Source organism: Aquisphaera insulae, assembly GCF_011064615.1.
Classification (GTDB): Bacteria; Planctomycetota; Planctomycetia; order Isosphaerales; family Isosphaeraceae; genus Aquisphaera; species Aquisphaera insulae.
In genome coordinates this window covers 1-57671 of sequence record NZ_JAALJH010000060.1, presented here as the reverse complement: position 1 = coordinate 57671, position 57671 = coordinate 1, and the positions used below count along the sequence as shown (strand labels likewise).

The 57671-nt window shown below is 70.3% G+C and carries 33 protein-coding genes; 11 read left to right on the top strand and 22 right to left on the bottom strand.

The annotated features are described in order from the left end of the window. Positions 1–564: 564 nt before the first annotated feature. Entirely contained in the window at positions 565–3699 is a 3135-nt protein-coding gene (locus G6O54_RS37460; RefSeq protein WP_205679041.1) for a TIGR03032 family protein, read from the bottom strand. Between the two features lie 600 nt (positions 3700–4299). On the opposite strand from G6O54_RS37460, the gene G6O54_RS25695 reads away from it, so the two are divergent. Both G6O54_RS25695 and G6O54_RS25690 read left to right on the top strand, forming a co-directional pair. Further along, entirely contained in the window at positions 4300–4944 is a 645-nt protein-coding gene (locus G6O54_RS25695; protein ID WP_165229607.1) for a sigma-70 family RNA polymerase sigma factor, read from the top strand. Continuing rightward, positions 4941–10013: a serine/threonine-protein kinase gene (locus G6O54_RS25690; RefSeq protein ID WP_165229604.1), complete on the top strand. Its 5073-nt coding sequence runs from the start codon at positions 4941–4943 to the stop codon at positions 10011–10013. Before G6O54_RS25695 ends, G6O54_RS25690 begins: the two co-directional genes overlap by 4 nt. A gap of 221 nt (positions 10014–10234) precedes the next feature. On the opposite strand, the gene G6O54_RS25685 is transcribed toward G6O54_RS25690, so the two are convergent. After that, complete coding sequence (locus tag G6O54_RS25685; RefSeq protein WP_165229601.1) at positions 10235–11449, bottom strand: ISL3 family transposase; 1215 nt, start codon at positions 11447–11449, stop codon at positions 10235–10237. Between the two features lie 151 nt (positions 11450–11600). After that, a complete protein-coding gene (locus G6O54_RS25680; protein ID WP_165229599.1) occupies positions 11601–12578 on the bottom strand; it encodes a GNAT family N-acetyltransferase in 978 nt (325 codons plus the stop codon). Between the two features lie 343 nt (positions 12579–12921). Between G6O54_RS25680 and G6O54_RS25675 the strand changes: the two genes are divergently transcribed. The 3 genes from G6O54_RS25675 to G6O54_RS25665 are packed head-to-tail and all read left to right on the top strand — an operon-like array spanning position 12922 to position 16295. Next, entirely contained in the window at positions 12922–13677 is a 756-nt protein-coding gene (locus G6O54_RS25675) for an RNA polymerase sigma factor (protein WP_250847083.1), read from the top strand. Further along, positions 13670–14623 carry a zf-HC2 domain-containing protein gene (locus G6O54_RS25670; RefSeq protein ID WP_165229596.1) on the top strand — a complete coding sequence of 318 codons (954 nt, stop codon included), beginning with the start codon at positions 13670–13672 and terminating at the stop codon, positions 14621–14623. Before G6O54_RS25675 ends, G6O54_RS25670 begins: the two co-directional genes overlap by 8 nt. Before the next feature lie 31 nt (positions 14624–14654). Beyond that, a complete protein-coding gene (locus G6O54_RS25665; RefSeq protein WP_165229593.1) occupies positions 14655–16295 on the top strand; it encodes a S1C family serine protease in 1641 nt (546 codons plus the stop codon). Positions 16296–16309: 14 nt separating this feature from the next. Here the strand turns inward: G6O54_RS25665 and G6O54_RS25660 are convergent, their stop codons facing one another. From G6O54_RS25660 to G6O54_RS25645, 4 genes are all read right to left on the bottom strand, one after another. After that, positions 16310–17416: a carboxylate-amine ligase gene (locus G6O54_RS25660; RefSeq protein WP_165229590.1), complete on the bottom strand. Its 1107-nt coding sequence runs from the start codon at positions 17414–17416 to the stop codon at positions 16310–16312. 181 nt (positions 17417–17597) lie between these two features. Then, entirely contained in the window at positions 17598–18284 is a 687-nt protein-coding gene (locus G6O54_RS25655) for a DUF1963 domain-containing protein (RefSeq protein WP_165229587.1), read from the bottom strand. Between the two features lie 16 nt (positions 18285–18300). Further along, complete coding sequence (locus G6O54_RS25650; protein WP_165229584.1) at positions 18301–18900, bottom strand: hypothetical protein; 600 nt, start codon at positions 18898–18900, stop codon at positions 18301–18303. Next, positions 18893–20137 carry an AAA family ATPase gene (locus tag G6O54_RS25645; RefSeq protein WP_165229580.1) on the bottom strand — a complete coding sequence of 415 codons (1245 nt, stop codon included), beginning with the start codon at positions 20135–20137 and terminating at the stop codon, positions 18893–18895. Before G6O54_RS25645 ends, G6O54_RS25650 begins: the two co-directional genes overlap by 8 nt. A gap of 287 nt (positions 20138–20424) precedes the next feature. On the opposite strand from G6O54_RS25645, the gene G6O54_RS25640 reads away from it, so the two are divergent. The 4 genes from G6O54_RS25640 to G6O54_RS25625 all read left to right on the top strand — a co-directional run bounded on the left by G6O54_RS25640 (position 20425) and on the right by G6O54_RS25625 (position 26980). Beyond that, on the top strand, positions 20425–23505 hold the full coding sequence (locus tag G6O54_RS25640; RefSeq protein ID WP_165229578.1) for a PSD1 and planctomycete cytochrome C domain-containing protein: 3081 nt from the start codon (positions 20425–20427) through the stop codon (positions 23503–23505). 3 nt (positions 23506–23508) lie between these two features. Beyond that, a complete protein-coding gene (locus G6O54_RS25635; RefSeq protein WP_165229575.1) occupies positions 23509–24945 on the top strand; it encodes a DUF1501 domain-containing protein in 1437 nt (478 codons plus the stop codon). A 160-nt stretch (positions 24946–25105) separates the two neighbouring features. After that, the gene (locus G6O54_RS25630) at positions 25106–25939 is read left to right on the top strand and encodes an NlpC/P60 family protein (RefSeq protein ID WP_165229572.1); all 834 of its coding nucleotides are present in this window, start codon (positions 25106–25108) and stop codon (positions 25937–25939) included. Positions 25940–26062: 123 nt separating this feature from the next. After that, on the top strand, positions 26063–26980 hold the full coding sequence (locus G6O54_RS25625; RefSeq protein ID WP_165229569.1) for an ATP-grasp domain-containing protein: 918 nt from the start codon (positions 26063–26065) through the stop codon (positions 26978–26980). Here the strand turns inward: G6O54_RS25625 and G6O54_RS25620 are convergent. From G6O54_RS25620 to G6O54_RS25585, 8 genes are all read right to left on the bottom strand, one after another. Continuing rightward, entirely contained in the window at positions 26899–27672 is a 774-nt protein-coding gene (locus tag G6O54_RS25620; protein WP_165229566.1) for a DUF4058 family protein, read from the bottom strand. The two genes, G6O54_RS25625 and G6O54_RS25620, sit on opposite strands and share 82 nt — an antisense overlap. A gap of 229 nt (positions 27673–27901) precedes the next feature. Continuing rightward, positions 27902–28486, bottom strand: coding sequence for a carboxymuconolactone decarboxylase family protein (locus tag G6O54_RS25615; RefSeq protein WP_165229563.1), 585 nt, complete (start codon positions 28484–28486; stop codon positions 27902–27904). A 95-nt stretch (positions 28487–28581) separates the two neighbouring features. Continuing rightward, on the bottom strand, positions 28582–29934 hold the full coding sequence (locus G6O54_RS25610; RefSeq protein ID WP_165229559.1) for a carboxymuconolactone decarboxylase family protein: 1353 nt from the start codon (positions 29932–29934) through the stop codon (positions 28582–28584). A gap of 205 nt (positions 29935–30139) precedes the next feature. After that, a complete protein-coding gene (locus tag G6O54_RS25605) occupies positions 30140–31135 on the bottom strand; it encodes a DUF1559 domain-containing protein (protein WP_165229556.1) in 996 nt (331 codons plus the stop codon). A gap of 217 nt (positions 31136–31352) precedes the next feature. Further along, positions 31353–31784, bottom strand: coding sequence for a hypothetical protein (locus G6O54_RS25600; RefSeq protein WP_165229553.1), 432 nt, complete (start codon positions 31782–31784; stop codon positions 31353–31355). Positions 31785–32170: 386 nt separating this feature from the next. Further along, positions 32171–32374, bottom strand: coding sequence for a hypothetical protein (locus G6O54_RS25595; protein ID WP_165229550.1), 204 nt, complete (start codon positions 32372–32374; stop codon positions 32171–32173). A 25-nt stretch (positions 32375–32399) separates the two neighbouring features. After that, positions 32400–32789, bottom strand: coding sequence for a hypothetical protein (locus G6O54_RS25590; RefSeq protein WP_165229547.1), 390 nt, complete (start codon positions 32787–32789; stop codon positions 32400–32402). Positions 32790–33143: 354 nt separating this feature from the next. After that, positions 33144–33605 (bottom strand): hypothetical protein, encoded by a 462-nt coding sequence (locus G6O54_RS25585; protein WP_165229544.1) that lies wholly within the window; start codon positions 33603–33605, stop codon positions 33144–33146. Between the two features lie 704 nt (positions 33606–34309). On the opposite strand from G6O54_RS25585, the gene G6O54_RS25580 reads away from it, so the two are divergent. Further along, positions 34310–46729 (top strand): peroxidase family protein, encoded by a 12420-nt coding sequence (locus G6O54_RS25580; RefSeq protein WP_165229541.1) that lies wholly within the window; start codon positions 34310–34312, stop codon positions 46727–46729. Between the two features lie 54 nt (positions 46730–46783). Here G6O54_RS25580 and rpe read toward each other — a convergent pair whose 3' ends face one another. The 3 genes from rpe to G6O54_RS25565 all read right to left on the bottom strand — a co-directional run bounded on the left by rpe (position 46784) and on the right by G6O54_RS25565 (position 49929). Beyond that, entirely contained in the window at positions 46784–47479 is a 696-nt protein-coding gene (rpe, locus tag G6O54_RS25575) for a ribulose-phosphate 3-epimerase (RefSeq protein ID WP_165229538.1), read from the bottom strand. A gap of 24 nt (positions 47480–47503) precedes the next feature. Further along, positions 47504–48847 carry a PP2C family protein-serine/threonine phosphatase gene (locus tag G6O54_RS25570; RefSeq protein WP_165229535.1) on the bottom strand — a complete coding sequence of 448 codons (1344 nt, stop codon included), beginning with the start codon at positions 48845–48847 and terminating at the stop codon, positions 47504–47506. Positions 48848–49023: 176 nt separating this feature from the next. Then, positions 49024–49929, bottom strand: coding sequence for a thioredoxin family protein (locus tag G6O54_RS25565; RefSeq protein WP_165229532.1), 906 nt, complete (start codon positions 49927–49929; stop codon positions 49024–49026). 293 nt (positions 49930–50222) lie between these two features. Here G6O54_RS25565 and G6O54_RS25560 point away from each other — a divergent pair, with 293 nt between their 5' ends. After that, positions 50223–50642, top strand: coding sequence for an ester cyclase (locus G6O54_RS25560; RefSeq protein WP_250847082.1), 420 nt, complete (start codon positions 50223–50225; stop codon positions 50640–50642). A 48-nt stretch (positions 50643–50690) separates the two neighbouring features. On the opposite strand, the gene mug is transcribed toward G6O54_RS25560, so the two are convergent. The 4 genes from mug to G6O54_RS25540 form a co-directional block, all read right to left on the bottom strand. Further along, positions 50691–51305, bottom strand: a complete 615-nt coding sequence (mug, locus tag G6O54_RS25555) for a G/U mismatch-specific DNA glycosylase (protein ID WP_165229529.1) — start codon at positions 51303–51305, stop codon at positions 50691–50693. Between the two features lie 14 nt (positions 51306–51319). Beyond that, positions 51320–52228: a choline/ethanolamine kinase family protein gene (locus G6O54_RS25550; RefSeq protein ID WP_165229526.1), complete on the bottom strand. Its 909-nt coding sequence runs from the start codon at positions 52226–52228 to the stop codon at positions 51320–51322. Between the two features lie 40 nt (positions 52229–52268). Further along, positions 52269–53762, bottom strand: a complete 1494-nt coding sequence (locus G6O54_RS25545) for a DUF1501 domain-containing protein (RefSeq protein WP_165229523.1) — start codon at positions 53760–53762, stop codon at positions 52269–52271. Positions 53763–53946: 184 nt separating this feature from the next. Continuing rightward, entirely contained in the window at positions 53947–57153 is a 3207-nt protein-coding gene (locus G6O54_RS25540) for a DUF1553 domain-containing protein (RefSeq protein WP_165229520.1), read from the bottom strand. Positions 57154–57671 lie beyond the last annotated feature (518 nt).

Genomic DNA, 57671 nt, shown 5'->3' with positions numbered 1-57671 from the left:
ACGCGGTATTTCCTGGACTCTCCACTTCGATGAATCGAGCGTTGCCCAGACCCTTCAGGCGTTCGGGACCAACCGCTATGTCCCCTTCGGCCTTCCCTGGTGGGCTGGCTTTTCATCCCTGCTTGACTCGCAGTCGGCCGTGCGGAGACGATTCCCTTCAACTTGGCGTAACCTGCTTCGGTGTGGTCGGCCGAAGCCGGCCGGGGGTTCCGACCTCGGTTTACCGGACCGAAGCAGTCAAGGCGTGGTGGAAGGCACTCCCGCCCGCGTGGTTACTCCTGGGAAGGAGGGCGCAGTATCGCCCCCGGGCGGCCTGGACCGTCGCAGTGACCGTGGCACCGCCTCTGGTGGAAGATCGACCTCTTGACGCGACATGCCCGAGCGATCCCTCGTCGCGGGCCGTGACGTCGCGTCCTCGTCGACGAAACTGGCGCCGCCGTTCGGCGTGGCGGCCATGCCGCAGGCGACCGCGGGCCCGGCCGTGCCGACACGGAACAGCCGCGGCCGTCTCCGGCTGCTTGCTGCATCCAGGCCGGCCCGGCCATCGCACCGGGCTGTGAGGCTTTACCTGCCGTTGAAGAGGTCGTTGTGGGCTGTACCCGCCCTGTTGCCCTTCACCTTGGTGGTGCCCAGCAGCGAGAGGGCCGAGTCGAAGGCGTAGATCTCGCCGCATTCGCCGGCCGCGGAGCCGTACCCCTGGTTGCCGTTGCCCCGGCCGTCCGGGCTGTTGCCGTGGTCGCCGGGGCTGAACCGAACGGCGAAGGCGCTCGACGTCCCGGCCCCGGCGGTGCCCGCCTCGATCACCACCGCCATGAACTTGTTGCCGTTCACGGCGGCCAGGCCCTGGTAATCGCCGATGAAGTAGCCGCCCGCCTGCGGCGCCTGCTCCATGTCGAACGAGTCGGGAGTCAACCGGATCTCGCCTCCCCAGTTCTTCGGGTTGGACAGCCCGCCGCGGCGGTTCGGATCCACTGTGATGGCCCAGGCGTCGGTCGGCACGCCGGCGGCCGTCGTGTTGTTTCGGAAGTCGTCGTAGGTAATCGCCAACGTGCCCGTGTTGTTCACCGCGAGGGCGGGGTTGAAGGCCTGCTGGTTGAGCGCCGGGATGTTGGTGGGCGTCGGGTTGGCCTGCACCGGTACCGTCCAGGTCTTGCCGCCGTCGCTGGACATGGCCAGCTGGATGACGCTGGGCGAGGTCGCCGCGGCGTCGTGCGGGGCGTCCTGCCAGGCCGCGTAGAGGTTCCCGTTCTTCGGATCGACCGCGTAGCCCGGAATTATGTCGCCGGTGCGTACGGGGGAATCCGGGTGATCCGGGTCGGACACGGCCCCAAAGTAAGTCCATCGGTCCGCATAGCCCTGGTCGAGCTGGGCCACGGTGTACGGCGCGGACCAGGTCGCGCCGTGGTCGGTGGAGGTGACGGCCTTGACCGAGAGCGTGTACGACTGGAGGCCCGGGTCCCAACGCAACTGCTCGAAGAGATCGACAAGGGAGCCGTCCGGCCGGACGAGGATCTGGTTCCCCTGGTTCGCGGCGACCTCGCCCGCCTGGGGATTGGGGAGCGGGTCGTTAACCGTCCGGGCCGGCTCCCAAGTCGCGCCGCCGTCGGTCGAGCGCGACATCAGGGTCACCCCATCCTCGTAGAGGAAATTGCCGTCGCTGTCGTAGGTATCCAGGAACTGGACCCAGGTCGTGTAGACGTACCGGGAGTCGTTCGGATCGGCGGTGATGGTTTCCTTGTCGTTGAAGAGGTAGGTCGTCAGGTCCCCATCGACGGTCGGGGCCGGGTCCGCGCCCACGATGATCGGGGCACCCCAGGTGAATCCCCCGTCCGTGGACTTGCTGACCGCGACGGAGGGGCCGCCGGTGGTCAGGTCGAACCCCAGGCTGGCGCAGTAGACGGCACCGTCGGGGGAGAACGTCAGCCACGGGTCGGTGGCGCGCGGGGCGCTCCCGCCCGTGACCTGCGAGGTGCCGGGGATGACGATCGCGGTCCAGGTCTTGCCGCCGTCGAGACTCACACCGCCCTGGAGCCCGCGCGCGCCACCGTTATCCCAACGGTCCTGCTGCCAGACGCTCACGATGTTCCTGGCGTCGCGCGGGTTGACCGCCACGTAGGGCTCGATTTGGCTGCTGGCGTAGTTGAACCCGGGCTGACCCGGCACGTTGTCGGAGGTGACATCCGCGAACAGATCGGCCGGGGCGATGGGGATCGGAGAGCCGCTGAGCAATTCTCGGCGATCGAGGGTCTCCACGCCGAGGGCGTGGCGCGGACGGCGGTTTCTGCCGGAGCGGCTGAGAGCGAAAACGAACCGGTTGCGAAGCATGAGATGTTTCCTGGGAGACTCGTCCGCCTGGGTAGCCCGGCGTCGATGGATTCGAGGGTCGCTACCGACCGGAGTGCCGTCGTTGGCACGAGGACCACGGGTTTCCGCGGGGACAGTTCGACGACAGCGTGGTTGGACGCCTGTCCGGGCCTGGGTTACCAGACTCGGAAGCTCTGACAAGACCGCCCATTGGCACGGAACTCCATCGCTCGATGCTCGGACCTCGCGCCCGAGTGAGGCCACGAGGCGGCGCCGGCCGTGCATTCGTCCTCGGTCGCCGGGAGGCGTCGGGTCGGCGGCGACCAGGGACGATTGCAGGCATTTCCTCAGTACTGCCAGCCGGCGGGGGGTCCGAGACAGGTTGCGAAAGAATTTCATCGGGAGTGACCGAGGCGGCCGACGGAGGAGACCGACCACCTGGCCGCTCCTCAGGTCGATCACGCAGACGCCGCAGGTCCGCTCCTCCGCCTTCAGCCGTTCGGTGATCGGGATGCCGCTGAAGACGGCGCTCTCGCGCACCTGAGAGAGGCCGACGAAGGCAAGGTTGCCCGCGAAGTCCACGCCGCGGGTGAAGCCCGGCACCTCGGCGATCGGCTCGTACTTGCCGGTGTTCGGGTCGATGGATCCGAACGTCCCCGCGCCCGACTCGCAGACCCACAGCCGCCCGCCGTACCATCGCGGCGAGTGGGGCATCGACAGGCCGCGGGCGATCACCTCTCCCGAGGCCACATCCATCACGATGCCGCCCTTCGCCTTGTTCGCCCGCCAGCCGGCCGGCTCGTCGGTCTCGCCCAGCGCCGTGACGTAGCGCGGGCGGCCGTCGACCATCCCCAGGCCGTTCAGATGGCAGCGGTCCGTGGGCTCGAGCGCGGTGACGAACGGCGGCCGCCACCGCGGCGCGAAGCTGGCCGAGCCGTCGAGCGTGCAGAGGCAGGAGAACCGGGTGTTCACGACCCAGAGCTCGTCGCCGGCGCCCCAGGCCATCTCGTGGATCTGGATGTTGCCGGTGACGTGGCTGGAGCGGGGCAGGAAGCAGGCGTCGTGCCGGCCCGGCGGCTCCAGCCTGGCCGTCACGGCCGGGGCGTCGACAAATTCCCAGACCTGCATCTGGGTGCCGACGGCCAGCCGGCCGCCGGATAGAGCCATGCCCATGGGGGCCTGGAAGGCGCGGAAGTGGGTGTTGAGGTGGTCCCCCTCGTCGCGGACCATCACCAGCTTGCCGGCCTGGTACGTGGTCACCAGCAGTGAGGCGCCGAACTGCCGCAAGAGCACGGGAAAGTTGGACGTGTGGACCGCCCGCAAGGGCGCCGGGGTGTCCGCCTTGGGGCGGCCGTTGTCCAGCGCCGGTTGGGGCGGGGAAACCATTGTCGTCATGATTCGTCACCACCTGCGTCACGAGCTGCGAGGCTGTGGTTGCGTTATGTCAAGGTCGAGGTTCACGGCGCGTGGAACGATCGCTCGGGGTGTAACCCCAGGCGATGACGCGACGCTGGTGGTCTCCGGCCCAGGCGGTGGTCATCACGACCCCGGTCGGCTCTGGCTTCGCGCCGGGCTTACCACCTGTACTGCGGGCCGATCACGATGCGCGTTTGGATTTGGTGGAATAATCTCGAAGTCGTCGATCAAACATCGAATCCGCCCATTGAGGCCGTGACGGCCAATACCGTTGACTCACCCTGGCCGCAGGGCGTTGACCGGACCCACCCGGCTGCATCCGCCGCTGTTTCCGGGCCTCGATTGTTTCCCGCCTGCTCCTCCGCGGGTGGTCAACACGACCCCGCACGGGCGCCGCTTTCAAACTGGACTTAATCCCTGGTACTGCCAGCCGGCGGCGATGCGAGACCGGTTGCGTGAGAAATTCTCGAGGTCGTCGGATTATGGCAGCGACGGCCTACCAAGGCCCAGGCGGCCAAAATGCGGGGGGATCGTCGCGAGCGGCTTGCGGCTGGCAGTAGAAGTAATAGGATGAAAGATATGTCGCTACCACCAGGCCAGGTGCCCGACCTCGTCGCCCGCGTTGCCGCCGGCGATCGAGAGGCGCTCGTCGAGTTGCTCGCCCGTTACCGCGCCCGATTGCGGCGTATGGTGGCGTTGCGCCTCGACCCGCGGCTCCAGGGCCGCGTCGACGCCTCGGACGTGATCCAGGAGGGATACCTGGACGCCATCAAGCGGCTGGACGACTACATCCGCGACCCCTCGGTGTCCTTCTACATCTGGCTGCGATTCCTCGTGGGTCAACGCGTGGCCGACTGCCATCGGCGGTATCTGGCCCGGCCTGGCCGCGACGTCGGCCGGGAGGTCTCGATTTACCGCGGCGCCATGCCCGGCGTCAGCTCGGGGGCCCTGGCAGCCCGGCTGCTGGGCAAGCTGACCAGCCCGCTCCAGGCGGCGATGCGGGCCGAGCGCAAGCTGCAGCTCCAGGAGGCCCTCAACCGCATGGATCCGATCGACCGGGAGGTCCTGGTGCTCCGACATTACGAGCAGATGAGCAACGTCGACGCCGCCGCGGCGCTCGGCCTGGAGAGGGCGGCGGCGAGCAAGCGGTACACGCGGGCGCTGGAGCGGCTGGAGAAGATCCTGGGCGATCTCCCGGGGGGCGTCGGCGGGGACGCGCCATGAGCGACGCCACTTCCGATTGCGACCCCTTCGAGATCGTCGCCGAGTCATTCCTGGAGCGCTATCGCGCCGGCGAGCGGCCGAGCATCGAGGAACTCGCCGCCCGCCACCCCGAGCTGGCCGGGCAGATCCGCAGGCTGTTGCCCGCCATGGTGCGGGTCGAGCAGGACCTGACGATCGACCCCGAGCCGGGACCCGCCGCGAGGGCCATGCCCGCGGCGTCCTCCGGCCCGAGCCGGCAGCTCGGCGACTACCGCATCCTGGGCGAGATCGGCCGGGGAGGGATGGGGACGGTCTACGAGGCCGAGCAGGTGTCGCTCGGCCGCCGCGTGGCCCTGAAGGTCCTCCCCGGCCACGCCGTGGGCGACCGGAGGGCGGAGAACCGCTTCCGTCGCGAGGCCAAGGCGGCGGCCCGGCTGCACCACACCAACATCGTGCCGGTCTTCGAGGTCGGGCGCGAGGGCGACGTCGCCTTCTACGCCATGCAGCTCATCGTCGGCCAGGGGCTCGACCAGGTCATCGAGGAGCTGAAACGGCTCCGCTCGCCCGATCGGGAAGGCCGACTGGAGGGCACCGGCCCCGCCCATGCCAGCACGTCCGACGGGCACCCATCACGACCGTCCGGCCGGATCGCCGAATCGCTCCTCGGCGGCCGGCTGGCGACCGAGGGGCCGGAATCGCTCGTGCGCGAGGGGCACGAGGCGGATGACCCGGCCCCGACCGAGCGGCTCGAACCGGCCGCAATCCTGGGACATGAGTCGGCCTGGCCGGACGGCGACGGACCGCCACCCCGGCGCCCGGCGGACCTGTCGGGCTCGGCGGTGCTGCCGGGGGGGACGCACGTGTCGAAGATCGACACGTCCGGCCGCCGCCAGCCGTTCTTCCGGAGCGTGGCCCAGATCGGCCGCCAGGTGGCGCAGGGGCTGGCCTACGCCCATGCCCGCGGGGTCGTCCATCGTGACATCAAGCCGTCGAACCTCCTGCTGGACACCGCCGGAGTCGTCTGGATCACCGACTTCGGGCTGGCCAAGGCGGAGGAGGACGGCCTGACGGCCACCGGCGACATCCTCGGCACGCTCCGCTACATGCCGCCGGAGCGGTTCCGCGGAGAGGGGGACGCCCGCGCCGACATCTATGCCCTGGGCATGACCCTCTACGAGCTGCTGACGCTCCGCCCCGCGTACCGTTCGTCCGATCGCCTGAAGCTCATCGAGCAGGTCAAGAACGAGGAGCCGACCCGGCCTCGGTCGCTCGACGATCGGATCCCGCGGGACCTCGAAACGATCGTACTCAAGGCGCTGGACAAGCTCCCGGAGCGGCGCTACCCGACGGCCGAGGCAATGGCCGAGGACCTGCGGAGGTTCCTGGCCGACGAGCCGATCAAGGCCCGACAGGTGAGCACGACGGAACGCTACTGGCGCTGGGCCCGCCGCAACCCGGTGGTGGCGATCCTGGGCGGCGTGCTCACGGCGTTGCTCATCGCCGTCACGATCGGGTCGCTGGTGACGGCCTCCCATTTCAAGACGATCGCCCTGAGTGAATCGCTGGCCAACCGGCAGTCGCAGCTCGATCGCAACGAAGCCCTCCAGGCCCGGCGCCTGGTGACCGAGGAGCGGGACAAGTCGCTGCAGCTCTCGGCGAGCCTGGCGCTCGAGAAGGGGATCGCCCTGGGCCAGGGGGGCCAGGCCGACCACGGCCTGCACTGGATGCTCGAGGCCCTGAGGACCGCCCCCGAGAATGCAAGCGACTTCCGGAAGGCCGTCCGCTGGAACCTAGGCGCCTGGCTCGGGCAAGTGCACCGGCCGCTCCGGATCGTGGAGGCCGCCGGTGAGTGCTCCGACCTAGGGTTCAGCCCCGACGGCGCGACGTTCGCGACGGGCTTCAATCCCCGCGATCGGGAGCGCGCGACGCCCATCCATCTCTGGGACACGGCGACGGGGGCGCTTCGAAAGACGTTCCCCGGCGCGGTCAGTCCGTTCGTCTTCGGGCCCGACGGCAAGGTGCTGTTTGCTTTCACGGAGTCACGGGCGGTCGTGGCCGTCGCGGTCGCCAGCGGGTCCGTGCTCTGGACGGGCACGCCCTTGCCCGGAGGGACCGCCTTCGAAATCGCGGTGAGCGCTGACGGTTCCACCGTCATTGCGGCCCTTCATGAGGAGAATTCCGCCAAGCTCCGGTTAACCCTGCTGGACGCGACCACCGGCTCGGTGCGGGGCGAGCCCCTGGAGTTGACGGGGACCTGCGCCGTGGCCCCGGACGCGAAGACCGTGGCCATCCACGCCACCCAGGATGGCGAGATGCGGTTGGCCCTCCACGACTTGCCCTCGGGCCGACGGCTGCTCTCGTGGCCTACCGGAGAAACTACAAAGGAATTGAGCAAGGGCCGATGGTGGGGCGGATTCAGCCCGGACGGGACGTCGCTCTACGCGACGGTCTCCACCGGAGGGATGCTCTTCGAGGGCGGTGCTCAGGTCTCGCGGTTCTGGGACGCGGGCCGGGGACAACCCCTCAGTCCGATCATGGCGAGTACGACGTATTTCACCTACGCTCCCGCCGGCGATCGAATCCTGACGCTGACGGACAACCTCTGGCTGCTGCGTCGGGCACCGGATGGGCAGGTCCGGGGGTCGGGATTATCCTCGGCGGGGGACGGTCACGACTTCCGAACTCATCCGGACGGCCTGACCGTCGTCACTCACGCGAGCGACAAGACCTATCGCATCTGGCAGGTCTCCCCGGAGGCCGAACCGACCGCGGCCGACCGGTCCGATCGCCAGGCCACGACGGCGGACACGCGACCCGAGCGGGAATCGCTGGCGCTGAGCTTGCTGTCTCAGGGCTTCGTGACCGACGGACGGGTCGCGCTCACCGAGGCGACGGGCGTCTCGGGACGGCAGCAGGTCCGCGTCACGGACCTCGCGACCGGCCGCGCGCTGGGACGACCCACCCCGCACTATCCGGGCTGGCACGTGCGCGGGCTCGCCCTCAGTCGGGATGGGAGCCTCTTCGCGACCGGCAGCAATCCTCCCCACTTTCCGACCGGCGAGGTGAGGATCTGGGAGACGGGCACCGGCCGACTGCGGGTCCCGCCGATCCCGCAGATCAACTTCGTCGTGGCCCTGGCATTCCGGCCCGACGGCAAGGTCCTGGCCACCGGGGATTTCAGCGGCCTCGTCCGACGGTGGGACACCGCCACCGGCGAGGAGATCGGCCGCCCGCTTCCGCAGGGAGAGATTGTGCTCAGCCTGGCGTACAGCCCGGATGGCACGAAGCTCGCCGTCGGCCTGTCGAATGATCATACCGGCAAGCCCGGCATCCGGCTCTGGGACGCCGATGCGGGCACTCGCATCGGGGAACTCCTGCCGAGCAGCGAGCCAGTCCGGCGGATCGAGTTCTTTCCCGACGGGACGACCCTGCTCGCGGCCCATGACCATTACACCCAGCTCTGGGACGCCTCTCAGGGCCGCGCGGTCGGCGGGCCGATGGCCGACGAGACCTCCGGCGGCATCCGCCCCGACGGCAGGGCCTTCCTGACGCTCGGCAGGGACGGTGGCGTCACCCTGCGCGACGCCTCGACCGGCGGCGTCCTGGCCCGGCTGTTGGCCGTGCCGTCGCCGGCTCTCTGCAGCGTCTTCCGCAGCGATGGCGGACTGGTCGCGGTGGGATTCCAGGACGGTTCGGTGCGCCTCTGCGACCCGGCCACGTCGCAACCGATTGGCCCCCCGCGGTTCATGGAATACGCGGTCAACAAGGTCGCCTTCACGCTGGACGGCCAGTCGGTCGCGGGCATCGACGTCGCCGGGAATACCCGCGTCTGGCGCGTCCCGAGCCCCCTCGTCGACGAGGGGCCGGACGACCTGAGGCTCCGCATCGAGGCCCGCACGGGCATGCGGATGGAGCCTGATCGCTCGATCGCCCGGCTCGACGCCCCGGCCTGGCGCGACCGGCTCGAACGCCTTGGCCACGTCGACCCGGCCGCGCTACGGCGCGAGGTCGATCCCGCCTGGCACGCGACATTGGCCCGCGAGGCCGAGCAGATGGGCAACACCTTCGCGGCGATCTGGCATCTGGACCGCCTGATCGCCACCCATCCCGAGGACTGGTCCCTGTACGCCCGAAGGGCGAGGGCGAGGTCCCGCTCCGACCGTCTCGAGGAGGCCGCCGCCGATTACGACCGAGCCTTGCGGCACGCCTCGAAGGATCTGGTCCTCGACGTCCAGGCTCATGCGATGCTCGACTGCACCTGGCGCGACCGCTGGGCCGAGGCCCTCTGGTATCTCGACCGCCTGATCGCGTCACGGTCCAACGACGCCTTGCTCCACGAGGAGCGGGCAGCGGTCTACGGGAAGCTCGGACGCGAGGCCGACCGCGTGGCCGAGCTCGCCCGCGTCTACGAGCTGGGGCCCGACGCGGGGCTGGCCCTCCCCCGCGCCGAGGAGCTCGGGCGCGCAGGCCGATGGGCCGAGGCCGCCGACCTGCTCGCGCGCTGCGGCCGCCGGGGTGCGATCGGCCGGGACCTGGCGCAGGCCTGGGCGGTCGCCTGCCTGAAGGCGGGTGACCACGCCGGTTATGCCGAGGCCTGCGCGGCGTTCGCAGGCCGCCTGGGGCCGGACCCGACGGTCGTCTGGAATGCGCTCGCCGAGGCGTCGGTCCTGGCCCTCGCGCCCGCCGCCCACGAGGATCTCCGGCGGCGCATCGAGCAGTTCGAGCGGCGGCTCGCGGTCAGCCCCGCACCTTCGCCGATCTACCGGCATCTTCTCTCGTGCTCGCTGGGCGGCCTGCTGCTCCGCGCAGGCCGGTTCGACGATGCGATCGCGCGACTCAACGAGGGTCTGGCCGCCTCGAAGGTGCCGGAGCTGCCGACCGACTGGGCCTACCTGGCCGTGGCCTGGTCGAGCGCGGGGAAGCCTGCCGAAGCACGAAAGTGGCTCGATCGTCTCCGCACCTGGCAGGTCGATGCGTCGGCCACCTACTGGGATCTCCAGGAGCTCGCCCTCATTCGGGGCGAGGCCGAGTCATTGCTTCTCGATGCCGAGTTCCCGAGCGAACCATTCGCGGGCCCATCTGCACGATGATTGCGACATCGTGCGATGCCGTTGGAGACCCTCGAGAAGGAACAGACCGACTGACACCCGCGTCCTGTTCTCCGTCAGGGTCAGTCTCACGGGTCAGGCCAATAACAATGAACACCCCATCTTCCCCGGACTTTCACGCCGTCATAGCGCCGTTGTCCTTACGCAACCTATCCGGTTCATCCGGCTGAAGCGCGCGCCGGCCTGTAGTGTGGATGGCGCAGCTATCCTATCAATTCGTATCTCGTCTCATGGAGCGACAGTATCTTCAGCTTGAAGAACTCATGGTCGCGATACCCGTAGGCCACGCGCTTGAGGACCTTGATCTTGTTGTTGGTCCCCTCCAGGGGGCCGCTGGTGATCATGGCCTCGTAGTAGGCCAGCAGGCCGCTGCGGTACAGCGCCAGCGCCTTGGCCATCCGCTGCAGGACCTTCACGCCGGATGCCTGCGCCCGCCTCAGCCAGCCGTCGAGGAAGCTCGTCGCGAATGCCTTGCCGGGCTGCTCCCAGAACCACCTCAACTCCTCCTTCATGTAGTAGGCGGTCGCCAGCGGCTCGTTCAGCTTCAGCGCCTCCTTCAGCCGCCGCTTCTCGTCCTTGTCCTCGTCCAGGTTCGCGGGATCCTTGAGGATCAGCCACCGCACGCCCTTGAGCACCCGCTTCCCCAGCCCGTCGGTCAGCTCCCGATGCAGGTCCCTCCGCAACTCCGTCAGCTTCTCGTTGAAGAGCTTGGAGATGTGGAAGTGGTCGAAGACGATCAAGGCCCTCGGCAGGTTCTCCCGGACCGCCTTGCGATAGGCCGCCGACATGTCCATGGCCACCGCCTCGATCTTCGCCCCGCTGGGCCGCAGCCGCTTCCAGAAGGGCCTCAACGCCGAGGCGGCCTTGCCGTCGCCGACGAAGACGACCGCCCCGCTCTCGAGGTCCAGCACCGTGGTCATGCAGCGATGCCCCTTGGCCACGGCGAACTCGTCGATGGCGATCCGAGTCAGGTGCTTGAGCTTGGGCTTGGCGTATCGCCTGGACAGGTCGCGCTTGAGGATGTCCTTGATCAGGTCCCAGCCGACGCCCAGGTGGACGGCGAGGCTGAGGATGGTCATGCGGCGGCCCATCTCGATGACGTAGCGCTCGAAGGCGCGAGTATAGGTCCACCGCGGGTCGGCGAAGCGGAGCCTGACCTGGCGGGCGGCCCGGCAGCCGCGGCACTCGACGCGCGGGACTCGGAGGGTGACGGCGGTCGGCTTGGAGCCGATCGGCACCGAGAGGAAGGTGCGGGGGACCTCGCCGCGATGGATGACGTCCGCCGACCTGCAGGCCGAGCATCGGCACGTCGAGGGCTCCTGACGGATGCTGAAGGTGACCCGCCCGTCGCCGAAATCGGTCCGGGTGTAGTGGTAGCCGCGGATGCCGAAGCCGTGATACAACAAGCTGGTGGACATGCTGACCTCCCGTACTGGAGTCTTGTAATGCAACTCCAAGTGGAATCAGCATATCCACGCTTTTCAAGCCCCGGCGCGCGCTTCAGCGGGATGAACCTGCTATACCGCAACGGCCGAGTTTCGGTTGACGAGCGGGCATGATGACCACCCTTCATCCCCCGGCTGCTCCGCCCTCCCGGAAGACGACCAGGTGGACGGTGCGGCGGTCGAAGGGGACGAACCCGGTGGAGGCATAGAGGCGGGTGGCCGGGGTGTTGCGGATGTCCACCGCGAGCTCGAGCCGCGGGGCGTGGGGGGCGGCCAGCTCGAGGGCGTGGGCGATGGCCGACCGGCCCAGGCCGCGACCGCGGGCGGCGGGGGTGAGCCCTAAATAAACGACCTCCCAGACGTCGCGGTCGGGGATGTCGGCGAGGAGGAGCACGACGGCGGCGTCGGGCTCGCCCTGGACCCGGCCGAGCCGCCACCGGGAGGGGACGAATCGACCGGTGGCGCGGTGGCCCTCGATGACCTCGTCGAGCGAGCGGACCCCTTCGAGCTCCGGCATGTCCAGGCTGGACGTATAGGTGGCCTGGAGGAGCCTGCGGAAATCGTCGGCCTCGGCCGGGTTGAACGGCCGCCAGGCCAGCGGAGGGGGACCGGAGGCGGCGGCGGCCGGAGGCAGCGGAACTCTTGTATCCCGCTCGAGATAGAGAAGTTCGGTGACCCTCGGCATGCCGCCGCGGATGAGGTCGCCGACGCCGCGACCGTGGGCCGATTCGTCGAGCACGGCCTGGACGATCCGGAAGCCCCGCCGCTTCAGGTCGGCCAGGGCGGTACGGACGAGCGCGGCGGCCGTCGCCGTCCGCCTCAGCGAGGGCAGGACCTCGGGGGCCCAGACGGCCGCGGCCCGGCCGGCCAGGGCCTGGGTCAGGAAGGCCCCCACGATCCGATCGGCGGCGGAGGGCCGCCACGGGCGTTCCCACGCGACCCAGAGCCCGCCGAGGTCGACCTGGCCGGCGGCGGACTCCCGGAGGACCTCCTCGACGAGCGGCCCACGGACGGCCTGCGGGACCCTCTGATAGAGGACCTGGAGCGCCTCCAGGCAGGCGGCGGGGGGGCACGGCTCCACCAGCGGGACCCAGGGGGTCATGGCCTTACGGCGTCCTCCGCTCGGTTCCGCAGGTCCCCACGCCCCGGGTGGCGGATCGGGCGGGGCGTTGACAATCGGCAGCGCTGGCCCAATCATCGAGGTTCCCGGGCCCGGGGGCAAGGCATCCGTGCCCACGGATCGCGCCCGCCTCGAGCCCGCGGACGAGCCCGAAATTGCGACGGAATCCCTGCGAGCTCAAGATGTTCGGTCGAACGAACGGGGGCCGTCAGGCCACCGGACGGGATGCCGGCGCTGGAATTGCACGCGAGTATTTTCCGGGAAAAAACCGCCAACGTTGCTCGTTGGCGATTCGTATCATAAAACACCTGAGGAGATCATGCGAATGCGGGAGTCGGTTGCAACCGGGCCCTTGCCCGACGCCGACGGCCAGGTCGAAGGGACGGCTCAGGATCGGCCGGGCGTGATGACGCCCGAGGAATTCGGGGCTTCCTCCTCGCCTTCCACACCGCACGCCGGATCGGTATCGATCTCGGGCCAGGGGCTCGACGACGAGACCAACCTGAACGACGCGTGGCTGGTGGAGCGTGCGCGACGCCATGACCATGCGGCCTTCGCCGTCCTCGTCCGCCGCTATGAGCGGAAATTGACGAGGGTGCTGGCGCGGTTGGTCCGCGATCCCGAGCTGGCGCGTGATCTCGCCCAGGAGACGTTCTTTCGCGTGTACAACCGGCTGGAGCGGTTCGACACGGCCCGGCGGTTCGGCCCCTGGTTGTTCCGGGTGGGCGTGAACCTCGGCCTGGACAGCCTGAGGCGGAACCGACCCGAGTCGTCGCCGCCGGCTTCCATCGACCGCTTGCGGGGGGATGACCGGCTGCCGTTCGAGCTCCCCGACCCGGACCCGAGGATCCGGATCGAGCTGGCCCAGGAGGTCCATCACGTCCTGGCCATGATGCCCGTTTCCTACCGGACGATCCTGGTGCTGCGGGACCTCGAGGGGTTCTCCTCGTCGGAGGTCGCGGCGATCGTGGGCCGGCAGGAGGCGACCGTCCGGTGGCGGCTTTCCAAGGCACGCGAGAAATTCCGCGAAATCTGGCAACGCCGACAGGATGAGGCGGGGCGGGAGGCCAGGGATGGTTGAAACCGACAAAGGCGTGAACATGGGCCGATCGTGTTGCGAATGGGTGCGTGAGCGGCTCCCGCTCCTGGTGGAGGACGCCGACGGCGTCGCCGCCGAGGGATGCGAGGTGAGTGCCGCGGACCGCGCCCGGATCGACCAACACCTCGCAGGATGCGCTGGCTGTCGGAGTCGGAGGGAGAGCCTGGGGCGGGCGATGTCCATCCTGGGCGCGATCGCCGCGGAGCCGTGGGCCCCGGTCATGGCGGCCGGCCACGCCCCCTCGGTCCTGGCCGGGGTGGAGGACCGGATTCGCCGCCAGCAGGCCGAGGGTCGCGCCTGGTGGCGCCGGCTCTGGCGCGGGGCCTGCCCGGAAGGCGTCCGGGGCGTGATCGACCGGGCCTGCGGCCGAGCCAGGCTCGTCCGCGACGAGCTCCCCCTCCAACTCGCCTGGAGCCGGGACACCCTGGCCGAGGCGTTCACCCGGCGGGCCGATCGCGCGGCCTCGCGGCTCCGGGATGGCCTCGACGCTCTCGAATCGGCCCGGCTCAACTCCCATCAAGCCCGGCATTTGCGGCTCGGATTCGGGCTCGCCATGGGGCTGGGGATGATCGCGGGGCTGGTGGCCATTGCGACGGCGGACCGGGCGCGGACCGCCGCGGAGGTCCGGATCGCCGCCGCCGCCGTCCCCCTGCCGCGTCCCGAACGGCCGTCCGTGGTCTCCGAGGACGTCGTGACCGCCGCCGCGGCGCTGACCGACCTGCATGCCTCCAACTCGCTCGTCCAGGCGCGGCCGACTCTTTCCGCGGCCGCCGAGGGGCCCTCGACCGCCGGCTCGCGCCCCACGGGCACGGCAACCGCCGCCGCCACCGCGGCCACGAGCTCCTCGCCATCCATGCAGTATGCCTTCGATCTCGAGCACGGTACCCCGATGCCCCCAGAGGCTCGCGGCGGCAAGCCGGCCTACTGAGCAGAAGGGCCTCGCGGGACAGGAATCGGCGATGCCCACCTCCGGACCCTCCAGGATGACGCGGCTTGCCGCGAGGATCGCGATTTGCGGCCTCGCCCTGGCCCTCGCCGCGGCGCTGGGGGCCGGCTTCCAGCGGGGGGCCTGGCCCTGGCCGCCGCGGCCCGCGGCGCCCGCGGTCGGCGATCATCCCGAGGCCCAAGCCTTGACGAATGGTTCCGGGCCGGTGTCGGACCCGGGCGCGACCGCGAGTTCCAACGCAAGCCGCGCCGTCGAGCCCGATCCGGGCGCAGGATCGGTCGCAGACCGGTCCGCCACCACGCCGGAAGAGCCCCTCCCGACGGCTTCGGGCCGGCATCGGAAGCGGGACCGCGATCAGGGCGACAGCGACCGCGACGATTCCGCCGCGCTCTTCGCCACCATGGAGCGGCTCGAGCGGCTGATCGGGGCGGGCATGGCCCGGGCGAGGGCCTCGGTGGTCTCCCTGGAATACACCTCGGCGGAGGCCTCGAACGGCTCGCGAAGGATGGCCTGCGGCGTGGTGATCAACGCGAGCGGCGACCTCCTCTCGGTCCGCATCGATCGCCCGACGGTGGCCGTCGCGGCGACACCGGCCCCCGCCCCCACCCCCGCGGCCTCGCCCGCCGCCCCGCCCGCGCCCCCCGCTGCAGCCCCCGCGCCCCCCTCGCCGATCGTGGCGCGGGACGTGGCGGGGCGACGGCACCTGGCCCACTGGGTGGCGTACGACCCCGAGAGCGGGCTGACGCTGCTCCAGATCCCGGCCCGTGCCGTCAAGCCGATCGAGATCGCCGCGGAGGAGCCGGTGCTGGGCGGCCAGGTCTTCGTCACCGGCAACGCGTTCGGCCTGGGCCACACGGTGAGCCGCGGCTATGTCACCGGCCTGGACCGCGCCCTCAAGCTGGGGGTCCGCCAGCTCGGCGGCCTGATCCAGGTCCAGGCCCGGATCTACCCGGGGGACAGCGGCGCGGCGGTGACCAACCAGCGGGGCCAGTTGCTGGGCCTGATCCGCAGCGGCCTGGCCCCCCCCGCCGCCGGTGAGGCCGCGGACCAGGCCCCCCGGGCTCGAGACCGGGATCGCGATCGCGACAGCGATTTCGGCTTCGCGATCGCCGCCCGGGACCTGCTCTGGGTCGCCGACCAGCTCCGGGCGCACGGCCACGTGGATCGGGCCTATCTGGGGGTGCGCCTCGAGCCCGCCGCCGGCGCCGCCGAGGCCGCGGACAACCCGCTGGCCGAGGGGGCGGCGCTCCAGGAGGTGATCAAGGGAAGTCCCGCCGCCACCGCCGGGCTCCGCGCGGGGGACCTGATCGTCGCCATCGACGACCAGCCCGTCCGATCCCCGAGCGACCTCACCGATCGGCTCGACCGGCTCCCGTCGCAGGCCCTCGTCCGGCTCGACATCATCCGCGGCCTCGGCGCCGAACGACGGCCGATCTCCATGGAGCTGAGGACCTCCAGCCGCCCCGACGCGAGCCCGGCCCAGGCCGCGGCCGGCGCGAGCCCGAACCCGACGCCGGTCCCGAACGCCCCCACCCCGGCCGTCGCCGATCGCAAGCCGCCGCCACCCGGCGTACCCCCGCTCAACGTGGTCCCCACGGCCGCCACGCCCGGCCATCCCGTGGCGAACGTCCCTCCGGATCGCCACTCGCCCTGACCCGGCGGACCTCCTCACAGCCCTCGACTCGTCTCCCCCAGCACCAGGTCGATGACGTCCTCGAGCCGGCCCCCCTGGGCGAACGCCCAGAGTTGACGTTTGGCCCCGTTGCCCTGCTCGAGCGTCCGATTGACCAGCCGCGACACCTCCTGCCAATCTCCGGACGACTCCAGGGCGGGGTGGAGGAACTCCAGCATGGCCTCGATCAGGGAGCGGGCCGGGACCGATTTCACGGCGAGGACGTCGATCAATTCGCCGTCGAGGCCGAACCGCGAGGCCCGCCAGCGGGCGGCGTCCAGCAGCTCCGGCCGGACCGGTTCCAGGGGGAGGCCCCGGCGATGCTGCTCGACGCAGGAGCGGGCCAGCGCCCGGCAGAGGCCGGCGATCATCACGGCCTCGTCGATCGTCGGGCAGACGTCGGCGATCCGGAACTCGAGCGTCTCGACGTGCGAGGAGAGCCGGACGTCCCAGTAGATCTTGGACGCGTCGGGGATCATCCCCACGGCGACCAGCGAGGCGACGCACGCGTCGTACTCGGCCCGGGAGGCGAAGACCTGCGGCGTCCCGGTCATCGGCCATCGGGAGAAGAGCTGCGTCCGATACGAGGCGTATCCCGTCTCGGCCCCGAGCCAGAACGGGGAGCTCGCCGACAGCGCGATGATCGGCGCCAGCCACGGGCGGCACCGGTTCATCGCCTGGACGGCCTCCTCGCGGTCGGCGATGCCGACGTGAACATGGCAGCCGAAGATGATCTGCTCCCGGGCGAGCTGCTGGAAGTCGTCGTGAAGCTCGAAGTACCGCGGCTTGGGCGTGATCGGCTGTCCTTCCCAGGTGGAGAAGGGATGCGTCCCCGCCGCCGCGATCCGGCTGCCGTCCCTCTCCGCCGCGGCGACCACGCCCCGCCGCAGCCGGACGAGCTCCGCGCGGACGTCCGCCAGGGTCCGGCAGACGGGCGTGCCGATCTCGATCTGCGACTGGTAGAACTCGTTGGTCACCTCGTCGCCGAGGTCCTCCCGCGCCTTCGGCAGCACCCGCGCGACCCGCGGGCGGAGCTCACGCGTCTCGGGGTTGATGATCTGGTACTCCTCCTCGACCCCGATCGTGAAGTCGTCGGCTGCCATGGTCGGATGGGTCCTCCCTCACTCGGGATTTCGGCACGGGCGGTGGCCTGCGGTTTCTCTTCCTCCGGCAGCAGCAAGAGAATGCAAATCCCGAGCCCAGGAGATTCACCGGACCGGCGGAATCTCCGACCGCGCGTGGTTCGGGCGATGGCGATGTCGAGGCTGGTATCGGCTCGCCCGCTCAGCAGCACTGCCAGAGCAGCTTCCCTCGCGTTTCTTCGGCGTTGACGAAGGCATAGGCGATGCCCGCATCGCCGAAGTTAACGTAGAAGGGGACGGTCGCGGAATCCAACTGCAAGAGGAGCTTCCAGCCCTGGCCCTCAGGGAACTCATCGTTCTGGAGGAAGAGCGGGGAGCCGCCAACCTTGTTCCCCTGGAGCGACGCCTCGTACTCGCCGACCTGCTCCTTGGTCCAGAGCATCTGAGCCGACTGCGGCTGGAACGCGGGCTCCTCCACGGCGGTCAACTCGACGGGGAATTCCACCGACTCGGGATGAAGGCGAGGCTCGCCGGGGACCTCCACCATCCGGTAGAGCGTCGGCCCTGAGCGAAGGGGCGTGACGGCGCCCTCATACTCGCCCGGCTGGATGACGACCGCATTCTCGCCGCCATCCGGCTCCCACGTCCCGTCCACGTATTCGCCGTCCTCCTCGTCCGTCATGAAGAGGTAAGCCATGGCCCCTCCCGTCCCGCGGAATGCGGGGGGCTCCAGCGCGATCTGGGCGATGAAACGCATGGGCTTTCCCGTCGTCCGGCTGAGGGGCCACCGCGGCTCTTCTCGCCAGTCCGGCTGCCCGCCGAACTTCGTCAGCCCGGCCGGTCGTGTCGCATTCGCGGTGCCGAAGGTGATTCGCCTCGCGATGGTCATGGAAGTTACCTGCTGGTCATGTCCTTGTATGTTGAGACGCGAAGGCCCGGATGCCCTCGATGAGCTGCCCCAGGCTCGGCTCGTTCCTGGCGGCCGACTGAAGATTCAAGGCGCCAACGATCTCCTCAACGAATTCGAGGCCCCCAAGGATGGGGACCTGGCCGCTTTTCCGGACGGACTCGCGCAGGAGCGTCTTGTAGACGTTACGCTCGCACTTCCGCTTGCCGGGATTCGGGATCTCTCCCACCACGCGACCGAAGGCCGCCGGATCGGCGAAGAACCAGCGCTCGACGTGCGGATCGGGACAGGCCACGACGACCGCCGCGGCGAGGCTACGATCGACGGCGCTCTCGGCCTCGCCTCGGGCCTCGACCAGACCCTTGCAGTTGGCGTCGATGGTGACGACGAGGAGGTCGGGTATCGCCAGACCGAGGGCGTGCTTGCCGACCGCCTTCTGGTAGAGCTTCAGCTCGCTGATCGCCTTGCCGTGCCCGCCGACCGCGTTCCGCGTGTTGATCTGGAATCGGAGATTGGCCTCCGTCAGCATGCGAGTCAACAGTGCCGCGACGAACAGGTGATGCGCCGTGTCTTCCACGAAGAGGTCGATCTTAAGCATCGATCAGCCCTCGTCGAAGGAGCTTCTCGAAGACTCCGTCGTCATTGGCGTCCTCCAGGGCACTCGAGATGTCCTTGTCCCGAAAGAGCGGCCCTGCAGAGTCGAACGGAATGACGATGCTCTTCCCCTCGTCGCGACGCACGTTGAGAAGGGAGAACTCGCCTTCCCGCTGCTCGTGAATACGCAGCAGGGCATCGCAGAACACGGGGGAATGCGTTGTCACCAGCACCTGCTTCTGCCGCTCGCCTTCCGCGTGGGCGAGATTCCAGAGGAGAGTCGCAATCAGCTCGAGTCGCTGCGGATGGACGCCGTTCTCGGGTTCCTCGAAACCGATCAGGGAGCCTCCCCAGGGATTGGCCGCGATCGCCGCCAGGGCGAGCACGCGGAGCGTGCCCTCCGAGAGAATCCTCGACGAGTAGTCGATGCCATCCTGGACGACGTGAATGTCGAGGGTCCCGCGCTTCGGATCAAGGTCGACGCCCATCGAGGTGATGCTGGGTATCAGGGTGCGGAGGGTCCTCTGAACGCTCTGATACCTCTTCGGCTCCTCGGCCCTGAGCCGGTAGAGGAAGGGCGCCAGGGATTCGCCGAGGAGGCCGATGTCATCGACGGCTTCCGGCGGCCGCGCGGACCGCATGGCGACCCTCGGGTCCAGGTAGTAGACCCTCCATCCCGCGAGCTCATTCCGCGTCTTCTCGATGGCGCGGTACTCGATCCCGCCCAGGCGAGGATCCGAGAGGATCGAATGATTCAGGCCGATGTTCTCCTGCCGGGGGTGAGCGGGCTTGCTCTTTCTACGGATGTGAATCTGGGCTCCGACCTTCTCGAGGGCGGCCCTGCCTTTTGGCTCTCCCCGGCTGTTGAGCTGAGACAGATACTCGTCGTGGACGCCCAACCGCCCCGAGCCGGGCTCGATCATGATCCCCAGCCGATAGCGAATGATGTCCCTTCCCTCGCTCAGATCCGCTTCCAGGCTGAATCGGGCCTCTCGGGCCGAGAGCAGCTCGGGGAGGCCGCCGGGCGGAAAGGCGAATGCCTCGATGGGATAACCCCGGATGGGCTCCGCGAGGCCGTCGGCGAGCGTTCGCTCGGTCCCGAGTCTCGAGAGGGCCTGCACGGCATCCAGCACGTTACTCTTGCCGGCGGCGTTAGGGCCGAAGAGGACCGTCAGGCGAGGGAAATCGATGACGACGTCGGAGAGCGATTTGAAAGACTGAACATGCAGCCGCTTCAGCATCGTCATACCCCGATGGAGTCGCGTCGCCGAGGCCGCCGCCGCCTCGATCGACCTGCGGGAAGTTCGGCCCGCGCCGCGTGGACTCGTGACATTGTAACCGCCGCACATCGCCTCCACGCCCCAGACCTCTGCCGAATTCTATCCGCGGTCGTACCTTTTCCGCGCGGGCCGAAGTCGAAGGCGAAAACCCTTGACCTCGGCCAGGCTTCCGGTGATACCGTAGGGAGAGCATACGATTTCCCCCCGCAGCGTCTCCGCGCGTTTCCCCCCCGCGACGAGTCCTCCCCATGACGCGTCCTCCCGCACCAGGCCGCCGCGCAGAGCCCTCGGTTTCCCCGGGCCGGCTCGGGGTCGCCGGCGCGACCGTCGCCGCGGTTGCGCTCGTGTTCGGGACCGCATCTGCGATGGCGAGGGGCGACGACCCCGCCGCGACGGCCTTCTTCGAATCGAAGATCCGCCCGGTGCTCGTCGAGCATTGTGCGAAGTGCCACGGCGCGTCGGCCGCGGCGCCGAAGGGTGGGCTGCGGGTGGACACGCGCGAGGGCCTGCGCCGCGGCGGAGACTCCGGGCCGGCGGTCGTCGCGGGGAAGCCCGAGGAGAGCCTCCTGCTCCAGGCGATCGCCCGGACCGGCGAGGTCTCCGCGATGCCCCCGAAGGAGCCGCTCCCCGCGTCGATCGTGGCCGACTTCCGCGCCTGGATTGCCCGCGGCGCGGCCGACCCGCGGGACGGGATGGGCGCGGTCGCCTCGGCCGCATCCGCGTCAGGGTCCGGCGACTGGTGGTCGCTCCGTCCCTTGAACCGGCCCGACGTCCCGACGGTCGAAGGGGCAGGGAAGGGGAGTGATGACGTCCGCAACCCGATCGACGCCTTCCTCCTGGCGAAGCTCCGCGCGAAGGGCCTGACGCCCCAGCCCGAGGCCGATCGGCTCACCCTCATCCGCCGCCTCTGCTTCGACCTGACGGGGCTTCCGCCCTCGCCGGAGGAAGCCGAGGCGTTCGTCCGCGACGCGGATCCGCGGGCCTATGAGAAGCTCGTGGACCGGCTCCTCGCCTCCCCGGCGTTCGGCGAGCGGTGGGCGCGGCACTGGATGGACGCGATCCACTTCGCGGACACCCACGGCTTCGAGCACGACGTCTTCCGGCCCAACGCCTGGCGGTATCGCGACTACCTGATCGCCGCGATCAACCGCGACACCCCCTGGCCCCGGTTCATCCGCGAGCAGCTCGCCGCCGACGTCTTCTATCCCGACGAACCCCGGCTGACGGCCGCCCTCGGGTTCCTCGGCGCCGGGCCCTATGACCTGAGCGCGGCCTCGACCGCCCCGACGAGCTTCGAGAACCTGGACCGCGACGACCTGGTCACGCAGACGATGGCGGCCTTCGTCAGCGCGACGGTCCACTGCGCCCGCTGCCATTCCCACAAGTTCGACCCGATCCCGCAGGAGGACTACTACGCCCTCCAGGCCGTCTTCGCCGGGATCGGCAAGGGGGACCTCGCCTACGACGAGGATGCGGAGGTCCATCGCCGCCGCAAGCAGGCGCACGCGATGCTCGCCGCCGCGGAGTCGGGGAAGGCCGATGCGTTGCTCTCCACTGAGGCCCGGACGATGGTCGCCCGCTGGGAAGGATCGCGGGGCAAGCCGCCGGCATGGGCTCCCCTCGACGCGGAGGTCTTCGTCGCCTCCGACGGCTCGACCCTCCGGAAGCTGAACGACGGCAGCCTGATCGCGGAGGGGCCGCGGCCGGAGCGCGAGACGTACACCGTCACGATCGCCGCGACGTCCGCCCCCCGTCCGATCGGCGCCGTGCGGCTCGACGTGCTCCCCGACGACGCACTCCCCGCGAAGGGGCCGGGCCGCGCGCACAACGGCAACCTCCACCTCTCCGAGATCGAGATCCTGGCCTTCCGCCCGGGGGCCGGCACGCCGGAGAGGCGCACGATCCGGCGGGCCTCGGCCGACTGGAACCAGCCGGACTGGGGCGTCGCCCGCGCGATCGATGGCGACCCGGCGACCGCCTGGGGGATCTTCCCGCGGGTCGGCGTGTCGCATTTCGCCGTCTTCGAGCTCGACGGCACGCTCACCCTGGAGCCTGGCGCGCGACTCGTCGTCGTCCTCAAGCAACTCCACGGCGGGAGCCACCTCATCGGCCGGTTCCGGCTTTCCTCGGCCGCGACCTCGGGCGATGCGGTGGTGGCCCTCCCCCCGGACGCGGAGCGGGCACTCCGGATCGAGCCGGGCCGCCGGACGCCCGACCAGGCGCGGGCCGTGGCCGTCGCGGTCCTGCGGCTCGCGGCCGAGCGGGAGCTCGCGAGCCTCCCCGCGCCGGTGAAGGTCTACGCCGCCGGCCGGACCGTGGAGGTGGACGGCAAGGCCGCCACCATGGACCGCCCTCGCGTCATCCGCGTCCTGAAGCGCGGGGACCTGAGCACCCCCGCCGCCGAGGTCGGCCCCGGCGCGCTCTCGGCCGTGACGGTCCTGAAGCCTCGGTTCGATGCCATCCCTGCGGGTGCGGGGGAAGGGGTTCGCCGGGCGTCGCTGGCGGACTGGCTGGCGGACCCGAAGAACCCGCTAACCTGGCGGAGCGTCGCGAACCGGGTCTGGCAGGGGCATTTCGGCGCGGGGCTCTGCGACACCCCCAGCGACTTCGGCCGGATGGGGGGCCTGCCCTCGCATCCGGAGCTGCTCGACTGGCTGGCGGCGGAGATCCGGGACGACGGAGGCTCGCTCAAGTCTCTTCATCGACTGATATGCACGAGCGCGGCCTATCGACGTTCATCGGCCTCGGTCGAGTCGTCGGCCGCCGCGGACCCGGACAATCGGCTCCTCTGGCGGATGAACCGCCGCCGCCTGGACGCGGACGGCTTCCGGGACGCCGTGCTCGCGGTCAGCGGCCGGATCGACCGCAGGGCAGGGGGGCCGGGCGTGGCCCATTTCAGGACGTCGCCGGGCCCGCAGGTCACCCCGAAGGTCGATTACGACGCCTTCGACTGGGACGCCCCCGGCGCCGGGCGGCGGAGCATCTACCGCGTGGTCTGGCGCGGGATCCCGGACCCGCTCATGGACGCGCTGGACTTCCCCGACGCCGCGCTGCTGACGCCGTCGCGAGGCTTCTCGGCCTCTCCGCTCCAGGCCCTCTCGCTGCTCAACAACGACTTCGTCCTCCGCCAGAGCGAGCACCTGGCCGCCCGGGCGCAGGCCGCGGGCCCGACCGCGGCGGGCCGCATCCGCGCCGCCTTCCGGATCGTCGTGCTCCGCGAGCCGACCGCGACGGAGGAGGCCGCGTTCGCCGCGCTCGCGGGCCGGCATTCGCTGGCCGCCGCCTGCCGCGTCCTGCTGAACAGCAACGAATTCCTCTTCGTGGATTGAACGATGGACGATTCGCACGCCGCCGCCGGCTCCTCCTCGCGTCGCGACTTCATCGCCCGGCTCGGCGGGGGGCTCGGCGGGATTGCGCTGGCGCCGATCCTCGCGGGCGAGGCCGCGGGCGCGGGGCGTCGCGAGCTGGACGCCGGGCTCCATCACCCGGCGCGGGCCCGGCGGATCATCCAGTTGTTCATGAACGGCGGCGCCAGCCCGATGGACACCTTCGATTACAAGCCGGAGCTGGACCGGCTCCACGGCCGGATGATCGGCCCGAAGGAGAAGCCGGAGGGCTTCACCGCCCCGGCCGGCGCCGTGATGAAGAGCCCGTTCGCGTTCCGCCGTCACGGCGAGTCCGGGCGGTGGGTGAGCAGCGTCTTCCCGCACCAGGCGAGATGGGTCGACCACATGGCCTTCCTGATGGCCATGTCCAGCAAGACGAACGTCCACGGGCCCGGCAGCTACATGATGAACACCGGCTTCACCCTGCCGGGGTTCCCCTGCATGGGCGCCTGGATCTCGTACGCGCTGGGGGCCCTGGCGGACGAGCTGCCGGCCTTCGTCGTCCTGCCGGACCCGCGGGGACTGCCGTACAACCAGAAGGGGAACTTCAGCGCCGGGTTCCTGCCGGCGAAGCATCAGGGGACGCTGATCAACGCCGCCTCGCCGCGGCCGGTCCCGGACCTCTTCGCCGCGCCGAAATACGGGTTCGCCGCCGGCGCGGCCGACCGCGACAGCCTGGCCCTGCTCCGGCAGATGAACCGGGCCCACGCCGACTCCCATCCGGCCGACTCCCGGCTCGAGGCCCGAATCGCCTCCTGCGAGCTCGCCGCGCGGATGCAGTTGAGCGCCCCGGAGGCCTTCGACCTCTCGACCGAGAGCCCGGTCGTGCGGCGGGCCTACGGCCTCGACGATCCGGTCACCGAGGACTTCGGCCGCCGCTGCCTGCTGGCCCGCCGCCTGGTCGAGCGGGGGACGCGGATGGTCCAGGTCTGGAGCGGCCCGCAGGGGGCGACCAACAACTGGGACAATCATTCGAACATCCTCACGGAGCTCCCCGCGATCGCCGCCAGCGTCGACCGCCCGATCGCCGCGCTCCTCGGCGACCTGACCGCGCGGGGCCTGATGGACGACACGCTGGTCGTCTGGTCGACGGAGTTCGGCCGGACCCCGTTCGCGCAGGGCTCGGTCGGCCGCGACCACAACGGCGGCACCTTCGTCACCTGGCTCGCCGGCGCCGGCATCAAGGCCGGGGCCTCCCACGGCCGGAGCGACGACCTCGGCTACATGACCGCCGAGGGCCAGACCTACTGCTATGACCTCCACGCCACGATCCTCCACCTGATGGGGATCGACCACACCCGGCTGACCTTCCGCAACGCCGGCATCGACCGCCGCCTGACCGACGTCCACGGCCACGTCGTCCGCGAGATCCTGGACGTGTAGGGGTCGGCTCCGTCCGCCGGCCGGGCGGGCCGCGGCCGGCGGTCATAGCCTGGCGAGCTCGTCGATTCTCGACGCGTGACGCCTCGGGATGTCCTACACTCACCATGGGACGTCGCCGTTCCGCGGTCGCGCCATCCTCTTCGAGTTCCGGGGGAGCTCCATGAATCGAGCCGCCGTCCTCGCCTCCTTCCTGGTTGCCTCGGTCGCCGCGCCGGCCTTCTCGCAGGAGCCCGGCTATCGCTCGCCCTATCGCGTCGCGTTCACGTACCCGGTGGCGGAGTTGATCGGCGACCTGGAGCGGACGGAGCGGGGCGACCCGCGGCTGGAGGCGGAGATCCCGTTCGAACGCTGGTACTCGAAGAAGTCCCTGGAGCGATGGCACTCCTGGGGGCCGGAGCCGCGAGCCTATCCCGTCCCGCGGGAGATCGAGGCGTGGCCGGTCGAGCGGAAGCGGGAGCGGGTCATCGCGACGGCGCTACGCTTCCAGGGATATGCTTATCAGCATCATCATATTCCGGACTGGAACCCGCCCGCCGGCTGGCCCTGGCAGAAGACCTGCGCGGGCCGCGACGGCAAGGGGGTGGATTGCAGCAACCTGACGGGGTTCGTCTACAACCAGGCCTTCGGCCTGCGGCTCAATACCGACGTCCACCGCCAGTCCCAGGAGGAGGCCGCCCGCGAGCCCGGCGGCAGGTCCCACAGGCTCCACCGCGTCGAGCTTCCCGCCGGCTACGACGAGCGGCTCCGCGCGCTCCGCACCGGGGACCTCGTCTTCATCCGCAGCCGCGAGGGGAAGATCAGCCACGTCGTGATCTGGGTCGGCCCGATCGGCCAGTCACCCGACGACGTCCCGCTGATCATCGACAGCCACGGCGAGGACGTCCGCGACTCGGCCGGCCGGCCCATCCCCTGCGGCGTCCAGCTCCGCCCGTTCCGCAAGAACTCCTGGTACAACATGAGCGCCAGCCACGCCCTGCGGGTCCTGCACGAGTGAGGCGGCCGCCGGAATCCCGCGGCCGAGCTCGTCCCCGGAGCGGTCGCTTCGTTACAATCCGTCTCGGGCGGCCGGAGAGCCAGGACTCACCGGGATCCTCACCGCCCGACCGGGATGACGATCATGCGACCTGCGTGGCTGATCGAGTCGGGAGTGTACGGTGACGAGGCCGCCCCGCTGCTGGCGGAGATCCGGCGCCAGGGGATGACGGCCGGGGTCGTCCCTCATGGCGCGATCCGGGCCCGAGCCGGGCCCGTCGTCGCCGGCGGCCGGCCCCTGGATCCGGACGCCTGCGTCATCGGCTACGGGGCCTACCCGTTCGCGCGGGAGATCCTCTCCCAGCGCCGCTGGCGGCCCGGGGCGTGGTGCTCGGAAGAGGGGCTCGATTGCTCGACCTACTACGGATACTTCGGGCCCTTCCTGCTGAACCGCGAGCATGCGATCCTGCCGGGCGTCGAGGCGATCCGCCGGCGTGACGAGCTCTTCGCGGCGTTCGGCCGCGACGGGCGCGTCTTCGTCCGTCCCGCCGGTTGCGACAAGCTGATCGTCGGCCGTTGCGTGGATCTCGGATCGTTCGCCGCGGCGCTCGCGCCGGCACGATACGATCCGGCCACGCGAGTCGTCGTCGCCGCCCCGAGGTCGCTCGGCCGCGAGTGGCGGATCATCGTGATCGACGGCCGGGTCATCGCGGGCAGCCGTTACGCCGTGAAGGGCGTCAGGGCCATCGACCCGGAGTTCCCCGCCGAGGTCCGGGCCTTCGCCGAGGCGATCCTCGCCGAGGTCCGCTGGCGTCCCGACCCGGCCTTCATGCTGGACCTGGGCGAATCGGAGGGTGAACTGCGGCTCGTCGAGCTGAACAGCTTCAGCGGGTCGTGGCTGTATCGCTGCGACCTTCCCGCGGTCGTCGCCGCCGCGAGCGACCTGGCCTCGCGAACCTGGCTCGAGTCTCGTCCCCTTGATCATCGCCCGATCGCCGCGAGGAACGGCGCGGCCCAGGCCGCTTCCTCGGCCGACAGCGGCGGTGCAGGCGGGCCGCCGTAGACGTCATACTCGTAACCGGCCTCGTCGTAGACGCGATCCAGCAGCCCTTGCAGGTCGAGCGAGGCATCCGCGTGCGGCGGTCGCAGAGGGATGGGTATGACGGGCAGGCGGTCGGCCAGGCCCAGCGGCCAGAAGCCGGCGGCGGGCCGGTCGTCCGCGCGGCTCACGAGGACCGAATAGGTGCAACGAGGCAGATCCTCGCCGGGCATCGGCTCGCCGCCTCGCAACAGGTCGATCTCCACGAGGTGGGACGGCGAGGCGAGCACCCGGGCCCGCTTGGCCAGGTACTGGGACCGATCCGATCCCCGCCTCCGCTTGTTTGATGGGCTGAGCAGCTCAACCACCGTGACGACGTCCCGCGAGTGGCGATCGAGGATCTCGAGATACGCTTCTCGCGCGACATCGACCACGGGCACGCGGACGCGGGTCGGGGCGTCCGGCACGGCGGCGCCTCCGCTCGACACGTCAGATTGGCCCATCGACGGGACCGACAGGTCGGCCCGCCCGGCGGCCTGCCTGGGCTCATCGGGGATCTCGTGGACGAAGAGGTGATCGTCGACCCGGACCACGTAGTCGGGCCGGACCTGGGCCCCGATGACGGCGGCCCCCACGATCAGGAATCGCTCGTGGAAGTCGTGCCAGGCGATGTCCCGCTCGAGGTAAGGATTCATCCCCGGGAAGGGCGAGGGCATGGGCGTGGATCTCCTCGGCGCCGGAGGGATGGGGCGGCGAAGGATCTGGGCCCGCGTGACGTCCATCCCCCAACCCGAGTTGAATCTATCGTCTTCGGCCCGCGCTGGCCAACGTGGACGGAGGCGTGGTGCTTCCGCTCGCGAGACCGAAGGATCGACCGGGCGCCCCTCTCGCCGCCCGGCCGGCGCCCGCGACCGGGGCCGGCCGGGCGTGGTGGCGTGGGTGCGATCAGCGGCCGTTGGCCCCGGCGCGCCACTCGTCGCGGATCTCGCCGGCGTCGAAGGCCGCGTAGCCCTGATGGGCGAGGCGTTCGCCGGACTCGACATAGTCGTCCGGGTCCTGCGGCGCCCAGGTGCCCAGGCCCTCGACGTAGCGGTTGAACATGCAGAAGGCGGCGGCGATGAGGACGGTGTCGTGGATCGCCCGGTCGTCGGCCCCCTCGGCGCGGGCGCGGTCGATGTCGGCGGCCTGGACGAGCCGGCCGTCGCGGCGGACCTTGTCGGCGATCGCCAGCAGGGCCTTCATCTTCGGCGAGGCGGGGGCCGTGGAGGCGTCGGCGAGGACCGCATCCACGATCGACTTCTCGGGGCCGAGATGCGCCCGCGCCGCGGCGGCGTGGGACTGGCAACAGAAGTGGCATTCGTTGCCGCGCGAGACATAGGCGGCGATCGTCTCGCGTTCGCCGGGGGTCAGCGAGGAAGGCCCGCGGAGGATCACCTCCGCCAGGCCGTTGAGCGGCTTCGCCGCCTCCGGATAGGCGGCCATCGGGCCGATGATGCCGGGCAGTCCGCCGGGGAGCTTGATGTGGGCCATGTTCGTTCTCCGTGATGAGGGAGGCGGGCCTCGGCTTCGATCGCCCTCGAGTCGATCGGGACGCCGGCCCGCCCTCGAGGTCCGATGGACCTCAATCAAGGTTCCAGCGGCAGGCCGGCGGCCTCGGTGAGGCGATCGAAGTAGGCGGCCTCGGTCACCTGGAAGATGATCTCGGCCACCTCCCTGTCCGGGAAGTGCGAGCGGATCGCCTGGATGTCCGCGTCGGCGACGAAGGCCGGATCGACGGTGAGCTTCCTCGCGAGCGAGAAGACCGACCGACGCCTGGCGGGGAGGTCATCCAGGTCCGCCCGGTCCAGCCGGTAGATCGCGTCGTCATCCTGGCCGAGCGCGAGGAGCCGGGCCCGGGCATGGCCCAGGGCATACCAGGCCCGGTCGTTCCGCGCCGCGATCCAGGCGATCTGGGCCCGGATCAGCGGGTCGAGCACTCCCTTGGTCTCCGAGGCCCGGTGGAGACGGACTCGGGCGGGGCCGGCCTTCGGGAAGGCCGCGAGCAGCCGGACCCACGCGGGGACCGGCCCGGCGGAATCGTCCTTCATGACGGCGCGGGCCGCGTCCCCGGAGGCGAGGGGGAGCCTCGGCTCGCGGCCTCGGCAGGAGGCCAGCGCGGCCTCGACCTCCGCCCGCGATTCCAGCGGCGGACGCGCGGCGGGCTTGGCGCAGATCCGGCCCGACTTGCGGTCCTGCGGGTCGAGCGGCGCCTGCCGGCTCATCAGCTCGCGGAACCTCTCGGCGGTCGGGGTGAGGTAGACGCGATGCTCCTCCTGCGGGATCCGCAGGGCGCCAGTCCATCGGTTCATGGAGTTGAAGTTGGCGACCGCATTGAGGATCTCGAGGATCTCCACGTCCTTGAAGTACGGTCGGAGCGCGTCGATGTCCGGCTTCCCCAGGTGGTCCGGCTCGTACGTCAGCTTCCGCGCCAGGGCGAACGCGGCGCGGTCTCGAGCGGGGAAGGAGGACCAGTCGCCGTCGAGCTCGGCGATCTGGTCGTCCACCATCCCGGCGGCGGACAGCTTGGACTCCTGGTGCCCCATGCAGTACGTGCAGTTGTTGGCCCGCGAGACGATCCAGAAGAGCATCGTCTGGAAGCGGTTGCCCAGGGTCATGGCCGGGTCATCGCCGCGGAGGACCGAGACGTCGGCGAGCTCCGCGGGGAGGTAGTACTTGCGCATCCGCCCGTTGTTGTAGACGGACCAGTCCGCGGACGACCAGGAGGCGGAGGCCATCTTCTCCTGGTCGGCCGGGCTCAGGGGCGGCATCGGCAGCCGGGGGACGTTCTTCTTGGAAGCCTCCAGGAAGGCCTTCAGCTCCGGCCGGGTCGCCGGGACCTCGGGGCCACCGTCATCGGCCGCGGCCACGGCCGCGGGCGCCGACGTCGCGAGGGCAAGCAGCGCGGCGATGATCGCGCCGGCTTCCGCTCTTCTCATCATTACCTCATTCTCCGTATTCATGATACATCAGTGGTTGTGGATGGCGTGTGGCGACGTGGTTTCTCCCGGGGAGGCGCGGCCTTGCCGACGACGGTGGACCTCCCCCGGACGGGCAGCACGGCGATGGCCGCGGCGGGCCGGGTCGGATCGGATCCCGCCGCGCGATCCGGGGCCCGCCCGATGATCCCACCGGGCGGCGACCGGATCAGAAGGCGTCGGCGCTGATCACCTCGCCTCCGTTCCGAGAGCCGAGCGCACGCCAGGCCTCGATGTTGACGGTGGACTTGACGAACCGGACCGATCCGTCGGCCATGCCCAGGTTCACCCCCCCGGAGTGCACGCTGTTGGCGTTGGTCATGATCCGCAGCGGCGGGAACATGCACGAGCGGGCATTCGGCCGCCCGGTGTGGGAATACGTGGAGACCGAATGGTAGTACTGCGTCCACGGCCCGCCGACGTTGGAGACCCGCTGATAGGTCAGGTTCTTGGTGTCGATCGCGTTGCACTGCGCGACCGCCTCGTCGGAAGTGGCGGGGTAGGTCTGGGGCCAGAACGTATCCCCCAGCTCGGTGACGACGTTGTTGTCGAAGTCGCCGATGCAGTGCTCGCTGATCGCCCCGGTGTTGCTCGTGCCGTCGGTGACCATGGCGATCCGGACCAGCATGCTCGAGAAGAAGAGGCCGTTCGGCGCCGGCATCGTCTTGTTCACGCCGGTGGGGTCGCTGTCGTTGTAGCCGTAGACCAGGCTGTTCCCCTGGCTCCCCCGGTAGCTCGTCGGAGCCCAGCCGGCCGTCGGGACGTCCTGGCGCGGGTCCGACGGGCAGACGAACGAGGCGACCTTCGTCGCCGTCACCGTGGAATTCTGCGGGTCCGACCAGATGAAGCTGAAGTTGAGCGAATCGAAGAGGTTCTTCTGCTCGATGTAGGGCAGGAATCTCGTATGCGGCGACCACTGGACCGTCGAGGTGGCCGTCGGGTTGAGGATGGTCAGGCCGCACCAGGGGAAGCAGTTGTTGGAGTCGTGGTAGTTGTGCATGGACAGGCCGATCTGCTTGAGGTTGTTCAGGCACTGGGCGCGGCGGGCGGCCTCGCGGGCCGATTGCACGGCCGGGAGCAGGAGCGCGATCAGGACGGCGATGATGGCGATGACGACCAGCAACTCGATCAGCGTGAAGCCGCCACGGCGAAAGGACGTTGTCATGATATCTCCTTGATGTATGCGTGGAATGAGGACGGAGGGCCGGCGCCGCGCGGGGGCGCCGGGCGGCCCGGTGCGTGGGCGCCCGACCGGCCGGCGGACGCCGCGATGAGACATCGATGGCGGGGACGTCACGGGGCGGGCCGGATCCGCGGCGACGGATCGCCGCGACGGACGATGACCGCGGCGCCCTCGACGGGCGCGCGATCGGCCCCGATCGTCAGGAGGCGGACGACGTGCGTCGGGGGGGATGGAAGACCGCGTCGGCCGAGGGATCGGCCCAGGCGGCGACCCCGGCGGGCGAGCCGAACCAGGCACCCGGCCCGGGCGATGCCGGCGGGGTATCCAGGGTCGCCCACTGGGCGGATCGAGGCGTGACGGCCGATGCGGGCATCACGGGCAGGCCGGACTTGCCCGAGCAGGACGGCCCCGTGCACCCGCCGTGTCGTTCCCCACGGCGCACGGGGGATCCGCCGTCATCCCCCGTGAGGGCTCCGGCGACTTCCAGGAAGCCCAGCCGGGCCCAGCCGGTCGGCCTCGCTTCCAAGGCATGGGAGCAGCCGGCCCGGGCTTCGCTCGGCGCGAGCAGCACCGTCGCCAGGACGACCAGGGTCGCACCGACGAGACGGGGGTGCCTCCGACCACCGATCATGGTCACGATCACGCGCAAGAGCTGGGCATCCGGGAGAAAGGGCTGCGGAGCGGAACGGCCCCGCGATCCTGATCAGATGAGGATTGCGACCGGATCGATCGCGTCATCCCAGAGGAGAATACGCATGCCCGCGACCGGAAATCAAGCACGGTTCCGGTCGTCCCAGGCGGCCGGCGCCGCCGAGGGATCCCGCGGACGGCTGACGGCCTCCTCGCCAACCACGGCTCGCCCAAACCCGGCCGGCGCCCTGGGGACCGGACCGGGCTGATCCGGTCGCGGGCGTCCCGGAACGAAGGCGGGCCGCCCGGCGATCCCTTTCGGCGATCGCGACGACGGCCCGCATGGGCGATGCAAATCGACGCCCCGCCGGCAGCCCGGCGGGCGTTTCATCCCCGGCCGTACGCCTCGGGGGGGACCTCGTCGGCCGCGGCCTCTCCGGCCCCGAGGACGGCCCGAAGCCCTCGGGCACGGGCCGACTCGCCGGGATGTCCGGCGGGCCGTCGTCGGCCGTCCTCGCGGGCGAGGGCGGCGGCGCCCGCGAGCGCGAGGAGGGCCGCGATGATCGCGTTGGAATCGGATCGAGTTATCATGAGAGAATGTCCTATAATGGCGCCCTCATCCGTTCCGCCGGAACGCCGAGGGGGGCGATGTGGTGACGTGGTAGGAGGCCCGATTCTTACCCACCCTGTCGGACTTGCCCCGGACGGACAGCTCGACGGTGGCGGCCGCCGTGAGATCGTCGATCTTCTCGCCGCCGCCCATCCCGTGGGAGAGGGGCTGCGAGCCGGCCTGCCATCCCAGGTCGGTGACCAGGACCCGGGGCGTCCTCTCGATCAGGTCCCCCGGCTTGCCGCCGCCCTGCCCGGTGTCCGGCACCTCGCCGAGGGGCTTCTTCCCGGCAGCGGGGTCCACGGCCGCGCAGGCGGACCCGCCCAGGCCGCAGGCCGAGGAGGTCGCCGCCAGGGCTGCGCAGAGCGGAAGCGCGAGGAGCGCCGCGGGCCACATCGAGACCAACCTCCCGAGAGCCGGAGCCGGCGATGACAGCCGGCCCGGCACACGATCCGAATGAGGGATCCGATCAGGAATAGGACGCACGGAGAATCTCCCTTTCGTTGCCCGAGCCCGGCTTGCGCCGAGCCCCGATAGGAATGATGAAGATGATGATCACGCCGATCGAGCGGCGTGAAGCCTCGTGGAGGCTTCCCATACATTATGCAGGCTCGTGGCGGGATCAACGAGACGGACAGGGATGAAGGCCGCATGGCGCACCGACGCGGCCGCCGAATCCCGGGGCGGGGAGGCAGGCGATCGGACGATCATCGGCCCGCCCTCCGGTGGGCGCGCGATCGGAGCCGGCGGTCAGGATGCGGAGGGGGAGGCGGGGCGGCGGGGGGGATGGTAGACCGCATCGATCGGGGGATTGGCCCAGGCGTCGATGCCGTCGAGGAGGCGGGCCGAGCTGGCCGTCGCCGGGGGGGGCGGCGGAACGTCCAGCGCCGCCCACCGGGCGGATCGCGGCGAGACGACCGCTGCGGGTATCGCCGGCAGGCCGGACCGGCCCGAGCACGACGGCCCGGTGCACCCTCCCCGCCCGTCCTCGCGACGAACCGGGGATGCATCGGCGGATGGGCTCCCCTCATCCACGAGGGCTCCGATCCCCTCCAGGAAACCGAGGTCATCCGCGCCGAGCGCCCTCGCCGCCATGCCGTGGGCGCAACCCGCCTTCACCTCGGCTGGCGCGAGCCGCGCCAGGGCCAGGGCGACCAGCGTCGCCACGACGAGCCGGGGGCCGATCGTCCGATCGGCCATGGGTACGATCATGCGCAAGGGTGGATCATCCGGAAGAGAGCGTCGGTGTTGAAGCGTCGCTCCGCGACCCGGTTGCAGGGAGGATCGCGAACGGGGCGATTGCGTCCTCTCCATGGAGAATACGCAGGGCCGTGCCCGGAGATCAAGGACGCTTCCGGCCGGGGCGGGCGGCGCCGGGCGGTGAGGGGCGAGTCCGAAAAACATAGGGGAATGTGCCTGGTCCGTCGAGTCGCCGGGGCCGCGGAGTCGCCGTCGTCGCGACCGACTCGGGGCGTCGATCTCCGCTCCGGCGCGACCTCATCGCCATCCCTGTCCGCAAGAATTGCGGCGCCGGCCGGGTACGGGATTGTTCCGATCGAGCCGGGTGTGTCATATTGTTGCGATTAGCCCGTGAGCCGCCCGTCCCGCCGATCAGGAGTCGGTCCTCCTTCATGGCCGGGCTCGCGTGTCCTCCGGGGGGCTTCCCCCGGCGCCTGATCCGAGATCGCATCTCCACCGAGTTGACCTGACCGCTCCATTTCCGGATCGAGACTTCCGACCGAGTGCGAACGGGGCCGGAGTCGTGGTCTCCCCCGTCCGGGGTGACTCCGGCGATGGTCCCCCCAGGTCGGGCGAGACGGCAGGAGACGACCATGAGGGACCTCCGCGGACCCGCCTCCCGACGATCACGGCGACGCCAGACCGGGCCCGCTCGCGGCCGCCCCGGGAGGCCGAGCGTGGAGCCGCTCGAGCCGCGGTTCATGCTCGCGGGCGGCCTGGCGGGCGACGTCGACGGCGACTTCCTCGTCACCGCCTACGACGCGCAGAAGCTCGCGACGGCGGTCCGGACCCGCCGCCTCGGCCCGATCCAGCAGGCCAACAGCGACCTCAATGCCGACGGGCGGATCGACAAGGTGGACCTCCAGCTCCTGCGGGGCGTCCTCCGGGCCGGCGGCAAGGCCCAGACCTCGGCGCTGGTGGTCGGGCTGCATCCGGACTCGGACCCGGACCGCGACGGCAGCACGACCCGGAGCACGGTGCTGGTGATCGGCCGGACCACGGGCCGGGCGCAGGTCATGGTGGACGCGGGGGGAGACGGCTCGTTCGAGCGGAAGATCAAGGCCGGCCGCGACGGCCGCTTCCAGCTCACGATCGACGTCGCCCTCGGCTCGAACCTGGTGCAGCTCCGGACGCAACGCTCCGCCCGGAAGTTCATCACATCGACGCTCCGCGTGGAGCGGGTTGAGCCGGACACGCAGGCCCCGGCCGTGGCCTACGAGTCGCCGGCCGCGGGCCTGGTCACGAGCCGGAACGTCGCGATCGCGGGGCGGGCGACCGACGCGGGCTCCGGCGTGGCGTCGCTGCGGGCGAGGCTCGATTCGACCCCCTTCGCGCCGCTCGCCTTCGACGCCTCGGGCCGCTTCTCGCTCTCCACATCGCTCCCGCTGGACGGCTCGGCGGACGGGCCCCACACCCTCCAGGTCGTCGCCACGGATCGCGCCGGGAATTCCTCCGGCGCCGTCGGGTTGACCTTCATGCTGGACACGATCGCGCCGGCCCTGACGAGCTTCGGCCTCGACCCGGCCTCCGATTCCGCCCCCGTCGGCGACGGCCAGACGGCCTTGCGAAGCGTCTCCCTGGCCGGCCTGACGGAGCCGCTCGCCGCCGTCGCGCTCGTCGAGATCGGGGCGGCCACGACGGCCGATGCGGCGGGCCGGTTCGCCTTCTCCGGGGTCCCACTGCCGACGGGCCCGAATCGTTTCACCGCGCGGGCGACGGACGCCGCCGGGAACGCGCGCGAGTCCTCGATCACGATCATCGGACTCGCCGATCCCGCCCCCGTCGTCTCGGCCGGGCTGGCGAATGATACGGGGCCCGGAGGGACGCCGAACGCGGACGGCCTGACGTCCGATCCGACCATCACGGGCCGCCTGGTCACCTCCGCCCCGATCGCCAGCCTCCGCGCCGGGTTCCAGGGCACGCCGGAGGCGAGCTATGCGGACATCCTCGCCCGGGTCCAGCCCGGCGGCGGATTCTCGCTCGACCGCGCGGAACTCGAGGCCATCCGGGGCGGTCCGCTCCCGGATGGGGCCTATGCGCTGCAGCTCGTCGCCGAGGACGCCGCCGGCCGCCGGTCGCGGGCCTCGGTCGCCTTCCGGCTCGACACGGCCGCGCCATCGCCCACGATCGACCTGGCGCCGGAATCCGACACCGCGCCCGCCGGCGATCGGTCGACGACCTCCGGGATCGTCACCCTGGCCGGCCATTCCGAGCCCGGGGCCTCGATCGCGATCGCCAGCCTCGGCGTGTCGATGCGTGCCGATGCGGCCGGCGGCTTCCGCATCCCCGGCATCTCTCTGAACCTGGGTGGGACGTCCTTCGCCGTTCGGGCGGAGGACCTCGCGGGGAACGTCTCGGTCGCCACGACCTCCTTCATCCTGGCCCCCCGCGAGGATGACCTGGTCCTGGCCGAGGGGACGTCGTTGGCGGCGGAGCGGGTCGAGCGGATTGCGCTGGGCCAGGATGCCGGAGCCCGCACCGTGAGCTTCGAGGTCCTCGCCGACTTCGACGAAGGGGGCTCGGGCTCGTCCTCCCTGAACCGGGACACGTTCCTCGTCTCCCTGGTCGACCCGGCGGACCGATCGCGGACGCTCCTGGATCGGGGGACGGCGGGCACGGCGCTCTTCGCCCTGACGGCCGCCGGCGCCGACCTCACGCCCGGCGTGGTCCGCTTCGACGGCCGGGTCGTCTCGATCGACCTGACGAGCCTGGGGGGGGCGCGGGAGGGGGACCTGGTCTTCCAGCTCCTCGGCGACGGGCCGGCGGAGAGCCGCGTCGCGATCCGGGGCCTCGCCAACACGGTCGACCCCGACGGCTCCGCGCAGCCCGCCCTCCCGCCGCTGGCCGACCCGGACGCGGTCGGGGGCTCGCTGGACCTCTCGGGCCTCATCCAGGCCGTGGGGGTGTCCTTCTCGGTGTCGAACGTCCGCTTCGACCCCGCGAGCGGCCGCTACGCGGCGGAGCTGGTCGCCCGCAATGACGGCGGCGAAACGCTGGGCCGCCGGATGGCCGTGGTCTTCCCCGGCCTGCCGGCGGGCGTCACCCTGGTCAGCCCGTCGGGCCTCGATGCGACCGGGAACCCTTACCTCAACCTGTCGGGAGCGATCCCTCCCGGCGGCCTCCGCCCCGGCTCGGAATCGAGCCCCGTGCTGATCCAGATCGACGACCCCGCGGCGGTGCGGTTCTCCCTCGCGCCTCGGCTGCTCGTCGGGGAGCCGAACCGGGCGCCGGTGCTCCCAGCCCAGCCCGCGCTCTCCGTCATGCCCGGCCGCACGCTCGAGGTCCGGCTCTCCTCGAGCGACCCCGACGGGGATGCCGTCCGGCTCTCGATCGACTCGGACGGGCCGCTCCCCACGCTCTCGCTGACGGCCGACGGCCGGCTCACGGTCGCGCCGACGCTCGCCCAGATCGGCCATTATGCGTTCACGGTCCGGGCCTGGGACGGGGCCGCCGAGACGGCGCTGCCGATCGCCCTGGACGTGGTCGCCGACCCCGTGACGACCACGCGGATCTCGGGCCGGGTCCTGGACACGCTCGGCCGGCCGCTCGCGGACCTCCCCGTCGAGCTCGGCCGGTTCCAGACCAGGACCGACGCCGACGGCCGGTTCGTCGTGGAGCTGCCGGCGACCTCGCAATTGACCTCGGACATGGACATCGTCATCCCGCAGGGAGACGTCCACTTCGACCCGTACGATACCGGCCTCCAGACGATCCAGCTCCGCCGCGCCGTCTTCGACACGGCGACAGGGACCGATGCCGGCAACCCGCGGCAGCAGATCAATCAGGCCACGTCGTTCCTGGACGCGAGCGTCATCTACGGGTCGGACGAGGCCCGAGCCCGCGCGCTCCGGACGCTCGACGGCACGGGCCGCCTGAAGACGAGCCCCGGCGACCTGCTGCCGTTCGACGACTCGACCACCTTCCCCGCGGGCCCGCTCCCCGTCGACAACGAGGGGATCAACCCCGCCTCGAGCATGTTCGTGGCCGGCGACGTCCGCGCCAGCGAGAACGTCCAGCTCGCCGCGCTCCACGCGCTCTTCGTCCGGGAGCACAACCGGCTGGCCGACCGCTACCATGCCGAGAACCCCGGCTGGGACGACGAGACGACCTACCAGTCGGCGCGGAAGATGGTCGGCGCCATGCTCCAGTTCATCACCTACAACGAGTTCATCCCGGCGCTGCTGGGGGCCGACGCGCTGCCCGCCTACTCGGGCTACCGGGCCGACGTTGACCCGCGGGTTTCGGCGATGTTCTCCACCGCGGCGTTCCGGGTCGGGCACACGCTGCTGACCCCGGACGCCCCCCGGCTCGACGCCGAAGGGAACTCGCTGCCGGGGGGCTCGCTCTCGCTCCGCGAGTCGTTCTTCAACACGCAGCCGCTGGTGGAGGACGGGCTCGAACCGTACCTCCGCGGCATGGTCGCCCAGCGGGCCGAGAGCATCGACACCCGGGTCATCGACGAGGTGCGCAACTTCCTCTTCGGGCCGCCGGGCTCGGGCGGGATGGACCTGCCGTCGATGAACATCCAGCGCGGCCGCGACCTGGGCCTGCCCGACTACAACACCGCCCGCGCCGACTTCGGCCTGCCGCGCGTCGCCAGCTTCGCCGAGATCACGTCCGACCCGGCCCTCCAGGTGGCACTCCGGGCCACCTACGGGACCGTGGACCGCATCGACCCCTGGGTGGGCGGCCTCGCCGAGGACCACCTCCCGGGGGCGGCCGTGGGGCCCTTCTTCGCGGCCGTGATGCGGGACCAGTTCACGCGCACCCGCGACGGCGACCGGTTCTGGTTCGAGTACGGCCAGTTCAGCGGGCCGGAGCTCGCGGAGATCCGCGCGACGACGCTCTCCGCCCTGATCACGCGGAACTCGGACATCGTCGGCCTGCCCGCGAACGTCTTCACCGCCGGGACCCCGGTATCCGGGCCCGCGCCGGCCGGCACGGCGGGCACGGCGACGGAATGGCGGACCTTCGATGGGGCGGGCAACAACCCGGATGGCCAGGGCCTTGGCCGGACCGGCGACCATCTCCTGCGCAATTTCACGAGCGCCTACGCCGACGGCATCGCCGAGCCCTCCGGCGGCGACCGGCCCAACCCTCGCACGGTCAGTAACACGGTCAACGCACGGACGGGGTCGATCGCGAACCCCGATGGCCTCACGACGATGTTCACGATCTGGGGCCAGTTCCTGGACCACGACCTGAGCCTCACCCCGGGCGGGACCACGGACACCATCGAGTTCCATGGCGAGGGCGTGTCGGGCGAGGGCCGCTATCCGTTCGTCGCCGAGAAGCTGCCGCTGCTGCTGGGCGGGCCGGTCATCGCCGGGGTGGACAACGCGATCGCCCGGCCCATCTACCTGCCGGCCCTGAACGCGGGCTCGACCGTGAATCCCGCCGCCGCCACGACGATCAGCCAGCAACTCCGCCCCGGCGAGGCGGAGGCGCGGGTCTCCTTCCAGGCGGGGACGCTCCAGACCCGCACCGGCGCCCTCTACTCGGGCAAGCTCAGCATCACGGAGGTCCCGCGCGACCGGACGCCGGCCGCCCTGCCGGCCAACCTCTCGCCGGATGCGGTCGTCTCCATCCAGCCCGCGGAGATGGTCTTCTCGCAGCCCGCGCTCCTGACCATGCCAAACCGGTCGAGCCTGAGCCCGGGGATCATGCTGGACCTCTGGTCGATCAACCCCGTCACCGGCGTCTTCGACGTCGTCGGCCAGGGCCGCGTGACCGACGACGGCCGCTCGATCGAGACGATCAGCGGCGGCATCCGTAACAGCAGTTGGCACTTCTTCGTGTTCGCGATGGACCCCAAGGATCTTGAACTCGGCGAGGATCCCCACAATCAGGATACGCTCTGCTCGACCTGCTCGGCGTACGGGGAGGGGGCATCCGAGGTCGAGCTCCATTCCGGCGACCTCGTCGAGACCCACGCGCTGACGCCCTACCAGTCCCTGGGCGCGACGCAGGGCCTCATGCTGCACTACGACACGGGCCGCCTGGCAGAGAACCGCAGCTTCTTCTTCCGCTATCCGGATCTCGGCGGGGAAGGCCGGGCGATCGCCACCGGATCGGGGAACGTCGAGACGCGGCTGGAGGTCTCGATCCGCGTCCATGGGGACCGCGGGCAGACCTCCAGCTCGTTCGAGGAGGTCCTCGCCTCGGCCGTCCAGGGGAGCGTCGACGCCAAGAGTGCCGTCGTGCCCGGGTTCGGCCGTCCCTTCGGCCGATTCATCACGGCCTACATCGCGAGCCTGCCCACCGGGTACTACACCGCGGACCTGACGTCCGGGGTCTACACGTACCTCGACGGGGAGCGCCGGGCAGGGTCCGCGCAGACCAAGAGCTGGAGCTTCGTGAACGTCAACTCCCGCACCAGCGTATTCGGCGCCGGCTGGAACATCGCGGGGCTCCAGGAGCTCGTCGTCACCGGCGACGGCTCCGTGGTCCTCGTCGACGGGGGCGGGTCCCAGATGGTCTTCGCGTCGCTGGGCGGCGGGGCCTTCGACTCGCCGCCGGGCGACTTCTCCACCTTGCGCCGCCTGGGCGACGGCAGCTACCGGCGGACGCTGACCGACGGCACGGTCTACGAGTTCACCGCCGGCGGCCTGCTGGCCTCGGTGACCGACCGGCTGGGCAACGCGACGACCTACCGCTACGACGCCAGCCGGAGGCTGACCTCGATCACCGATCCGGTCGGCCTCGAGACCCGGTTCACCTACGACGGGCGGTACGTGAGCCGGATCACCGACCCGGCGGGCCGGGTGACGCTCCTGGAGCACACCGCGGCCGGGGACCTGACCCGGATCACCGACCCCGACGGCACGAGCCGGCAGTTCTCCTATGACCTGATTCACCGGATGACGGGTGAGATCGACAAGCGCGGGTTTGCGGAGACGGAAGTTTACGAGAACGGCCGGGTTGTCAAGACGATCCGAGGGGACGGCACCGCCGTCCAGTTCCTGCCGGCCCAGGCCCGCTCCAACGTCGGCGATCCGACGGCCTACGTGACCGACCCCAACGGGAACGTCACCGTCTACCGGCTGGACCAGGCCGGGCAGACGGTCACCGTCCGCGACGGCGGCGGGCCCATCTCGACGACCACCCGGGACGCGAACAATCGCATCACGCAGACGACCGACGGCCGGGGCAACAGCACCTCGTACGAGTACGACGCGCGGGGCAACGTCATCGCCACGGAGAGCCACGGGTTCCTTGTCTCTGACGGCTTTGCCACGGATTACGCCAACGGCGACCTCGCCGGCCAGGCCGGCGGCGAGGGGCTGGGCGGCGCCTGGCGAAACGGCCTGGGGGGTGCCGCGACGGATCGCGCCGCGTCCGCGGGCCTGACGTATCCGGGCGTGGCCTCCCAGCCGGGGGGCGTCCGCGCCGACGGGACCGCGGGCACGACGAAGGTCAGCCGCGACGCCGGCCTCCCCTCGGACGGCACGCTCTACGTAGGATTCCTGATGGACCTCGAAACGGTCTCCTCCGGCGACGCCGGCACGGCCACCGGCCTCTGGCTGGGGGACGGAGCGGAGTCCACCCCGGAGAAGCTCCTGGTCGGCCGGACCTACACGTCCACGCCCCAGTTCTCGCTCACCGCCCGCGACGACGGCCAGCCCTTCAGCCTCGCCAACCAGTCCGTCGCGATCGCCTTCGGCGCCGGGTCGACCGACGGGGCGCTCGACGCGAGCTTCGGCGGCTCGGGGATAGTCCGGACCAGCTTCGGCAACTCCGGCTTCGACGACGAACGGATCAGCACGGTCCTCGTCCAGCCGGACGGCAAGATCCTGGCGGTCGGCTCCGGGCTGGGATCGAGCGGCCGGATCGGGTTCATCGCGCGCTACAACCCCGACGGCAGCCTCGACCCGTCGTTCAGCGGCGACGGGCTCGCGAGCTTCAGCACGCCGAGCCTCAACATCCAGGCCGCAACCCTCCAGGCCGACGGCAAGATCGTGGTCGTCGGCAACCGGTTCGAGATCGCCCGGATGAATCCCGACGGCACGATGGATACCACCTTCGGCGGCGGCGACGGCTGGGCGAGTCTCTCGCTCCACACCTTCCAGAGCTCCTACAGCGTGGCGGTCCAGCCAGACGGCAAGATCCTGGTCGGAGGCGAGGTGAATTCCGGGAATCCGAATCCCGACCTCGCCCTCGCGCGCTGCAATCCCGACGGGACCCTGGATACAACGTTCGGCGGCGGCGACGGCATCGTGACCACCAACACGGGCGGCTACCCGGGTGAGTCGGTCCGGAAGATTTTGATCCAGTCCGACGGGAAGATCGTCGCCGTGGCCCTGGGCGGGCCCAACGGCTTCGCGGTCGTCCGCTACGGGAGCGACGGGGCCCTCGACGCGTCGTTCGGCAGCGGAGGGATCGTCAGGACCAACGTGTCGGGCAATGCGCTCCAGGCCGATGCCGCCCTCGACGGCGTCATCCAGCCGGACGGCAAGATCGTAGTGGCCGGCTCCGCCAGCATCTCCGGCACCAACCGGATGGCGCTGGTGCGCTACAATCCGGACGGGAGCCTTGACGCGACGTTCGGCACCGGCGGCAAGGTCACGTCGACCGCGATGCCCGCCGCCGCCACCGTGGCCCTCCTGCCCGACGGCAAGATCCTGGTCGGCGGCGCCAAGGAGAGCAAGTTCGCCCTGGCCCGCTTCCTGGATAACGGCACGATCGACGCGACCTTCGGCGTGGGGGGAGTCCTGACCACGGACATCCCGGGGGCGACGCCCGACGCGGCGGCCTCGCTCGCCCTCCAGGGCGATGGCAAGGCGATCCTGGGCGGCTACACGGGGAGCCGGGGCGACTTCGCGATGGCCCGATACGGCTTCTCCCAGACGCCGCCGATCGCGGCCGGCTCGACTCACCACCTGGTGGTCCGCATCGACTTCGACGCGGGGGGAGTCAACGCCGTGACCGGCGGCCTGAACGACCGGATCCGGCTCTACGTCGATCCCGTGCCGGGCTTCGAGCCCGGCGCCCCGGACGCCGAGATCACGGACCGCGACATCGGGACGCTCGACCTCGTGGGCTTCCTGGCCCAGCGCGACTGCGCGCTCTTCGACGAGCTCCGCATGGGGACCACCTTCGCCGAGGTCTTCGACGTCGCGGCCAACGGGCCGGACCGGCAATTCGTGGCCCGCGAAGTTGTATCGGCCGCCGCCGGCCCCGCCGCCACGGCGATCGGCGACGTCACCGGCGACGGCCTCCCCGACCTCATCGTCGCCGACCGGACCGGCAAGACCGTCTCGATCCGAGCCGGGGACGGCCGGGGCGGCTTCGGCTCGTCCCGCGACATGGCCGCCCCTGGCGGCCCCGCCGCGATCGCGCTGGCCGACCTGGACGGCGATTCGCGGCTCGACCTCGTCACGGCGAACGTCGATGCGGGCACCGTCACCGTCTGGCTGGCGGCCCCCGCGGGCGGCTTCCGGCCGAGCGTTTCCTACGCGACCGCGGCCCGGCCCGACTGGGTCGAGATCGGCGACATGAACCGCGACGGGCGGCCGGACCTGGTGGTCCTGGCCGGGTCGGGCGTCGTCACGGTCCTCCTGAACGACGGGCAGGGGGGCTTCCTGCCGCGGATCGATCGCGGGCTCTCCGGGATCCTGCAAGCCTCGGCGACGATCGGCGGCCAGCTCGCGCTCGGCGACCTGGACCGCGACGGCAATCTCGACGTGGTGCTCGGCACCTCCCTGAACGGCCAGGTCGTCAGGCTCTTCGGCGACGGCACGGGCCATTTCCCCACGACCTCGACCCTGGCCGTGGACGGCCGGCCCGACGGTGTGGCGATCGCCGACATCGACGGCGACGGCAATCTCGATCTCGCGGTCGGCCGGCGCTCGGCCGCGAGCGTCGCCGTCTTCCTGGGCGACGGCACGGGGGCCTTCCCGGTCCGCCGCGACTTCGACGCCGGCCGCGACCCCGCGCGGGTGCGGTTCCTCGACGTCAACGGCGACGGGTGGCTCGACCTCGTCCATACCAACGCCACCGACGCCACGTTCTCCGTCCGCCTGGGCGACGGCGTGGGGGGCTTCGGCGCCCGCACCGATCACGCCGCGGGATTCCAGCCCGCGGCGATCGCGGCGGCGGACCTGGACGGCGATGGCGACCGGGATCTCGTGATCGCCAGCATCGTCGGTCGTGTGGTCGTCCTGGGCAATCAGGCCGCGGCCCCCGATGCCGGAAGCCAGCTCGCCGGGCCCTTCCGGAGCACGTTCACGTACGACCCGAAGTTCAGCCAGGTCAACAGCATGACCGACGCGCTGGGCCGGCGGACGATCCTCGACGTCGACCCGGCCACCGGCAACACCCGCTCGATCACCGCGATCGTCGGCCTCCCCGACGCGACGAGCGGCGAGACGGACGACCTGGTCACCCGGTTCACCTACACGTCCCGCGGCCTGGTCGACACCGTGACCGACCCGCTGGGACGCATCACCGACTTCGACTATGACGCGCTCGGTCGGCTCACCCGCGTCACGTACGCGGCCGGCACGCCCGACCAGGCGTCGCAGACCTTCGCGTATGACGCAGCGGGCAACGCGACGGTCGTCACCGATGAGAACGGGCATCGGACCACCTTCGAATACGACGCCATGAACCGCGTCACGCGGATCATCGAGGCCGATCCCGACGGCGCGGGCCCTCTGGCCCCGCCGGTCTCCACCTTCGCCTACGACGCGGCAGGGAACGTCGTCCGGACGACGGACGCCCAGGGCCATGTGACGGTCGCCGCCTACGACGCCCGCAACCACGCCATCCGGGTGACGGACGAGCAGGGGAACACCTCGCGGATGTCCTATGACGCGGTGGGGAACCTCATCCTGGCGATCGACCCGCTCGGCCACGCGAGCCGGACCGTCTACGACGCCCGCAACCGGCCCATCGCGACGATCGACCCCGACGGCGGCTCCACGCGGTTCCGCTACGACGCCGCCAACAACGTGACCCGCGTGACCGACCCCGTCGGCAACGCGACCCTGTTCACCTACGACTTCCGCGACCGGCAGATCCTCGAGGTCGATCCGCTGGGCAAGGAGACGCACTACGCGTACGACGCCGTCGACAACCTGACCCGCAAGACCGATCGCCTGGGACGCGTCACCGAGTTCGCCTACGACGACCTGGACCGGCTGACGACCGAGACCTGGCGGAACGCCGACACCACGATCGCGAACCAGATCGACTACGCCTACGACCGGGCCGGCAACCTGACCTCCGTCGTCGACGCCCATAGCGCCCTTGCCTACACCTACGACGCCCGCGACCGCGTCCGCACCGTGGACAACGCCGGCACCCCCGGCGCGCCTCGCGTCGTGCTCATCTACGCGTACGATGGCGTCGGCAACGTCCTCTCCGTGACCGACACCATCGACGGCTCGCCCGGCGCGACGACCGCCTATACCTACGACGCCCTGAATCGGACGGTCCGGATCACCCAGTCCGGCGCCAACGTGAGCGAGAAGCGCGTCGACTTCGCGTACAACGCGCTCGGCCAGTACGCCTCCATCGCCCGCTACGCCGACCTCGCGGGGACTCAGTCCGTCGTGACGACCCGGTATCAATATGACGCCCTCAATCGCCTGATCGACCTCCGCCACAGCAACAGCGCCGGCGACATCGCCTTCTACGAGTACACCTATGATGCCTCCAGCCGCATCGCCTCGATCCGCGACGTCGACGGCCTGACCACCTACACCTACGACGACCGCGACCAGCTCACCGGCGCCGACCGCGCCGCCGGCGACATCCGCGGCGACGAGTCCTACGAATACGACGCCAACGGCAACCGCGTCGCGTCCTCCGTCCACGGCACCGGCTACGTCACCGGCCCTGGCAACCGACTACTCTCCGACGGCACGTACGACTATGTGTACGATGACGAAGGGAACATGGTACGCCGCACTGAGATGGCCACGGGGGATTACCGGGAGTTCACTTGGGATTTCAGAAATCGCCTGGTCATGGTGACGGACTTTTCTACTGGAGGAATCATCACCCAGCAAGTCAGATTTGAATACGACGCCTTTGATCGCCGGATCGTGAAGTCGGTTGATTTGGACGGGGCTGGCGTGGAAACGAAAAACATCACATATTTTCACTATGACCGAGGAGATGTGCTCCTAGATTTCATGGACAACGATGGAGCGGGGCCGAGCACGGGAATAGTGGATCAACGCTACCTATACGGATCGGGCGTCGACCAGACTCTTGCTCAGGAATCCTCGGGCAACGTGGGCTGGACGCTGACCGACCACCTGGGCACCATTCATGACGTCTGGAACTCATCCACTTCGAGCAATCATGTCGAGTACGATTCATTTGGAACGATACTGGATCAAACAGGTTCGTCCGTACGCAGTCGTCACCTACTCACTGGACGTGAGTACGACCCGGAGACATCCCTGTATTACTACCGGGCGCGATACTATGACCCCAAGGCCGGACGGTTCGTCGGGGAAGATCCGGTTGGGCTGAGGGCTGGCGACGCAAACCTCTATCGGTATGTATACAACTCTCCGCTGACAATGATCGACCCTACGGGCGAGTCTGGCGCCACCGCCAATGCTTGGGTCGCGTACAAATCGTCGAAGCTCTTCCTGACTTTATATAAGGGTTACTCTGCAATGCTAGATTATAGATCAGTATACCAATTGCACGAATTAAATGTGGGGAGGATTCACTACCTTGGGGATCTAGCTTCGCAACGAACATTGGAAAGAATGTATCTTCAAGCATGGCAGAAAAGCCGTGTGATCGACCAGTCTCGACTCTATCGGATAGCCGATTCAAAGATCCTGAAGGCTTCTGGATACTTGGAGACCGCCTTCAAGGCCTACAGTTTCTACGACGTCTTGACATCGGATTGCTCCCAGCTTGAGGACAAGATTCAGAGCGCTGCGGACTTGGCCGCGAATCTTACCGGTTACTTGGGGCCTGTGGGGAAGGCCTTTTCCGGCGGCTATTCATTGGGAAGGGCAATCGACAAGGCAACCGGAGCGAGCAACCGATTGGCCGACTATGCGGCGTTCGGTGAAGGCGGCGATTACACGTTAGTCCCGTGGAAAGCTCAATGGTGGCCATTCTGAGTTACCGCGGGAATCGGTATCGCTCCCGTGCTCGAGCCCCGGCCCGCGGTGAAATCAGGCCGGCTCGGCCCTCACGTTCAACCTCCGGATCGCCCCGGCCACACCCTCGCTCGATCCGTAGATCGACGTCCCCGCGACCAGCACCCGCGCACCGGCGGCGACGACCAGCGGGGCCGTCTCCGGGTCGATGCCGCCGTCGACTTCGAGGTCGCAGGCTGAGCCGAGGGCGTCGATCAGGGAGCGGATCTTCCGGATCTTGGGGAGGGTGCCGTGGAGGAAGGACTGGCCGCCGAAGCCGGGGTTGACGGTCATCGCCAGGACGAGGTCCAGGTCGGGGAGGATCTCCTCGAGCATCACGGGCGGCGTGGCCGGGTTGATCGCGACGCCGGCCTTCTTGCCCAGGGACTTGATCCGCTGCACGGTCCGGTTCAGGTGGACCGCGCCCTCGACGTGGACGATCAGGGTGTCGGCGCCGGCCTCGGCGAAGGCGTCGAGGAGGTCGTCGGGCCGCTCGACCATCAGGTGGACCTCCAGCGGCAGCCGGGTGACGGGGCGGAGCCACTTCACGATCCCGGGGCCGAACGTGAGATTCGGCACGAAGTGGCCGTCCATCACGTCGACGTGGATCCGGTCCGCCCCGGCGTGCTCGGCCTCGGCCACCTGCTCGCCCAGGCGGGCGGCGTCCGCGGAGAGGATGGACGGGGCGATCTTGATCGTCGCGGCGGTCGGATCGGCGTAGGGCTGGATCATTCGAGCATTCCTTGACAGGTGGCCTCAGAGCACCTTGGCCACCAGCAGCGTCCGGTCGTCGTGCGCCGGGGTGCAGCCGGTGAACTTCGCGAGCTCCTCCAGGATGGCGTCGCGGATGCCGGTCGCGTCCAGGTGGCAGCGGGCGAGGACGCCGTTGAGCTGGGCCAGGCCGAACTGCTCGCTCTGGGCGTTCATGGCCTCGGTGATGCCGTCGGTGTAGAGGACCAGGACGTCACCCCGGTGGAGGGTGACCTCGGCGCGGTCGTAGGTCAGGTCCTCGAAGACCCCGAGCGGCGGCCCGCCGACTTCCTCCAGGGTGTCCACCACGCCCTGCGAGCATCGCTTGAGCTGCGGCGGGTTGTGGCCGGCGCAGCTATACGAGAAGACCCGGGTCACGGGGTCGTAGATGCCGTAGAACGCGGTGACGAAGACCTCGTTGCTGGTCGTGTAGCGGGCGGAGAGCCGCTTGTTGACGTGCTCGAGCAGGGCCGAGGGGGGCTCGGGATGCCCCGGGACGCCGTGGGCCAGGCTGTGGAGGATGGCCATCATCACGGCCGCAGGGGTGCCATGCCCGCTGACGTCCGCGATCAGGAATCCCCAGCGGCCGTCGGGGAGCTCGAAGAAGTCGTAGTAGTCGCCGCCGGCCCACTGCGAGGTCTGGTAGGAGGCCGCCAGGTCCAGGCCGGGGATCTTGGGCAGGACCTGGGGCAGGAGCGATCGCTGGATGTCGGCCACGACCTTCAGCTCGCGGTCGACGACCTCGTAGGCCTCCTTCAGCTCGTTCGAGAGGACCAGGGTCTGGGTCGCGCGGCCGAAGAGGCTGCTGATCCAGAATCGGTCCGGGAACATCTCGGGGTCGTACGCGTTCGGCCGGTGGCTCATCGTGACCACCATGTTCAGGCCGTCCCCCTTGTGGAAGTGGGGCATCGCCATCAGCGAGCGGACCCCCTCCAGGTACTCGAAGGCCGGGTCCTCGGGCGAGATCAGCCCGTCGGCGTCGTTGATGATCCTCGGCTCGTTGCCGTAGATCAGGTCGCCGAGCAGCCCTCCCTCCAGGACGGGGAGCCTGTCCTTCTCCTTCCAGGGATTGACGACCTCCGACCAGTTGCTCGACCGCGTGATCCGATATTTCGGGGATTCCAGCCCGCGGCGGCTGATCGAGATCCAGGCGTCGGAAGGCAGCATGGCACGGATCCGCGAGCCATAATCGCGGACCATGTCCTGGGGGTCTTCCTGCAGGCTCATCTCGCGCATCATCTCGGTGATCGCCGCCAGCCGGGTCTGCCAGTCGCCGGTGGCGATCCGGTCCACCTGGGCCCGCGCCGCGGGATCGAGCTCGTCGGCTCCGAGGATTGTGGTGCCGGACATGGATGCTCTGCTCTCTCGGGTCGATGGGATCAACACGGGCGAAGGCGCCGCGCGTCGTACTCCTGCCATTCTACGAGGGCCGTCGAGGGGAGAAGGGCCGCGTACGCCAAGCCGTTGGCCGGACAGAGTTTCCGTCCGTCCGTCCGACCGTCCGCCCGGACGGGGACGGGCCGATCCTAGAGGACGAGCGAGAGCTGACGCTGATACTCGATGGTCCGGGGATCGCCGGTGGGGAGGAGCTGGAAGATGGAGATCATCGTCTGCCTGGCACGCTCGCCGACGCCCCGGCGGTCGCGCTCGACCAGCTCGAGGCAGAGGGCCAGGGCGTCCTCGTACTGTCCGGCGGCGGCGAGGGCCTCGGCCAGGGCGAACTTGAGCTCCAGGTCGTCGGGCTTCTCCGCGAGCGCCGCGCGGGCGGCCTCGACCCCCCCCGTGGACTTCGCCTGGCCGCGGAGGGCGAGCTCCGCCTTGAGCCGCTCGGCCTCGGGCTCGAGGTATCCGCGCCTCTCGAGGGTCGCGATCCGCCCGGCGGCCTCGTCCATGCGCCCGGCCGCCAGGTCGATGCGGGCCAGGCCGATGGCGGCCTCGGAGGATTCCGGGTCGAGCGTCAGCACCTTCTCGTACTTCTCGGCGGCGGCAACCGGGTCGACCTCCTCCAGCCCGGCCGCCTCGACGGCCAGGTTCTCAGCCTCGGAGGGGAGCAGCCGACCGAGCCATTCGCGGATGACCTTCTCCGGCTGGACGCCGACGAAGCCGTCGAGCACCTGCCCGTCGCGGACCCCGTAGACGGCCGGGATCGACCGCACGCCGAAGCTCTGGGCCACCTCCGGATTGGCGTCGATGTCCACCTTCGCCAGGATGAACTTCCCCTGATACTCGCGCGCCAGCTTCTTGAGCACGGGCGTCAGCGCGAGGCAGGGCCCGCACCACTCCGCCCAGAAGTCGATCACCACCGGCACCACCATCGACCGCTCGAGCACCTCGCCCTCGAACGTCGCCGTGGTCACGTCGATCACGTGGGGAGACGCGGGGGCCGAGGCGGGAGTGGAGGAAGAAGCCGGCGCCGGGGATGTCTCGCTCATCGGTGGAGATCTCTCTTCATGGGTGGTCTCTTCGCCACGCTATCATACGCGCGTCGGGAAAGGCGGGGAAGCAGAACGCGGTCCCCGGATGAGCGCCGAACGCCCCGGATCGTTCACGGACGGAAACCCGTGGGAGCCGGCTCCGTCGGGTGACCGGGCGGGCCCGGGAGGCCATCTTCGGTGGATTTCCATCGACTCCGTGCACCCCGGCGGCTAGCGTGGACTCTCGGTCCTTGGCCCGGAAATGCGGCAGGCCGGTCCTTTCCCATCTCAACTCCCGGAGGATCTCGCCCATGGCGCTGGCGGATGAGAATGTCGCCCTGGTCCGACGCTGGTTCGAGGAGGTCTGGGAGCGTCGGCGGTCGGAGGCGATCGAGGAGTTCCTGGACGAGGAGAGCGTGCTCCACGGGGACCTCGGCGTGATGCGCGGGCCGGACGAGTTCCGGGCCAAGATGCACACGCCGTTCCTGGCCGCCTTCCCCGACCTGAAGATCGAGGTCGAGGCGGTCCTCGCCAGCGACCAGGAGGTCGCCTTCCGCTGGACGGCCACCGGCTGCCACACCGGCGACGGCCTGGGCATGGCCCCTTCGAACACGGACTGCTGCTTCCGCGGCATGACCTGGATCCGCGCCGTCGACGGCAAGATGCGCGAAGGCTGGCAGGTCTCCAACATCCCGGAGATCCTTCGCGGCCTGGGAACGGGCCTGGCCTGAGGCGGACGGGAGCCTCGCGGAGAACCGACGGAGCCGGCCGGCCCGGTCTCAGCCTGCGGGTGGATCGGGACCATCCTGACGGGCGTCCGGCAAGCCGACCGCTCGACGCAGCTCGGCGAACGAACGGGCCAGGTCCGGGAGCTGATAGTGGGCGTTCAGGCCGCTGGGGTTGGGCAGCACCCAGAGGCACGCCTCCGCGAGCCGATCCGCCTGCCGGCCCGGGGTCGCCTGCCGGCGGCCGAGCGCCGACCGGTAGGCCGTCACGCCCAGCACCGCCACGAACGCCGGGCGGTACAGCCGGACCTTCGCCTCGAGCTGCCCGGCTCCCGAGATCAGCTCGTCGGTCGTCAGCTCGTCGGCCGCGGCGGTCGCCCGGCCCGCGAGATTGGTGATCCCCAGGCCCCGGTCCAGGAGAAGGCGCTGTTCCTCGGGACGTAGCCGCCGGTCCGTGAATCCGGCCGCGTGGAGGGCCGGCCAGAATCGGTTGCCCGGCCGGGCGAAGTGGTGACCCACCGCGGCCGAATAGAGGCTGGGATTGATCCCGCAGAACAGGACCTTCAGGCCCGGCGCGATCAGGTCGGGCAGCAAGTCGCCGTGCGCCGCGGCGACTTCCTCTCGGGTCGGCCTCCGGCTCGGCGACGCCCCGCTCGGCGTGACGGGCATCCTCGATGCTCCCTTCATGGCGAGGACCCGACGTCGCGGAGCCACCTCGAGAAATCGGCCGACTCCATCGCCGACCGGGCGCGGGCCCATCGATCCTCGGCCCAGGCCCGGAAGTCGTAGTCGATGGCGGACACCGCCGCCTGGATGGCGGCCCAGAGGGACCAGCCGACGTCGGACATGATCATGTTCAGGCGCATCCGCGCGAGCTTGTCGGGGAACGCCTCGCCGAAGTACGCGGCGCACATCTCGACGATCCGGGGCTCGTCGTACTCCTGCTCCTGGCAGGTGTTGCCGAGGTCGAAGGTCGGGTCGTTGTTGCCGCTGTACTCGAAGTCGATCAGCCAGAGACGACGGCCGTCGTCCAGGACGTTCGCCGCCAGCAGGTCGTTGTGGCAGGGGACCGTCGGCACCGGCCGGCGGGCGAAGGCGGACTCGATCTCGGCGACCCGGGGCAGCCCGTCGAGGTAGCCGTCCGGGATCCGGATCCGCCGGTCCTGGCAGATGGAAAGATACCGCCTCGCCAGGCGGAACATGTCGAACTCGTCCCGGAAGCGAGGGCCCGCGTGGAGCTGCTTCAGGACGCCGGCGAGCTCCGCCGGCATCCCGGGGCGCCGCATCGCGGGGATGGTCAGCGTCTCGGCGGGGATGAACTCCAGGACCAGCACGTCCAGGTCGGGCAGGTGATGCACGACCCGCGGCGAGACCCCCGCCTCGGCCGCGGCCCGCGTGTTGTGGAGCTCGTTGCCGCGATCGATGGCCAGCAGGTGCGTGTCCTCGCCGGGGATCCGCACCACGTAGGAGGTGTCATCGACGTCGACGCGATGGATCTGGTTGGTCAGCCCCCCGACGAGCGGCGTCGCCACGGGCGATCGGCCCGACCAGGCGGGCAAGCGGTCGATGACCTGGTCGATCGAGATCGGCACGGGTTCCCCTTCGCAGGATGGCCGGAGGCACTCCCCGCCTTCACGCCAGGATCGGCTTCACGACCTTGCCCGCGATGTCCGTCAGGCGGTAGTAGCGGCCCTGATGCTTGAACGTCAGCCGCTCGTGGTCGATGCCCAGCAGGTGGAGGATCGTCGCATGGAAGTCGTGCACGTGGACCGGGTCGGCGGCGATGTTGTAGCCGAAGTCGTCGGTCTCGCCGTGCACCAGTCCCGGTTTGACGCCGCCGCCGGCGGCCCAGGCGGTGAAGCAGCGGGGGTGATGGTCGCGGCCGTAGTCGGTCGGGGTCAGCTTGCCCTGGCTGTAGTTCGTCCGGCCGAACTCGCCCCCCCAGAGGACGAGCGTGTCGTCGAGCATCCCCCGGCGCTTCAGGTCGGCGACGAGCGCGGCGCAGCCGCGGTCGGTCTCCTTGCAGAGCTGGCGGATGCCGGCGGGGAGGCCGCCGTGGTGGTCCCAGCCGGGATGATAGAGCTGGATGAACCGGACGTCGCGCTCCGCCAGGCGGCGGGCCAGCAGGCAGTTGGCGGCGAACGTGCCGGGCCGGCGCGCGTCCGGCCCGTAGAGCTCGAAGACCTCGTCGGGCTCGCCGGCCAGGCTGGTGACCTCCGGGACCGAGGTCTGCATCCGGTAGGCCATCTCGTACTGGGCGATCCGGGCCTGGATGGCCGGGTCGAGGATCGCGTCGTACTCGGCCTGATGGAGCTCGCGGAGGCGATCGAGCATCTTCCGCCGGCCCGCCGCGGAGACGCCCGGCGGGTTCTCCAGGTAGAGCACGGGCTCGGCCCCCGCGCGGAACTGGACGCCCTGGTGGATCGAGGGCAGGAAGCCGTTGCCCCAGAGCCGCGAGTACAACGGCTGATCGACGGGCCGCTGGCTGATCAGGACGCAGAACGTCGGCAGGTTCTGATTCGCGGAGCCGAGCCCGTAGCTCAGCCACGAGCCCATGCTCGGCCGGCCGGCGATCTGCGAGCCGGTCTGGAAGAAGGTGATCGCGGGGTCGTGGTTGATCGCCTCGGTGTAGAGCGACCGCACGAAGCAGAGGTCGTCCGCCACCTTCGCCGTCTCCGGCAGCAGGTCGCTCACCCAGGCGCCGGAGCTCCCGCGCCTCGCGAACTTGAAGATCGAGCCGGCGAGCGGCAGCGTCGCCTGGTTGCCGGACATCCCCGTCAGCCGCTGCCCCTGGCGGACCGAGTCCGGCAGGTCCTGGCCGTTCCGGGTGTTCAGCAGGGGCTTGTAGTCGAACAGGTCGAGCTGCGACGGCCCGCCGCTCATGAACAGATAAATGACCCGCTTCGCCTTGGGGGCGAAGTGCGGGGCCGCGAGCACGCCGCGATACGCCGGGTCGACGGCCGTCCGCGGCGGGACGTCGGCGGCCGGATCCGCATCGGCCATCGCCGATCGACCGATCAAGCTGGCGAGCGCGGCGGATCCAACGCCCAGGCTCGTCCGGGAGAAGAAGTGGCGGCGGTTGACGGCCAGGGGGTCGTCGGGGGATTGGCGGGGATCGAAGTTCATTGTGTCGCTCCGCACGTCGATTGAGCTTCTCCCTGGCAATGTCCGGAATCCGCTTCCCCCCTTACCAAGGGGGGATTCAGGGGGGTTAATTCGATCGCCTCGGCTTGCATCGACCACCCCCTCCAACTCCCCCTTGGTAAGGGGGAGAGGCGGAATCTAATCCCCTCGCTAATCGGGGATATTCTCATCGCTTCATCACCGTTTCATCGAAGTTCATGACGGCCTGGGCCAGCACGGTGAGCGCGGCGAGGTCCGCCGGGTCCTTGCCGGGGTCCGCCTGGGCGTCGCCGACGGACAGGAGCTTGGCGGGGTCGGAGCGGCCGGAGCGGAACTCGTCGTACTGCTCGCGGTAGAGGGCCTCCAGCACGGCCCGCTCGCGGGGGTCGGCGCGGCGGCCCGTGAGGGCCCGGAAGACGAACGCCGCGCGGTCGGCATGCTCCGGGCCGGCCTCGCGGACGGCCCGGCCCGCCAGGGCCTTCGCGGCCTCGACGTACTGCGGGTCGTTCAGCAGGACGAGGGCCTGGAGCGGCGTGGCCGTGGGGAGCCGCTTGACGGCGCAGACCTCGCGGCCGGTGGCGTCGAACGTGAGCATCGCGGGCGGGGGCGAGGTCCGCTTCCAGTACGTGTAGAGGCTCCGCCGGTGCGAGCCCTCGCCGACGTCGCGGACGTATTCGATATTGGCCTTCTCTTTCCACAGGCCATCCGGCTGGAACGGCTTCACGGGGGGTCCGCCGAGCTTGGCGACGAGCAATCCCGAGGCGGCCAGGGCGTTGTCGCGGATCATCTCCGCCGGCAGCCGGAACCGCGGACCTCGCGAGAGCAGGACGTTGTCCGGGTCGCGGGCCAGTCGCTCCGGCGACGCCTCCGACGCCCCGCGATAGGTCGCGGACGTGACGATCAACCGCCAGGTCCCCTTCACGTCCCAGCCCGATTCGACGAAGGTGCGAGCCAGCCAGTCGAGCAATTCCGGATGCGAGGGGAGCTGCCCCTGGCTGCCGAAGTCCTCCGGCGTGGCCACCAGCCCCCGGCCGAACAGCGATTGCCACCAGCGGTTGACCGTCACCCGGGCCGTCAGGGGCTGCTTCGGGTCGGTCAGCCACCGCGCCAGGCCCAGGCGGTCGCGCGGCCAGTCCCGCGAGAAGGCCGGCAGCGAGGCGGGCGTATTTCGGCCCACGGGCTCGCCGGGGGCGTCGTACGCACCACGCTTGAGGACGAACGTCGGCCGCGGTTTGGGCAGCTCCTTCATCACCATGATCTCGGCGATCGGGTCCACCAGGTCGCTCCGCGCCTTGCGGACCTGCGAGAGCGTCGCCAGTGCCCTGCGAGACTCGGCGTCATGGGCCGAGAGGTAATAGGCCAGGAGGCCCCGCCGCTCGTCGGTCGTCAGCGAGGACGGATCGCGGGAGAGCAGGGCGGGGAGCGTGGCCGGGTCGAAGAGCCATGCGGCCTCGACGGGCGTGATGGCGCGGCGGAAGACGCGGACGTCGTCCACCAGGCCGTTCTTGAAGCCGCGGTCCCGGAACCGCTGGCCGATCGTGATGTCATCCCCGCCGCCGCCGGTGATGTTCTTGGTGAGGCTGTCGCGGACGACCTCGCAGTCGGCGGGCTTGCCGTCGAGGTACAGGGCCAGCCCCTTCGCGCGGCTGGAGCCGTCGTAGGCCAGCGCGACGTGGGTCCAGCGACCGACCGGGATCTCGGATTTCGTCCGGATGCCCAGGGCGTTCCCCGGCCAGAAGTGGACGAGGTGGGCGGCGAGCTTGCCGTCCTCGATGAGGATCTCATACCCGCGGCTGCCGGCGTCGGTCCAGGCCATCGACCGGTGGAGGACCACCGCGCGGTCCTTGCGGTCGGGCGTCTGGATCCAGAGCGAGACGCTGAACGGCTCGAATCGGTCGAAGTTCCCCATCGGCAGGATGGCGCTGTTCTCGCCGCTCAGCTTCAGGGCCTTGCCGAGCTTGCCGGCGACCACCTCCGGGCCCTCCGCGACCCTGCCCGGCTTCGACGGATCGGCGAGGTTGGCGACCTTGTCTCCCTCGATCGCGTCGAGCGGGAAGGAGCCGATCAAGTCGGGCGGGGGCAGGGGGGGCTTGCCGGCGGCCGTTCGCAGCCAGGCCTCGAACGCCGCGTCTCGCGACCGGCCCAGGCGTTCGACGTCGGCCTCGGCGTCGGCGATCTTCCGCTCGGCGTCGGCGATGGCGGCGCGGCGGGCCTCGTCGGCCAGGAGCATCGTCGGGGTGGGCATGGCGGTGGTGAAGTGGGGATAGAGCCCGGACTCGTCGATGCTGTTGAAGAAGGCGGAGAGCGAGTAGAAGTCCTTCTGGGTGATCGGGTCGTACTTGTGGTCGTGGCAGCGGGCACATTCCAGGGTCAGCCCGAGGAACGCGGCGCCGAAGGTGATGGTCCGGTCGGCCACGTACTCGATCCGCCATTCCTCCTCGATCGAGCCCCCCTCATTCGTCTGGCGATGGTGCCGGTTGAAGGCCGTGGCGAGGACCTGCTCCGGGGTGGGGTTCGGCAGCAGGTCCCCGGCGAGCTGCCAGGTGATGAACGCATCGAAGGGCATGTTGGCGTTGAACGACTTCACGACCCAGTCGCGCCAGGGCCAGGTGGCGCGGTAGACGTCGGCCTGGTAGCCGAACGTGTCGGCGTAGCGGGCGACGTCCAGCCAGTCCGCGGCCATCCGCTCGCCGAACCGAGGGGAGGAGAGGAGTCGGTCGACGAACCGCTCGTAGGCGTCCGGCCGGGCGTCGGCGAGGAAGGCGTCGATCTCGGCGGGGGTCGGCGGCAGCCCGGTCAGGTCGAACGTGACGCGCCGGATCAGCCGCTCCTTGCTCGCCTCCGGCGCGGGCGAGAGCCCCTCGGCCTCGAGCCGCCGGATGACGAGGTGATCGACGCCGTTGCGGGCCCAGCCGGCGTGCGAGGGATCGGGCTGGGGGCTCGCCGATGCCGCGATCGTCGCCGCATCGGGCAGGGGCAGGAAGGCCCAGTGGTCCTTCCACTCCGCCCCCTGGGCGATCCAGCGCTCGAGGGTCTTCACCTCGCCCGGCGTGAGCTCGCGGCCGAGCGACCGCGGCGGCATCCGCTGCTCCGGGTCGTCGGACTTGATCCGGGCGATGAGCTCGCTCTGGTCGGGCTTGCCCGGGACGATCGCGTGGCCGTCCGACTCCAGCTTCGCGAAGGCCCCCGCGCGGGTGTCCAGCCGCAGCCCGGCCTTGCGCCGGCCGGCGTCCGGGCCGTGGCAGTGGAAGCACTTGTCGGAGAGGATCGTCCGGACCTGGGCGTTGAAGTCAACCTTCGCCGCCGGTGCGGGCTTGGCGTCGCGCGGGGGCTCCCCGGCCATGGCGGATGACACGCCCAGCGACAGCAGCGAGGCGGCGAACGCCGACGCCATCCGGCGGGCTCGTGATCTCGGGCGCGGTCGATCGCCGGCGTCATCTCTCTGCGCTACGTCGTGGTGCACGGGCCGTCTCTCCGCGGTCCTGGATCGCCGGGGCTGGCACCGGCATTATAGCCGAGCGGGGCCCGCGGATGATCGCCTCTCGGCGTCGGGCGTCAAATTGACGTCAAATACCGGGCCTGCTAATTCTGTGGCGTAAATTGTTTGCGTTTATGTATTTGCGGAATTTGCTTCGGTGGCCTGGCCGGATCCGAAGGTCTCCCAGTCAAATTGCCGTCAAATATCTCGACTCCATCCTTACGCCCAGAAGGGCAGGTAGCTGGCGTTCTTGCGGCGGGCTTCCGGGTCGTAGCCGAGCCGCCGCCCCCGGCATCACCCCGTGACCCGGGCGGATCGCGCGGGGGAACGCGTGCATCGCCTCCACGCCCTCGTCACGGTGTCCCAACCCGGCGGCCCGCTTCGAGTGCCCCCCCGTCGTGGCGGCCGACTCAATCCCCTCACCGGTCCCGAAT

Coding starts and splice junctions, on each gene's coding strand:
- G6O54_RS37460 (WP_205679041.1), bottom strand. CDS start 3,699: ATGACGACAATGGTTTCCCCGCCCCAACCGGCGCTGGACAACGGCCGC.
- G6O54_RS25695 (WP_165229607.1), top strand. CDS start 4,300: ATGTCGCTACCACCAGGCCAGGTGCCCGACCTCGTCGCCCGCGTTGCC.
- G6O54_RS25690 (WP_165229604.1), top strand. CDS start 4,941: ATGAGCGACGCCACTTCCGATTGCGACCCCTTCGAGATCGTCGCCGAG.
- G6O54_RS25685 (WP_165229601.1), bottom strand. CDS start 11,449: ATGTCCACCAGCTTGTTGTATCACGGCTTCGGCATCCGCGGCTACCAC.
- G6O54_RS25680 (WP_165229599.1), bottom strand. CDS start 12,578: ATGACCCCCTGGGTCCCGCTGGTGGAGCCGTGCCCCCCCGCCGCCTGC.
- G6O54_RS25675 (WP_250847083.1), top strand. CDS start 12,922: ATGCGGGAGTCGGTTGCAACCGGGCCCTTGCCCGACGCCGACGGCCAG.
- G6O54_RS25670 (WP_165229596.1), top strand. CDS start 13,670: ATGGTTGAAACCGACAAAGGCGTGAACATGGGCCGATCGTGTTGCGAA.
- G6O54_RS25665 (WP_165229593.1), top strand. CDS start 14,655: ATGCCCACCTCCGGACCCTCCAGGATGACGCGGCTTGCCGCGAGGATC.
- G6O54_RS25660 (WP_165229590.1), bottom strand. CDS start 17,416: ATGGCAGCCGACGACTTCACGATCGGGGTCGAGGAGGAGTACCAGATC.
- G6O54_RS25655 (WP_165229587.1), bottom strand. CDS start 18,284: ATGACCATCGCGAGGCGAATCACCTTCGGCACCGCGAATGCGACACGA.
- G6O54_RS25650 (WP_165229584.1), bottom strand. CDS start 18,900: ATGCTTAAGATCGACCTCTTCGTGGAAGACACGGCGCATCACCTGTTC.
- G6O54_RS25645 (WP_165229580.1), bottom strand. CDS start 20,137: ATGCTGAAGCGGCTGCATGTTCAGTCTTTCAAATCGCTCTCCGACGTC.
- G6O54_RS25640 (WP_165229578.1), top strand. CDS start 20,425: ATGACGCGTCCTCCCGCACCAGGCCGCCGCGCAGAGCCCTCGGTTTCC.
- G6O54_RS25635 (WP_165229575.1), top strand. CDS start 23,509: ATGGACGATTCGCACGCCGCCGCCGGCTCCTCCTCGCGTCGCGACTTC.
- G6O54_RS25630 (WP_165229572.1), top strand. CDS start 25,106: ATGAATCGAGCCGCCGTCCTCGCCTCCTTCCTGGTTGCCTCGGTCGCC.
- G6O54_RS25625 (WP_165229569.1), top strand. CDS start 26,063: ATGCGACCTGCGTGGCTGATCGAGTCGGGAGTGTACGGTGACGAGGCC.
- G6O54_RS25620 (WP_165229566.1), bottom strand. CDS start 27,672: ATGCCCTCGCCCTTCCCGGGGATGAATCCTTACCTCGAGCGGGACATC.
- G6O54_RS25615 (WP_165229563.1), bottom strand. CDS start 28,486: ATGGCCCACATCAAGCTCCCCGGCGGACTGCCCGGCATCATCGGCCCG.
- G6O54_RS25610 (WP_165229559.1), bottom strand. CDS start 29,934: ATGATGAGAAGAGCGGAAGCCGGCGCGATCATCGCCGCGCTGCTTGCC.
- G6O54_RS25605 (WP_165229556.1), bottom strand. CDS start 31,135: ATGACAACGTCCTTTCGCCGTGGCGGCTTCACGCTGATCGAGTTGCTG.
- G6O54_RS25600 (WP_165229553.1), bottom strand. CDS start 31,784: ATGATCGGTGGTCGGAGGCACCCCCGTCTCGTCGGTGCGACCCTGGTC.
- G6O54_RS25595 (WP_165229550.1), bottom strand. CDS start 32,374: ATGATAACTCGATCCGATTCCAACGCGATCATCGCGGCCCTCCTCGCG.
- G6O54_RS25590 (WP_165229547.1), bottom strand. CDS start 32,789: ATGTGGCCCGCGGCGCTCCTCGCGCTTCCGCTCTGCGCAGCCCTGGCG.
- G6O54_RS25585 (WP_165229544.1), bottom strand. CDS start 33,605: ATGATCGTACCCATGGCCGATCGGACGATCGGCCCCCGGCTCGTCGTG.
- rpe (WP_165229538.1), bottom strand. CDS start 47,479: ATGATCCAGCCCTACGCCGATCCGACCGCCGCGACGATCAAGATCGCC.
- G6O54_RS25570 (WP_165229535.1), bottom strand. CDS start 48,847: ATGTCCGGCACCACAATCCTCGGAGCCGACGAGCTCGATCCCGCGGCG.
- G6O54_RS25565 (WP_165229532.1), bottom strand. CDS start 49,929: ATGAGCGAGACATCCCCGGCGCCGGCTTCTTCCTCCACTCCCGCCTCG.
- G6O54_RS25560 (WP_250847082.1), top strand. CDS start 50,223: ATGGCGCTGGCGGATGAGAATGTCGCCCTGGTCCGACGCTGGTTCGAG.
- mug (WP_165229529.1), bottom strand. CDS start 51,305: ATGCCCGTCACGCCGAGCGGGGCGTCGCCGAGCCGGAGGCCGACCCGA.
- G6O54_RS25545 (WP_165229523.1), bottom strand. CDS start 53,762: ATGAACTTCGATCCCCGCCAATCCCCCGACGACCCCCTGGCCGTCAAC.
- G6O54_RS25540 (WP_165229520.1), bottom strand. CDS start 57,153: ATGGCGTCGGCGTTCGCCGCCTCGCTGCTGTCGCTGGGCGTGTCATCC.